Genomic DNA, 54,907 nt, shown 5'->3' with positions numbered 1-54,907 from the left:
TCCTGGGACGCTGCTGACGTCCTCCCTCCTCGACGCGCTGAAACGCTGGCAGCGCGACACCGGCCAGCCGCAGACCGGGACGCTGTCGGTGGGGCAGCTGGTCGTGCTGTCCGGCCCGGTCCGGGTGGGCGCGGTGAAGGCCCAGCTCGGTGACCCGGTGGCGGAGGACGTCCTGGCGGTGACCTCCCGGCGCAAGTCGGTGTCGGTGACGGTCGCCGCCGGTGACGCGGCCCGGGTCCACCGGGGCGACCGCGTCTCGATCACCCTTCCCGACGCCAGGGAGGTGCCCGGCGAGGTGGCGTCGGTCGGTACGGCCGTTCAGGGCGGTGCCGCCGACGAGTTGGACCCGTCCGGCGCCGGTACCCCACCGTCCTTGCAGGTCACCGTGGTGGCGACGGACAGTGCCTCGCTCGGCGGCCTGGACGCGGCATCCGTGCGGGTGACCTTCACGACGCGGACCCGCGAGAACGTGCTCGCCGTGCCGGTGGGTGCGCTGCTCGCTCTCCAGGAGGGCGGCTACGCGCTCCAGCGGCCCGACGGCCGGCTGCTCCCGGTGAAGACGGGGCTGTTCGCGAAGGGCCGGGTCGAGGTCTCGGGCGCGGGGGTCGAGGAGGGTCAGCGGGTGGTGACGGCATCGTGAGGGCCCGGCACCTGCGCCCGGACGGCGGCGGAGCCCGCACGACCGCGGGTGGGGGCGGGCGGACGGCCGTGTTGCGGCTCACCCGCGCGAGCAAGTCGTACCCCGGTGGTGTGACGGCGCTCGACGACGTCTCCCTGGCCGTCGAACAGGGCGAACTGCTCGCCGTCGTCGGCCCGTCCGGCTCCGGCAAGTCCACGCTGCTGAACATCATGGGGACGCTCGACCTGCCGACCCGCGGCACCGTGGAGATCGCCGGGCACGACGCCGCGTCCCTGAGCGACCGGCGGCTGTCCGCACTGCGCGGGCGCCGGCTCGGCTTCGTCTTCCAGCAGTTCCACCTGACGGAGGGGCTGAGCGCGGCCGAGAACGTCGCCACCGGCCTGCTGTACGCGGGGGTGCCGCGCAGGCGGCGTACTCCGCTGGCGCTCGGCGCGCTGGAACGGGTCGGGCTCGGTCACCGTGTCGGGCACCTGCCGCACGAGTTGTCCGGTGGTGAGCGCCAGCGCGTCGCGATCGCCCGCGCGCTGGTCAACGAACCGGCCCTGGTGCTCGCGGACGAGCCGACGGGCGCACTGGACTCCGCGGGCGGCCGGGCGGTTCTCGACCTGCTCGTCCGGCTGAACAGAGAGGGCACGACCATCGCCGTGATCACGCACGACGGGAACATCGCGGCGCGGCTGCCGCGCCGGGTGGAGATGCGCGACGGCCGGGTCGTCGGGGACACGGGTCCACGCCGGGTCCCGGCGCCGGACGGCACCGGTTCGGCCCCGGAGGAGACCCGGTGAGCGCCCCGCGCCGAAGGGGGCCGGTGGGCGTCGTCCCCGGACGGGAACCGGTGGGCGCCGCTCCCGGGAGGCTCGACCGGCCGGCCAGGCTGGCCCCGTCCGACGTACTGCGGCTCGGGCTGCTCGGCGTCCGCATCCGCAGGCTGCGCGCGGCTCTGTCCGCGCTGGGCATCTCGATCGGCATCGCGACCCTCGTCCTGGTGACGGGTATCCCCGCGTCCGGCCAGCAGGCGCTGAACGACGAGTTGTCGGCGCTCGGGACGAACCTGCTGCGCGGGGTGCCGCAGCCCGGTCAGGATCCTCCGGTGGTGCTGCCGGACGCGGCCGACCGGATGGCAGCCCGCATCGGGCCGGTCACGGCGTCCAGTCAGGTGGCCAACACCCACCAGCTGGTGCACCGTTCGGACCTGACCGATCCCCACGACGGGCTGGGGCTCACGGTCCTCGCCGCGGGCGACGGCCTGTTGCCGGTGGTGGGCGGCCGGGTGCGGGCGGGGAAGTTCCTGGACGCCTCGACCGACCGGCTGCCGACGGCGGTCCTCGGTCACGACGCGGCGTCCCGGCTGGGCGTGACCGGTCTGGCGCCGGGGCGGCAGGCACCGCAGATCATCGTGGGGACGCAGTGGTTCACGGTCGTCGGCATCCTCGATCCGCTGCCGCTCGCGCCGGACCTCGACCGCTCGGTGCTGGTCGGCTGGGAGGCGGCGAAGAGGAACCTCGCCTTCGACGGGCATCCCACCGTGGTGTACGTGAAGGCACGCGAGGACGCGATCGAGGCGGTCTCGTCCGTACTGACCGCCACCCTCAATCCGCAGCTGCCCGGGCTGGTGCAGGTCAGCCGGCCCTCGGACGCCCTGGCGGCGAAGCGGGCCACGGACTCCGCCTTCTCGTCCCTGTTCCTCGGGCTCGCCTCGGTGGCGCTGCTGGTGGGCGGGATCGGGGTGGCGAACACCATGTACATCTCGGTGCTGGAACGCCGCAGGGAGATCGGTCTGCGACGCGCGCTCGGCGCCAACCGGGGGCAGATCAGGGGGCAGTTCCTCACCGAGTCGGTGGTGCTCTCGCTGCTCGGCGGGGCCGCGGGGACGGTGATCGGCGTACTGGCCACCGCCGGTTACGCCCTCTACGAGGGCTGGCGGCCGGTCGTTCCGCTCACGGTGCTCGGGGCGGGGGTGGGCGGTGCGGTGGTCATCGGCGTGGTGGCGGGCGTGTACCCGTCCGTCCGGGCGGCGCGGCTCACCCCGACGGAGGCGCTAGCCTCGGCGTGACCGGCGTGACCGGCGGGTGCGGCGCGCCGGACGTGTCCACCGGGCGCGCCGCGTGCCGTCCCGCGCCGCGCGTCCGGCCCGGCCTGTGCGCGGTCGCTCAGCTCGGGCTCGGTACGCCGGCCCGGACCAGCCGCACATGTTCGTCGTACCGGCGGGCTCCCCTCAGCCGCCACAGCAGCCGGGCGGGGGCGGGCATCTCGCCGAGGAACCAGGCGCGTTCGCGCGGCGTGGCGTCCTCGAGGACCATGCCGGCCAGGGTCAGCTTGCCGGTCAGTGTCCTGGGGCCGTGCTTCATGGCGTGCTTCTGCGGCGCCAGCCATTCGGGCACGGTGAGATGGTCGTGAATGAGGGGAAGCACCTCTTCCTCCTCCAGGTCCAGATGCTCGGTCAGCGCCGGGCCCAGATCCCGCAGGGCGCCGGCGAGCAGGTCGCGTGCGGTGGCCCCCGCCTGCGCGGTCCATGCGGGCAACCGGGCCGCCACGGCGTCGACGGCGTCGCCGATCGCCTGGTGCTGCGTCTCCATGACGGCGATCAGGTCCTTCTTGAGCGGAACGCGTTGCACGAGGACCGGCCAGAGCAGTTCGTCCTCGGCCTCGTGGTGCTCGTGGAGCATGTCCAGGACCAGGGAGAGGTGTTCGCCCAGGAGACGGGCGCGGGCCGTGTCGCCGGCGCCCACGGCGGCGACGAGGTCGGGGAGTTGGGCGAACTCCCTCCTCATCACGCGGTGGATGACCTTCATCTGCTGGATCTCGGGCTTGTCGGCCGGGGCATCCGGATTAATCAACATACATTGATAGTACCTCCATTAATATCAATGTGAGCCTGCCACAATGACGGGATGACGAAGCGCACCTACAGTTCGAGAGTCCGGGCCGTCGCGGCAGGTCGGACACACACCGCCATCCTTCGGGCCGCGGAGGAACTGTTCGTCGAGCGGGGCTACACCAGGTCCACGGTCTCCGCCATCGCGGACCGGGCCGGGGTCGCCCTCAACACCGTGTACACGAGCGTGGGAGGCAAGCCGGCCCTGGTCGACGCGCTGGCCAGGGAGGGTACGGAGGACGAGGAGATCCAGACCGCGCTCGACGCGATGCTGGCCAGCGCGGACGGCCTGGAGGTGCTGCGCCTGACCGGCCGGAGCACCGGCGAGATCACCCGCCGCCACGCACGCGTCCTGAACTTCCTGCGCGACAACGCGACCGCCGACCCGGCGGTCGCCGCCGCGGCCGAGCACGCCGTCGAGCGCTACCGTGAGCGGCTGGCCCTCGTCGCCGATCATCTGGCGTCCCTGCCGGAGGTCCGCCTGGACGCGGTCCGTACCGGGCAGATCCTGTGGTTCTACTTCGGCCAGGACGCCTGGCGGACCGTACGCGGGTTCGGCTGGACCTGGGCGGAGGGCGCCGACTGGCTGGCCGCGCGGGCGGCCGACGCCCTGCTGCCTTCGCCCACGGGCCACGGCGGCTGACGACTGGCGGTCCGCACACGGGTGGGCGGACCGGCGACGGCTGTCCGACGTCGGTGCCGCCGGTGTGCGAGACACATTGCCGAGGGCGGCACACAGGTAGAGTCATACCTTGCCCGCCATTCACACATATGGGCGGCGGTCGAGCACTGGCGCCGGGGCCGGAGCCACGACAGCACGGGAAGAGACGGAAATGACCGAGGTCGCAGCAGGCGGCACACGAGGGGTCGCGGGCGTGGGACTGACCGCCCTGCTGGTCGCCGCCGCCCGGGCCGTCGAGACGGGCCGGCCCGACGCCCTGGCCCGGGACGAGTACGCCGCGCGCTTCGTCCGGGCGGTACCCGCCTGCGCCGGCTGGCCACTGCGCCCGCAGGAGGTGCCGGACGGCGACGCCGACCCGCTGTGGGGGCGGCTGGCCCGCTTCTTCGGCCTGCGTACCCGCGTCTTCGACGACTTCCTGCTGTACGCGGCCGGAACGGGGGTCACCCAGGTGGTGCTGCTCGGCGCCGGACTGGACACCCGCGCGCACCGGTTGCCGTGGCCGGACGGCTGCACGGTCTTCGAGGTGGACCGGCCGGAGGTGCTCGCGTTCAAACGGTCCGTGCTGGACGGCCTGGACGGCGTGCGCGGCCTTCGCGGCGTGGACGCCCCGGGCAGCCCGGGGGACGGGCCGCGGGCCGGACGCGTCGCGGTTCCCGCGGACCTCCGGGACGAGTGGACCGCGAGCCTCGTCGCGGCGGGCTTCGACCCGGAACGCCCGACGGTCTGGCTGGCCGAGGGGCTGGTGCCCTATCTGCCGCCGGCCGCGGAGGTGGACCTCGTCTCGGCCGTCCGTGCCCACAGCCCGCCGGGCAGCATGCTCGCCTACGAGATCAAGCAGGACGTGGACCCGGCCCGGCAACGGGACTTCCCCGTCTACGCCGCGGTGCGCGAAAGGCTCGGCATCGACCTGCTCGCGCTCTTCAGCCCCGAGCCCCGCCCCGACTCCCCGGGCGAGCTGACCGGCCGCGGATGGTCCACGGCCGTGCGCACCCCGTTCGACTTCACCCGGCGCCACGGGCGCGGCCCGCTTCCGGCGCCCGACGACGCGCTGGCGGCCAACCGCTGGATCTTCGCCGCCCTCGGCACCGAACTGCCCGGCGACCAGCGGATCTGCCCCGTGCCTGCCGGGCCGGTCAGCGGATCGGCGTGACACTCGCCCACCGGGACGGGTCCTCGGACGCGACGCGGTAGACGTTCCAGGCTCCGTCCTCGTCCCTCCCGTACCGGTACTCGTTCGCGGGGTAGTACGCCCGGTACGAGGCGAGCACCGCAGCGCACTGGGCGCGGCTCAGGAAGGGCCCCGCCACGTGCGCTCCTCCCCCGGAGCCCGTCGGTGACGGGATCGAGACGTCCGCGGGGGCTGCCGGGCCACGGGCCTGTGACGGGGCGAGGGCGGCGAGGAACCGCAGGGCGCGGGTGAACGGCATCGGACTCCCTTCCACGGGCACACCCGGGACGGGCCGGGCTCCCCGAGGGTCAGGTCCGGCGTCACCGGCGTGTGTGAGAAGCGTAGCTTATGTGTCTCACCTGGAGCAGACACATGCGTACTGATTGAATACATATCTCATACGTCCACCTTCCCTCCCGTCCACTTTGCGTCACCTCCTTGACCGGTGACGCAATGAGATGCATGCTGGTCCCACCGAGTTACACGGCGCAGTCCGCCATCGAGAGAGCGGAGCAGACATGCAGATCAAGGTCACCACGGAGAGCGCGGCGGCGGCCCGGCAGGCCCGTTTCGGAAAGCTGCCCGAGCGCGTCAGGTTCGAGGACATGGTCGAGGAGACGGCCGCGAGCCCGGACAGTGGACTCGACAATCGCTACGACCCCGCCGGGTCCTGGAAGTACTTCAACTGCCTGGCCCTCGACCTGGGCCTCTGAGAAGCCGCCGGCGCACCCCCCGATACGACGACGGCCCGGGCCGTCCGGCAGGGCACCAGTGGTACCATCGGTGCCATGTCGGAGACCAAGGCCATGAACCTGCGCTTCCCCGACCCCGAGCAGCGCGCGGCGATCGCGGCCGCCGCCAAGCACGAGGGGGTCAGCCTGCAGGAGTACATCCTCTCGGCCGCCTACGCCCGGGCGACGGCCGTCGAGCAGCGTTTCCTGGAACACTTCCGGGAGTCGATGGCGCACAGCGGCGCGGCCTTCGCGACCGGCCCCGGCGGTGTGGACCGCAGCGCCGAAGAGCGGGCCGCCGAGTCGCGGGCACGTCAGGAGCTGGAACTCCCCGGGCGGGGCCACGCCGCGTGAGCGACCCGCACCCCGTCCACCCCCTCGACGTCACCTTCCTGCTGCACGCGGCCGAACTGCTGGACGGCGACCCCCAGGTCGACGACTACGGCCCGCTGTACGCCGCCGCGGCACGGGTCAACGCCCGGGCGCTGGAACGTGACATCTACGGCTCGCTGCACCTCAAGGGCGCGGCCCTGTTGCAGACCCTGGTGCGGCTGCCGTGCCTCGAGCATTCCAACGAGGCCTTCGCCTGGCACTCCGCCGAGGCCTACCTCCTGCTCAACGACTGCCGGCTCGACTACCGGCCCGAAGCCGCCGTCGCCCTGGTGCGCGAGGCCGCGTCAGGGGCACTCGGCGTCGCCCGCATCGGCCGCAGGCTGCGCGAGTGGACGGTCGCCTGACCCGCGCCCGGTGGCGCCCGGTGGGCGGGACACCTGGCTGAGCCCTCCCCGCACACGTCCCGTCGCACCGGCCCGTGAACTTCCGCCGCGTCGGCCTCGTCGTCGTTGTGAGCAGGGTTCTTTCCTCCGTCGCACCACTCCGGCCGCGTCCTCGGGCGACCCGGAGTGGTGCGACGCGGAACGGGCCGACGACACTCGGCGGACTGGTGAGACGACGATGAGCGGGAAACTTGCGGGACGGACCGGCGGAGCCGGACTACGGGCCCAGGACGTGGTGAGGCTCGCGCTGCGGGAGGTGGCCGGCCCGGTCCTGGTACCCGGAACGGCGGAGTACGACGCCGAGTGCGCCACCCACAACCTGAACTGCGCCGTCACACCCGCCGTCGTGGTCGGTGCCACCAGCGAGGGCGACGTACGCGAAGCGGTCCGGTTCGCGGCCGCCCAGGGCATACCGGTCGCGGTGAAGTCCGCCGCGCATCAGATCGTCGGGGCGGCGGACGGCGCCGTGCTCATCACCACCCACCGGATGAAGCGCATGTCCGTCGACGTCGAGGCGCGCACCGTACGCGCCGAGGCCGGCTGCGGTGGAGTGAGGTGCTGCCCCGCACCGCGGAACTGGGCCTCGCCCCGATCGCGGGCTCCGCGCCCGAGGTCGTCGTGGTCGGCTACACCCTGGGCGGCGGACAGAGCCCCCTGCTCGGCCGGACCAAGGGCTACGCGGCCGACCACGTGCGCCGCCTGAACGTCGTGACGGCCGACGGGCGTCTGCGCACCGTCACCCCGGACGGCGAACCCGGCCTGTTCTGGGCCCTGCTCGGTGGCAAGGGCAACTTCGGCGTGGTGACCGAGATCGAGTTCGACGTGTTCCCGGTGACCCGCTTCCACGGCGGCGGCCTCCACTTTTCCGGCGAGCACCTGGCCGAGGTGCTGGAAGCCTGGCGGCTGTGGGCACCCACCCTCCCCGAGGAGGCGACCACGTCCCTGGGCGTCCAGCGGCTGCCCGACCTGCCGACGCTGCCCGGACCGCTGCGCGGCGCCTTCGTGGTCCACGTCCGGTTCGCCCACCTGGGCTCCGCCGACGAGGGCGAGCGGCTCCTGGCGCCCCTGCGCCGGGCCGCTCCGGCGCTGCTCGACACGGTCGGCGAGAAGCCCGTCACCGCCATCGGGGAGATCCACCTGGACCCGGTGGACCCGATGCCGTACTTCGACCGCAGCATGACCCTGCGGGAGTTCCCGCGGAAGGCGGCGGACACCCTGGTCGCGCTCACCGGCCCCGGGTCGGGCTGCCGGCTGGCGAACCTGGAGATCCGCGCCCTCGGCGGGGCCTTCGACCGGGAGCCGGAGGTCCCCAACGCGGTGTCCGTCAGGGGCATTCCGTTCGTCCTCTTCAGCTTCGCGGTGGGCGGCGGCGACCAGGCCGACGACCTGAGGGGCCAGTTGGCCGCGGTCATGGACGGCTTCGCGCCGTGGGCCGCGGACCGGAGCATGGTGAACTTCCTGTCGCCGGACGAGGCGAGGGACACTGAGGGCGTACGGGCGGCGTACGGGCCCGAACGGTATGCCCGGCTGGCCGAGGTCAAGCGGCACTGGGACCCGGCCAACCTGTTCCGCTTCAACCACAACATCCTGCCCGCCTGAGCGGGACGCCGGACTCCCCGGTCAGTGGTCCGCGTCCGCCGTGATCAGGCGGGCGAGTCGACCGGGGACGGAGTAGAACGGCGAGTGGCTGGTGGGCAGGGCGTACGTGCGCCCGGCGCGGGCCGCCATGACCTTCTGGAACGCCGGGTCGACCGCGCGGTCCTGCTCGCAGACGACGTAGCTGGAGGGCACGGTCTTCCAGGCGGCCTGCGTGAGGGGTTCGCTGAAGGACTTCACCGTCTGCAGGACCAGCCGGCCGGCGGCACGGCGGGCCACCTCGTCGGTGGCGTCCGCGTAGAGGTGGGTGCGCGGGTCCTCGTGGGCGGGCAGGGTGCCGGTGTCGCCCTCGGGGAGTCCCCCGCCGGCGATCGAGGCCAGCGAGTCCCCCACGTCGAGCTGGAAGGCCGCGAGGTAGATCAGCCGGGACACGTCGGCGCCGGCGGCGGCCTCGGTGACGGGCAGACCCGCGTAGGAGTGGGCGACGACGGTGACGGGGCCCCGGGTCCGCGTCAGCTCGTCCAGCCTGCGCCGGACCACGCGGGCGTCGTCGTACATGCCGGCCGTGCCGTGCGGGTCGGCCGTGGCGCTCGGCAGGTCCACCGTCTCCACCTGCCAGCCGCACGCGGTGAGTTCGGGAACGAGCAGTTCCCAGCACCAGGCGCCGTGCCAGGCACCGTGGACGAGCAGGACGACGGGCCTGGCGGGGGCGGGGGCGTGGGCGGGAGTGGTCATGTGTGTGCCTTCCGGGAAGAGAGCGGGGTGGGGGTGAGGGCGCGGTCCGGGTCGGTGGGCCCGGACGGCGGCCGCGGCGCGGGTCCGCAGCCGGTGGGCGGCCTCGGGGCCGAGAGGGTGACCGGCCACCCGGCCCTCCCCCCGCGCGCGCAACGGCCGGGGCCTCCTCGTTGTCCTCGAAGTAGCGGCCCGTCACCCCGGCGGGCAGCGGGGAGGCCGCCGGCAGGACCGAGGTCTGGGCTCCTTGCCGCGAGGTCGTGAAGTACGCGGGTGTGGTCACCCCGTGCTCGCCGTGCACCACGCCGAAGGAGCACAGGGTGTCGCGGCCGAGGTGGCGCTGGAGCGCGGTGAGGACGGTGCCGGGGGGCGAGCGCGTGGGCAGCCTCGAACGGGTCGTGGTGCAGGGGCTGTTGGGCTGCCTCACGGGCCGGCGCCTCGGGCCGGCGGCGAAGCGGCTCCGCCCGGGCGGCGACCCGGTCGCGGTCGTCGCCCGAGCGGTCGGGTACGGCTCCGAGAGAGCGCTCTGAGCACGGCCTTCAAACACGTCATGGGGTCTCTCCGCGAGACTGCCGCAAGGAGGGGCGCCGATGACGGCCGCGCCGGGCGTCAGGTGTCAGGTGTCAGGTGTCAGGTGTCAGGTGTCAGGTGTCAGGTGTAGCAGCCGTTGACGGTGGCGGCGAGGCCGTCCATGGCGTCCTTGATGTCGTTCGGGGCTGCCGTCGATCCGTTCTCGATGAAGGAGAAGACCCGCCACTCGCCCTCGTCGGTCCGGGTCAGGCCGCTCAGCGCGATGGCTCCGGTGAGGGTGCCGGTCTTCGCCCGGACCTTGCCGACGGCGCACTCGGAGTTCGGGTCGTCGAAGCGCCCCCACTCCGGGCCCAGGGTGGCACCGGCCTCGCCGGCGACGGGCAGGCCCTCCAGGATGGAGCCGAGGGTGTGCGTGTTGCGGTGCTCGGTGAGCAGTTCGAGGATCTGCGCGAGGGTCGCGGCCGGGATGCGGTCGGCGCGGGAGAGGCCGCTGCCGTCGTACATCTCGAAGTTCTCCAGGGACACGCCGTAGCGGTGGCTGAGCACGTGCCGGACGGCCTCGGTGCCGCCCTCGAAGGTGGCGGGCCGGCCCGACTCGACGGCGGTCATGCGCAGCAGGGTCTCGGCGATGTTGTTGTCGCTGGTCTTGAGCATCGTCTTGACGATCTCGCTCAGGGGCGCCGACCTGTGCCGGGCGACCGGCACGTCCCGGTGGTGCGCGGTGGCGCGGGTGACGTCGCCCTCGACGGCGACGCCGGCGTCGGCGAGCTGCTGGGCGAAGACCTTCCCGGCGTCGAGCGAGGTGTCCTCGACGCTGTGACCGTCCACCACCAGTGCGCGGACCGGGGCGACCTCGGTGGGGTAGTAGCCCTCGTTCCAGCCGTTGGCCAGGGACGGCGCGGCGAACAGGCTGTCGTCCACGGCGACCTTCACCGAGGTCAGGCCCGCCGCCTTGAGTCCGGCCACCGCGGTCTTCGTCAGCTCGGCGAGGTCGTCGCCGCTGAGGGTCCGGTCGCCGCCTCCGACGAGGGTCAGCGTGCCGTGGCCGTAGACGACCTTCGTGGTGAACCGGTGGTTCGGGCCCATCACCGTCAGGGCGGCGGTCGAGGTGGCGAGCTTGGCGTTGGACGCCGGCATCATCGCGGTGGTGGCGTTGTGGCCCCACAGCGCGGTGTCCGAGTCGGCGTCCAGGACGACGCCGCTGACGTCCGCTCCCAGGCGCTGGTCGAGGACGCGTGCGTCGAGGTTCCTGACGAGCTGCTCGTGGCCGGCGCCGACGCCCCTGTCCCGGGCCGCCGTGGCGTCCGTGGCCCCCGTGGTGTCCGGGACCGTCGTCGCGGTGTTCCGGTCGGCGGCGAACGCCGAAGTGCCGGCCAGCGCAGCCGAGGCCACGGGGACGGCCATCGCGAGCACTACGGCCCGTCGGACCGCCGAACCGGTCATTCTCACCTTCCGGTGGCGGTGATGGCCGCCCGGAGTGAAGGCGTTCATACGTGTCTGGCCTGACGTATCACTCATATGGAGAATCCAAGGCTCGGGTGCAGAGCTTTCCGCTCTGAAGGGGTGGCTCGGCGCGCACCCTACCACCGCACATGTGTGTGCTTCGGGACTCCACGGATGGCTCGTCCCCTCGCACCTGTCCCGGCCCGGGCCGGGACAGGTGCGAGGGGACGACGGCACAGAGAGACACCTCAGATGTACGAGCGCCCGGTGGGGCCGCTCAGCCGCGGAAGCTGAGCATGGGCCCGCGCGACTTCCAGGAGTGGAAGTTGCCCGCCGGTTCGGTGACCGAGGCGCCGGTGCAGTCCGCGTTCTTGTAGAAGGTGACGGGCCTGTCCGTCATGTTGATGTTGGCGAGAATTCCGAAGGGCGCCGTGACGCAGCCGCTGTCCACGCCCTCGTAGAGGGCCGCTCGGCCGGTGAACCACTCCGTCTCGAAGACGCACAGGTTGCCCGTGGTGGTGCATCCCGGGTCCCAGTCGTCCACGAGGACGGGGCCGGACGCCGCCGACGCCGTGGCGGGGGCCGCCCCCAGGAGCAGTGCGGCGGCGGTGGAGGCGACGGCGAGCGCGGCGCGCCGGGGTCCGGACCTGTGCATGGCTTCTCCTCTTGCCGATGGGACGAACACGTCGATCGGCGTCCCAGAGTGCAGGCACGGCACATAGTTGTCAATGTTTCAACTATATATGGCTGATTCTGGGTGGACACTATGGGAGCCTATGCACACCTTTGCCAACTCTTTGTGCGTAAACACCTACTTTAGTTTGCCCGCAACAACCAACATATCTATGGTTGCCTCAAGCAACAACTCAGGAGGTGTCCATGGCAGAGAGGGCGCACTACGAGGAGCTGGTCCGTCAGTTCAGTGCCTTCGGTGCCGTCAGGCGAGAGCTGGGCCGCATCCTGCCGCCCGACTGCCCCGGTGGCTCGGCCGCCGTACTGGCACTGATAGGCCGCCACGGCGACATACGTATGAGCAAGGTCGCGGAGCTGCTCGCCATCGACACGTCGGTGACCAGCCGGCACGTCACACACGCGGCCGACCGCGGCTGGATCGAGCGCATCCCCGACCCGGCGGACAAGCGCTCGCGCATCCTGCGTCTGACGCCCGAGGGCCGTGCCCGGCTCGACGATCTGTCGGAGCGGAGCACGCAACTGCTGGCCCACCGGCTGAGCGACTGGACCGACGACGACGTCGGCCATCTCACCCGGCTCATGGCCCGGCTCAGGGCCAGCTTCGACGACTGCCGCACCCCCCGCGGTCCGCTCGCCGCACCGCCGTCCGGGGACCGGCCCTCCGCCCGTACACCCGCGATCACCACGTGAAACGAAGGAAGCCCATGGCAACATCCGCACCGGACGGTGTACGGGCACGGGCCACGCACGGGGACGGCGCCCCGGACGGCGCCCCGATGACGCACCGGCAGATCATGGAGGCGCTCTCCGGGCTGCTGCTCGGTCTGTTCGCAGCCATCCTGTCCTCGACCGTCGTCACCAACGCCCTGCCCGAGATCATCAACGACCTCGGCGGCGGCCAGAGCGCCTACACCTGGGTCGTCACCTCCTCCCTGCTGGCCGTGACGGCGTCGACCCCCCTGTGGGGCAAGCTCGCGGACCTGTTCAGCAAGAAGGTCCTGGTCCAGATATCCCTGACCGTCTTCGTCATCGGCTCCGTCGTGGCCGGTCTGGCGCAGAACCCGGCGACGCTGATCGGCGCGCGGGTCATCCAGGGGCTGGGCGGCGGCGGCCTTTCGGCACTGTCCCAGATCATCCTGGCCGCGATGATCGCCCCGCGTGAGCGCGGCCGCTACTCCGGCTACCTGGGAGCGACCTTCGCCGTCGCCACCGTCGGCGGTCCGCTGCTCGGCGGCGTCATCACCGACACCAGTTGGCTCGGCTGGCGCTGGTGCCTCTACATCGGCGTGCCCTTCGCCGTCGTCGCGCTGGTCGTCCTCCAGAAGACGCTGAACCTGCCGGTACTCAGGCGCAAGGTCGAGGTCGACTGGGCCGGCGCCTTCTTCGTCACCGCCGCCGTCTGCCTGCTGCTCGTCTGGGTGACCTTCGCCGACGACAAGTACGCGTGGCTGTCCTGGCAGACGTACGCCCTGGTCGGTGCCTCCCTCGTGCTGACCCTGGTCTTCCTGTTCGTCGAGACCAGGGCCGCCGAGCCGATCATCCCGCTGCGGCTGTTCCGCAACCGCACCATCGCCCTGGCCTCGCTGGCCTCGCTGCTCGTCGGTATCGCGCTCTTCGCGGGCACGGTGTTCTTCAGCCAGTACTTCCAGCTCGCCCGCGGCGACTCGCCGACCAGGTCGGGCGTCATGACCATCCCGTTCATCGGTGGTCTGTTCGTCTCCTCCACGGTCTCCGGCATCATCATCACCAAGACCGGCAGGTGGAAGTCCTGGCTGCTGGCGGGAGGCTTGCTGCTGACCGCGGGGCTGGGACTGCTGGGCACCCTCCGGTACGACACTCCGTACTGGCACATCGGCATCTTCATGGTGCTGATGGGTCTCGGCGTCGGCATGACGTTGCAGAACCTGGTGCTGTGCACGCAGAACCAGGTGGAGCCGGGCGACCTGGGCGCGGCCTCCTCGGTGGTGACCTTCTTCCGGCGCCGAGGTTCCGCATCCGTGTTTTCCGGGTGCGTGCCGGGTGCGGTCGCGGCCGGTGCCGCACCGTCCCGCCGGTCGGAGAAACCGCCGGTCGCGAGGTCTTTCACCACGCATGGACAGGGTGACCGCACAGGTGGCCGAGTGGGCGATCGGCGAGGTCCGACAGGTCGTTGTATGTGTCACGTATCACCGGCTCCCGCAGACACCCGGGCTCCGGGCACCGGGTGCACATGCACGCCTTCACGACGCGCGGCCCCGGCCCCTCACCTCGTCGCGAACGACCGTTCACCCGAGCAAGCCGGCCGTTTCCGGAGTCCGCGCCGCACGCGCCTTGGGCTCACACGTGTACGCGGCTTTGGGTATAGGGTCCCCACCATCCCCGGGGGCGCTCTTCGATGCCCCCGCGTTTCGCGTGCCCGCAGCGACATCCGTGCACGGCGTCCTCGCAGATTCCCCAGTCCAGGAGCTGTTCGCCATGAGTGAGTTCCCCTCGCCGCCGCCCGTCCCCCAGGACCGTCAGTTCGTCCTCGGCCAGCATCTGCGGCTCTCCGTCCTCACCTCCGCGGAGGAGACCGACGGCCGTCACGACCTGTCGGACATCACGCTGCCCGGGGGCGCCGGGACGCCGCTGCACCTCCACACCGGCTACGAGGAGCGCATCTGGGTCGTTTCCGGGTCGCTCACGGTCTGGGCCGGTCCGGACACCTTCACGCTGCGGTCCGGCGACTTCTACGCGATCCCGATGAACACGCCCCACACCATCAAGGCCGGCCCGGACGGAGCGCGCTCGCTCAACATCACCTCCCCCGGCAAGTTCGCCGACCTGATCCGCCGCAGCGGCACCCCCGCTCACCTGGCCACGCCGGAGACCGAGTGGGACATGGGTCTGTTCCAGGCCATCACCGAGGAGCTGGGGGACGTCATCCTCGGCCCGCCCGGAGCCACCCCGGCGGACCTGGAGCGCGCCGGCGAGTGACCCGGCCGGGCGTGCGTCGCCGGGACGGGGGTTTCCCGGTCGGCGCCCGCCCCAGCGCCCCCGTGTGCCGCACGACGTGGGGGCGCACGCACCGAAAGGAACAGGAACGCCATGCCCAGGCAGTGCGCGACGACCTCGTCCACGTCGGGGACGAGGTGTACGCGGTCTCCGGCAGCAACACCAACTGGGTGATCGTCAAGGACGGCGCCAGCTGCACCCTGATCGACACCGGCTACCCCGGCGACCACGACGCCCTGCTCGCCTCGCTGGACGCCGTCGGGCTCGCCCCGGAGTCCGTGGCCGCGATCCTGGTCACCCACGCCCACAACGACCACATCGGCTCGGCCGAACGCCTGCGGGTCACGCACGGTACGCCGGTGCTCATGCACGAGGAGGAGGTAGCGCACGCACGCCGCGACTTCCTCGACCAGGTGTCCGTCGGGCAGGTTCTCGCCCGGGCATGGCGACCGGGTGTACTCCCCTGGGCCGTGCACGCCCTGCGCGCGGGCGGCACCAGGCCCGTCCCCGTTCACGGTCCGCGCCCCTTTCCCGCGCCGGGGGCGCTCGACCTGCCCGGCGCACCGGTGCCCGTGCACACGCCGGGTCACACCTGGAGGCACTGCGCGTACCACCTGCCGGGCAGCGGCATCCTGGTCGGCGGCGACGCCCTGGTCACGGGGCATCCCACCTCGCGTGTCACCGGTCCGCAGTTGCTGCCCGGCATGTTCCACACCGACCGCGCCTGTGCGCTCGACGCCCTGACCGTCGTCGAGGGCGTGGACGCGGACGTCCTCGTACCCGGTCACGGGCCGGTACACCGCGGGGCGGTGAAGGCGGCGGCCGCCGCGGCACGCGAGCGCGCCGTCCGGTAGGGTCCGCGCTCCCCCGGCCCTGCCGCGTCCGCGTGCGCCTGAATCCACATGTGACCCGTGAAAGGTGCGTGTGGGCGGTTCGGCGACACCGATTCCCGGGCATGTCCCCTAGGGAGGTCCGTTCGTGTGTACGAGTCGGTCGCGGGCCCCGGGCGGTCGGGCAGGGTGTTGCCTCCCATACGCACAGGTGTACCGACGATTCCGGCACGTAGACATGCGCGACCGGTCGTCTGCCGTCGTTCGCACGCGTCGGCACATCCGCTACGGCGTGGGTACCATGCGCAGCATCATCCAATACGAGGGAGTGAACGGTTGTGACCAGCCAATCAGCCGCCACGCTCCGGTCGCGGTACGTCGAACAGGCCGCGTCGGACCTGGAGGAAAACCGTCGTCTGCAACAGGAACTGGCCGAGAAGATCACGATGTTGAAGCAGGAGGAGGCCCTCCTGTCGGACATCATGAACCTCGCCGAGCGGTACGAAGGTTCCCTGGACCCGTCCCGTCTGCCCGAGCAGGCGCAGGGCGAGCCCGCGCTCACACAGACGGGGCGAGGTGCCGCGGGCACTTCCTCCTCCGGCAGGGCGGCGTCCCGGCGTTCCGCGCCGGCCAAGGAGGCACCGGGCAAGAGCGCCGGGAAGGGAGCCGCGAAGGGGAAGTCGCGGCAGCCTCTGCTCGGAGACCTGCTGATGGACCTGCTGCGGACCTACAACGAGCCCCGTCTCGCCAAGGAACTGCGCGACGAGCTGATGGAGAAGCACCCGAACCGGACGCCGACGCCACAGGTGGTGCGCAACACCCTTGAGTCCCTTGTCGCCAAGGGCCGGATCCGGCGCCACAAGCAGCAGCGGTCGGTGATGTACTCCCCCGTCGGCGACTCCGGGGGCGAGTCCGCCGGCGCGGGGGCCGACGAGAGCTGAGGTTTCACACCGTCCCCCGGTGCCACACACGGTCGTCACGACGCGGAAGAGCGGGGTTCGGCTTCTTTACCGGACGGTCCGGGAGAGAAGCCGACCGCGGTGTCTCTTCGACTCGGCCCGGACCGGACCGAAGAGACACGTGTGACATGACAACGCTGTCAAACATATCTTACTGCGAGGCCTACTCCGAGCCCCCTCCCCCGGCGATCCTGTGCACGAGGAGGGCCGCGTCCCGGGCACGTGACGTGGATCACGCGCCGGATTTCGAACTCTGGGCCCCCCTTCCCAACGTCGTCTCGGTGTCAGACAGACCCGCACAGATGGGGAGACCCCCATGGGCACCACGACACGTTTCACCGACGCGCCGCCGTCGAGCACCGGTCCCCTCCCCCAGGGCACACACTCCTTCGAAGTGGGGGGAATCCCCCAGCGCTACCACGTCCACGGCACCGGCCCGGTGTGCCTGGCGCACTCGGGAGGCCCCGGCATCTTCTGGGACTACCTCCGTATGCCCGCACTCGAACAACACCTGACCATGGTCTACGTCGAACCGATAGGCACCGGTGAGTCGGGCCGTCTCCCCTCGCATCCGCACGGCTACACACGAGAGCGGTACAGCCGTTTCCTGGAGCAGGTGATCAACCGGCTCGGCGTGCCCAAGGTACATCTGCTGGGGCATTCGCACGGCGCCTTCGTCGCGGCCCACCACGCGCTGAACCGCCCCGAACGGCTGGCCGGTGTCATCCTCTACGAGGGGGCGCCCGTCACCGGCGCGGAGCACGGCGCCGAGGCGGGGCGCAGGGTGGAGGAGTTCGCAGCACGGCATGCCGGTCGCCCCGGTCTGTCCGAGGTGCTCGCCGCGTTCGGCGCGATGTCCTCGATCTGCGACGACGAGTCGACCGTGGCGGTCGCCCGGGGCGTGCTGCCGTCGTACTTCGCCGACTACTGGGGCCAGGAGGAACGGCTGGGCCCGGTCCGGGACGCGATGCGGGCCACGTACATCTCGGGGCTGGACGAGCACCTCTCCCCCGACACCGTCGACGACCGGGCCGCGCTCGGGGAACTGGCCGTGCCGGCGCTGGTGGTCGTGGGCCGCCACGACGTGATCTGCGGTCCGCGCTGGGGCGAGGAGCTGCACCGGCTGATTCCCGGCTCGCGGCTTCTGGTACTGGAGAACAGCGGGCACCTGGGGCACATCGAAGAGCCCGAGACGTTCGCCGACGGGGTCCGCGACTTCGTCCGTGAGACCGTCGGGCGGCGGGCCGGGGCCGCCTGAGGCCGAGAGGGTCCGCTTCTCCCGGTGGGGTCAGGGCGCCGACGTGGCTATGGCGACCGAACCGCTCTGCGAACGTGGGGTCTTGGCCCCCGGCTTCCTGGGGGCGATGGTGCGCGGGTCGACCGCCTCGCCGGGAGCACCCTCGCGGTAGAGACCGTCGGGGAGGCTGTCCCGGTCGTGCGGCAGGAGGAAGAACACTCTGCGTTTGTAGAGGCCGCTGTCGGGGTCCGGGGAGGCGTCCTCGTCCAGCAGGGCGTACCCCACCATGCGGCCGTCCCGGGCATAGGGCGGCTTGGTGTTGCGCCGCTTGGTCTTGTCCAGCGCCTGTCGGACGTAGTCGAGACCCGAGGGGTTCTCCAGCCACACCACCTCTTTCTCGTGGATGAGGTCGCTCTCGGTCAACAGCGAGCTCATGGCTGCAGCCCCTCCTTCGTCGGCGTGCTCCCCGCACAGGGGGACGTGGCCGGGCATGTGTCCGTGTCGCTCCGGCTCGCCCACCGGCCAGTGGCGAGCCGCCCTGCGGGGGCCGCCGCGTGCGGGGCCCGGCAGCCATCGTAGAGCGCACGGCGACAGCGGTGTAGGGCGCGTGCCGCGGACGACCGATCCGCGCCGACTGTCATGAACACTCCAACAGGGCAATGCCGGGATAGTACTTCCGGCCGTTCGACTTGATCATGTCCGCCGGAGAGGCCACCCCCACCTCCTGGCGCACCCGGTTGGCGAACGCGCGCGGGGTCGCTGGCCGGATCCCCTCGCCCGCGTGGCACCAGGAGCTGTACTCCGTGTACAGCAGGCCCTGTTCCACCCGCAGGTCCCTCCCCGGGTCTCCGTCCCTGGTGCAGCATTCGGCCAGGAAGCGCCCGATGTGGTCCTCGGTGGTGGCGTAGGCGGTCGTGGCGATCCGGACCCGGTCGGGGCCCTCCAGCGGGTCCCTGGTGTCGAGGTAGCGCTGTGCTCCCTCGATGAGCCACTGCAGGATGCCCGGCCCCTCGTCGCGGACGAGTTCGAAGGCGAGGTTGTCGATCCGGCGCGCGGCCGGGACGGTCCGGGTGAAGGGCAGCAGACGGATGCGGCGCCAGAACGCGTAGCCGCCGGTGGACACTTCGGGCCGGTGATTGCCCAGCAGCCAGAGGTGGTGGGTGGGGGTGAACGAGAAGTAGTCCTGCCGCATGCGGCGGGCCTTGATCTTGTCGCCGCCGGTCAGGAGGCGGACACGGGCCTCGTCGAACTTGTCGTTCGGCTTCAGCTCACTGCACACCACCAGGCGGCGGCCGTGCAGTTCGGTCAGCTCCGTGGAGTGTTCGGAGAAGGCGCCGCGATCCATGAGGAAGCCCGGCGGGGCCGCGTCGGCGTAGTCGCCGAGGATCTGGATCATGACGTCGAGCAGGACGGACTTGCCGTTCTTGCCCTCGCCGTGGAGGAACGGCAGGACCTGGGCGCCGACGTCACCGGTGATGGAGTAGCCGAGCAGCAGGTGCAGGAAGTCGATCATCTCCCTGCCCTCCTCGTCGTCCCCGAAGGTGTCGGCGAGGAAGCGGTGCCAGCCGGGGGTCCCCATGGCCTGGGGCGCGACGCTGGTGGCCCGCGAGTGGAAGTCGCGGGTGGGCTCGGCCTTGCGCAGCTGCCCGTTGTGGAGGTCGACGATTCCCGCGGGGGTGCACAGTGCGTACGGGTCCCCGTCCAGCCGGTCCGGGTCCACGGAGAGGTCGGGCGAGGCCTTCGCCTGGGTGAGCAGGGCCTTCATGCCGGTGGTGGACAGGGTCCGCCGTTTGTGGTGCGCGATCTCGCGGTTGCTGAAGATCCCGCGCGGGTCGGTGTCGGCCATGTCCTCGGCCATCTCCCCCGCGGCCCACAGCGCGGCCTTCTCTCCCCCGGCCCGTTTCCAGCGGTGACCCTCCCACGCGAACCAGCCAAGGCCCTCCACATGCCGGAACTGGTCACGGTGGAGCTGCACGAACAGGCGGGCGTTCCCCCTGTCCGACAGGGACGGCGGCAGGAGGGTCCTGTCGTGGCCGCCGGGCCCGGACTCCGTACGAGACCCCTGGGAGACGGGCTGTGCGGCTGTCTGCGCGGGCAGCACGACCGGCGCGGACTGCTGCTGGTGCTCCGGCGGCTGGAAGGCGAGCATCTGTTGAGCGGCAGCCTGCGGGTCGAAACGCGGCGAGCCTTCGGCGCTGCTGCTCATGGACGTCCTTTGAGGTGGAGAGGGCGGGCAGACCCTACGGCAAGGGCGTCGTCGACGATCTTTTCATTCCGAGGCTGCTGCCAGGGCCGCGCGTAGCAGGCAACACGGACGAGTCGATCACGAATGGCGGCATGCTCGAGGTGCCCGGCTCCGACCAGTCCTCCGGCGGTGTACGCCGCTCGGTTGAGTTTCTCGGAGAAGCCGGTGCCCTCGGGGGCCATCGCGCATCCGGCGACCTCGGTGATGAGGGGGTCCAGTATCTGGTCGGCCCAGACCGGGGCCGGGCGGCCTGCCGGGGCGGGGCGGAGCCGGGGGCGCTGTGGTGGCGCCGGGGCGGGCGCCGGTGACTGGGGCCGGACGACATGACCAGTGCGGACGAGTTCGTCACGGAGCCAGTCGGGCAGGGCTGCCGGAGTCCTCGCCCGCCCCTCGGCCCGGTAGACACCCTGAGCGGTGCGGGTGCCGGGGGCCACGATGTAGCCCCCGTCGGCGCGTACGTCGACCTGCCAGGCGAGGGCGGTATTACGGCCTGAACCGGTGGAGCAGCGCAGGCGTGTGGACGGGTCGGGGTTCCGGTACCAGACGTGCAGACCGCCGGAAGGGGTGCGCACCCGGAGCGTCGTGTCGTCCCGCGACGGATCGGGCCGGCCCCGGTAGGCGGCGAGCAGCGCCAACGTGTCGAAGCCGGAGGCCAGTCCGTCCAGCGTCACCCGGTCCGGAATCGGAATCCCCGGCAGCAGACGTGACCTGTCTGCCAACGGCACGGGGTGGGCGTCCACGTCGATGACGACGAGGCCCGCCGGACCACAGGCGACACCTACTCCCCCGGAGGGCTGGTCGGTCCACCACCGGTCGACGAGGACGAGATTGGTGGTCGCCGAGTGGAAGCCGTGACAGGGCCGTCCTGCGGGCAGGCAGGGGCAGGAGGCCGGTTCGTGCCTGTGGGCGCGGCAGGACGGGCAGTTGCCCGCGGGCGTCTTGCGTCCCGGAGCGAGCGGGTGGACGGGCCATCCCTGTGCCGCACACCACCGCGCGACGGCATGCGGTGACGCCGACCCGACTCTGGCTGCACTGTCGCGGTTCTCACCTTCGCGCGGCACGGGGTTCGTCCTCGTCACGTCTGCTTGCTCGATCACTCCACCGGTCCCCGACGTGTGACAAACCATCCGTCAGGGACCGAAGGGACTCTAATGCGGAAGAGTGTAGGCCGCATGGTCCGGAAAACGGGCTCTCCGGCTCGCGTGCCGTTTCTATCAAGCGCTCTGGTCCCTTGGGCCCCTGACCCTCTTCTCGGCCCCTCACACCCTAGGGGCCCAAGGGACCGGCGAACACAATGTGTCTGGCATCGGGACCGGCGGGTCCGGGCAGGGGCTCCAGGGACCGGAACGGGCGAGGGACCAAAGCCCAGGGGCTGGAAGAGACTGGGACCCTGTTCAGTCCCTCTGCTGTTTTCGCAGGTCAGAGGGCATTCACTGGCCCAATCAGGGACTGTAGGGACTGAACGCGCCCATTATGAGCTGTACAGGAGATGTTGTTGTATGCGCACGCGCGTACGAATACATATCTCTTGTCTACGTCATAATTGCGCTTTTCAGTCCCTACAGTCCCTGTTTTGTCGGTCATAAGCCCGCTGACCTGCGAAAACAACAGGGACTGAGAGTCAGGGACCGAAAGGGTCCGAGACCCTTCAGTCCCCGTGCAGGGACCCTGGCCCCCGCCCGGGACAACAGGCCCCGACATCCCGTGAACCTTTCCGGTCCCTCTGCTCGTCATGGAGGTGTGGGACCGGCCCCGGCATGCAGCACGACCGCGTGTCGGCGCAGGCCTCCCCTATTACGGCGTAATAGGTCCCGGAGCCTCAGGACGCCGGTGGTACGGAGGTCCGGAGGTGGAGCGGTGGAGTGGTGGAGTACATGCCCGCCGATGAGAAGTTGTCCGGTGACCAGTGAGCACACCTGTGCCGGATCATCAGCAGAGCCCCCTCCCCGCCCGGTCGAGAGGCAGTCGAGCCGCTGGGCTATTACGCCGTAATAGCCCAGCCCGCCGCCCGCCCAACGAGGTGCTGTCGCGGTGTGCCCCCGGCGGAGCTATTACGCCGTAATAGGGGTAGCGGAAGCTGACGGTCCAACAACTCGCACAAACTAACGTGTCGGTGCGGCTGATGATCTAGCACGTTAGTAAGGTAGCGCCATGACTACGCCAGCTGCCTCGAGCGACCGGGTCAAGGTCGTCTCCAAGCTGCCGGGATGGCTCCGGCAGAACCTCAAGGTCAGAACAGCCCAACTCGGCATCGACATCCAGACCGCGGTGGAACAGGGCATCACGGCCTGGTGCGGGCTCGCTTCGGCGACCGCCTCGATCGACACGGCGGGAGCCGAGTCCTTCTCGACGTTCCTGCCTCCCGGACAGTGGGAGGTGTTCCGTGGCGTCACGGAGGACCGCCAGATCTCCCTCATCCAGGGACTCGCCCAGTCCGTCCAGCTCTGGCTCGACACCAATCCCGTGCCCGATGTGCAGCGCCCCGACATCACCCGTCGCGTCGTCGTCTGCAACCAGAAGGGCGGAGTGGGCAAGACCGCCATCACCGCCGGGGTGGGCGAAGCGCTGTCGGAGGACTCCAACACCCTGTATCCCGTACGGGTCGCCAAGGCTCTGGCGGCCGCACTCCGTGCCGGAGAGTCCACGGCCGACGGCCGTGAGACCAGCGCGGATCCGCTGGACGTCGAAAAGCTCCCCGGACTCGGACTCCGTGTCCTCCTGGTCGACTTCGACCCCCAGTCCCACCTCACCCATCAACTGGGGGCCTCGCCCCTGTCGATGAACGGCGACAGTCTCACCAACCACATGGCCGGGGATCCCAAGGGTGAGCTGAAGGATCTCATCGTCTCGATCGACGACGCGCACTTCGGAGGACGGCTTCACCTGCTGCCCTCGTGCCACGACGCGTTCCTCCTGGACGTCCGGCTGTCCGCCGTCCGTGCTCGGGAGGCCGCCCTGGAGCGGGCGTTGAAGCCGCTCGAGGCCTATTACGACGTAATTCTCGTCGACTGCCCGCCCAGCCTCGGCCTCAGCATGGACGCCGCCGCCTACTACGGGCGCCGCCGCGACGGCGAGCGGCCGGGCCAGTCCGGGGCGCTCATCGTCGTCCAGGCCGAGGACAGTTCGGCCGACGCCTACGACCTGCTGACGAACCAGATCGAGGACCTCCGCAACGACCTCGGGATCGACATCGACTACCTGGGCGTCGTGGTCAATCTCTACGACGGACGACGGGGATACATCGCCACCTCGTCGCTGCAGGGCTGGATCGACATAAAGGATCCTCGAGTCGTCGGTCTCATCAGTGACCTCAAGGAACAGAAGGAGGCTGTACGGATGAAGCAACCCCTGCTGAGCTACGCACCCGCCTCGCAGCAGTCCGTCGGCATGCGCGCGCTGGCCCGGGAGATCTCATGAGCAAGGCCGACCAGCTGGGTGCCGGGCGCTTCGGAGGGAGTGCCCGACCGGTCAGCGCCCGCCGTGCGGCGATCGGCGCCGCCACCGGCGTCCCGACCGAGGGTATGGCGCCGCCGACCCGACTGCCCGTCACCCGCATCAGTCCCAACCCCGACAACCCGCGCACCACGCTCGGTGATCTGACCGAACTCGCCGGCAGTCTCAAGGAGCACGGCCAGAAGCAGGCGATCACGGTCATGAACCGGGACACCTACATCAAGGCCAACCCGGAACGCGAGAAGGACCTGGACCCCGACGCGACGCATGTCGTGGTGGACGGCAGCAGCCGGCTGGCCGCGGCCCGCGAAGCCGGGCTCACCCATCTCAGCGTCATGGTCGACGACGAGCAGGGCGGGGACGGCGAGGCCATCCTCGAATCCGCGCTCGTGGCCAACATCCACCGCCAGGACCTCGATCCGCTGGACGAGGCCCGTGCCCTTCAGCGCTTGCTCGTCCTGCACGGTTCGCAGGTCAAGCTCGCCAAGCGGCTGCGGAAGTCGCAGGGTTGGGTGTCCCAGCGCCTGGCTCTGCTGAATCTGACCCCCGAACTTCAGGCCGTAGTGGGGGAGGAGCCCGTCGAGCTGCTGCGGGCGGTGGCCAAGGAGCCGCAGGAGAGGCAGGAATCGGCCCTGGCGGAGCTCAAGGCCGCCCGTGCGCGCAAGGAAGCGGAGCGTCGTGCGCCTGAAGGGGGCCACGCCCGGGTCGAGGAACCGGTGCCCGCCCCCGTCTCCCAGGCGGCCCCGTCGGAGCCGGAAGCCGTCGAGGCACCGCAGACCGCCGTCCCGGACCCGGGCCACTCCGAAGCCGTCCGACCGCGCGAAACGGCGGGCGCGGTGGTTGCTCCGCCGCCTCGGGTGGAGAGCGAGCCCCGCCCGCAGGTCCCGCAGGTTCCGCAGGTTCCGGAAGGCTCGGTTTCCGAGAAGTCCGCCGAGATGTCCGCCGAGCGGGGGGAAACGGTCCCGGAGCCTCGGTCGGACCGTGCGCCCGCCCCCGATCGCGAGCAGCCCGAGGCCGACGCGGCGCCGCCCAGGCGACTTCCCTATGACGACGGCCACTTCATCGCGATGCACCTCATCCGCAAGATGAGCGACACCGAGTTCGACAGGATGCTGGGACTCCTGAACAAGCATCAGAAGGAGCGCCAGGAGTCCCGGATCAGCTCTCGATGAGCGCCTCGGCACGTGGGGGAGTGGTAGGGATCATATCGCCCGAAACGGCTGAATACTCAGAAAGGGACCATTTATTCGAACAGTTCGATTCTTCGCTGAGAGCGATTTTCCCGGGAACCGGTTTTCGGGCTTCGAGTGTTCTTCCGTGGAAATCCGGTCCGGGGGAGGGGGTTCGTGAGGTCCCGTGCGCGGCGGGCGGGACCTCTACGCCGCGGTGGTGGAGCAGAGGTCGTCCCCGGCGCGGAACAGTCGCCGGTGCATTCTGCGCTCCTGCGGCGTGAACCCGCCCCAGATCCCGTGGGTGGCGAAGGTGGGATGGTCGAGCGCCCAGCTGCGGCAGGCCTGCAGGCTCGGGCAGGATGCGCAGAGCGCCTTGGCCTCGACCACGTCGGCCGCCTTCTGGTAGTCGTCGGGGAAGAAGACGTCCTGTCCTGTGCAGGGCTCGCTCCCCGTCATCCGGAAGAGAGAGGGGAAGTTCGTGTTCATGGCTGTTCCCTTTGTACCGGAGGAGGATCGCACACGTATCTTATGACGCCTTCTGTTGAGCGGTCATATGTATGAAACACATGTGTCAGGCGTTCCATTCGGGTGCGGACCCCTCGCCTGTGTTGTTGCTCACTGATCACGACGACCGTGAACTCCATTGGAACCAGGCTCGGTTGTGCAGGCACGGGGAGCTGCGCGCCGCATCCGAAAGGTCTGGTATGGAACACAACGAACTCGCCGACAAGGTGGCCCGCCTTCTCGACGCACCGGGGATCCTGGGCATCGTCAGTGCCGGAGACCCGGTACTGAGGCAGAGGACCGACCCCTATGAGGGACAGCTCGACGCCGACTTGCTGCACCGCCTTGTCGCCCGGATGCGCGAGACGATGGAGAAGACCGACTCGGCGGTCGGACTGGCGGCTCCCCAGGTCGGGATCCCGCTGCGTCTCGCGGTCATGGCGACTCCCGAGCAGCTCTCCGAACGGCTGACCAGGAGCGGGCAGCAACCCCTGCCCTTCACCGTGCTGATCAACCCCTCCTGCAAGGCCGTGGGGCGCCGGCGCGTGGCGGCCTACGAAGGGTGCCTGAGCGTGCCGCCCTGGCAGGCCGTGGTCGCCCGCGCCGACCGCGTCACCCTCACCCGCGAGGACGAGCACGGACGGCGGACCAAGGAGGAGCACGCCGGTTTCGCCGCCCGGATCGTGCAGCACGAGTCCGACCATCTGGACGGAACGCTCTACCTCGACCGCGCCGAACTGCGTTCGCTGTCCACACAGGAGCAGGTGGTGAAGCGGTGGGGTCCCGCCGGGGTGGCGGCTGCGGCCGAGGAGCTCGGCTTCGCCCTGCCGTAGCGCCGTATCGAGCGGGTCCCGTCTGCTCCGGGCACCCGGAGGCTCGGGTGGGCCTCCTGCGGCTCGGCCCGCGCCGGGCCGCGTCCGCCGCAGGAGGCCCCTGCGTCACGATCGGTCAGTGGTGCCGGACATGACGCGGGGAGAGGGCCCGCTGGACCGCCCCGGCCATGGCCCGCTCGCCCGCCGCGTTGGGGTGTACGGGGGCCGCCGGCGTCTGTGGGGCGAACGTCTCGATCCACCGCTCGGGGAGCGGCCGGCAGAGGTCGTGCCCGACGGTCGGGGAGTAGGTGTTCACATACTCGGCCCCACCGCGCCGTGCCTGCCCGGCCAGCATCGCGTTGAGTTCCTTCTCCTTGTCCCGGAGGTAGGAGAAGTCGTCCGCCGCCAGCGGTACCTCGGCACTCGTGCAGCCCACCCCGTCCTCCGGGAAGAGGTCGGGGTATCCGACCACCACGACGCGGGCGTGCGGTGAGCGGTGGTGGATACCACGGAGCACCTGCGCGATCTTCGGCGCGGTCCGGGTGATCGAGTCCGTGATCAGGTCCGCGCCCGCACCCGCGTAGTGGGCCTTGCAGGGCGCTCCCGCAGGTGCGGAGGGGGTGAGCTGCGCGCAGGTCCCCAGGACGGTCGAGAAGCCGATGTCGTTGCCGCCGATGGTGACGGTGACCAGGTCGGTGCCCCGGTCGAGGGCGTCGAACTGGGCGGGCACGGTGCCCTGGGCGGTGGTCATGTCCGCGGTGGTGGCTCCGGCACAGCTGACGTCCGTCAGCGCCGACCTCGTCCGCCTCGCGACCAGCGAGGCGTAGTTGTGGTCGGAACGCCGGCAGGTCGCGTCCACCTGGGTCGGCACCAGCGGGGCGGAGGCGTACGAGTCGCCGAGAGCGACGTAGTCGACCCGGTGCCTGGTCTCCGGGGCCGTACTCGCCGCCGCCGGACCGGCCGTCGCGAGGGCCGTGCCGGCACAGAGCAGGGCGGCCACCGCCGTGAGGACACGCCCCGTACGGGAGGTGGGAAGCAGTCTTCTCAAGTTCTGTCCTTTCGGAACTCCGTGGGGAGGGGCTTCCCCGGACCACGGTGAACTGCCGTGGACCGCCGTGCGGTTGAGGACGCCCACTAGTCACACGTATCCGAGCGGCCGAAGGTGCCGAAGGCACCGGTAACGAATTGGCACCTGTCGTCGGGGGCCCGGGAGTCGAATGGCTTAGGGCTACGGGCCCGGCCTGGTGCACGGACCGTCATGTGACGGATGTCGGGACACCTCGCCGCGCGAGAAGGTGGGCGGCACCGAGCCCGCCCGCGGGTGTGTCCTCCTGCGGGCACACCCCCGCGCGTCACCGTCTTGACAGGTGATGTTTCTCGTGACAGATTCATCACCAGTCAAGGCGGTGACGAGAGCGGGAGCCTCGGTTTCGCCTGGTTCTTGAGCGTGTGTGATGAAGGGAATGGTCATGGCCGGTTTCATGGGTGTGCGTCGGGGTCGTGTGATGGTGGGCGTGGTGTCGTCCGTGGCGGTCGCGGGCGCGGTGGGGGCGGTCGCGCTGGCCGGGCCGGCGAGTGCCCAGCAGGACGCGGGCGCGGGCGGCCAGGACCGCTGGGTCAAGCCGACGGTCGTGCTGGAGCACGGCGCGTTCGCGGACTCCTCGAGCTGGAACGGAGTGGTCAAGGAACTGCGGGCCGCAGGCTACCCGGTGGTGGCCGCGGCCAACCCGCTGCGCGGCCCGGCCTACGACGCCGCCGCCCTGCGCAGCGTCCTGGACCACGTCAAGGGCCCCAAGATCGTGGTCGGCCACTCCTACGGCGGCAACGTCATCAGCCAGGCCGCCACCGGCGACCGGGACGTCAAGGCCCTCGTCTACGTCGCCGCGTTCCTACCCGCCCCCGGCGAGAGCGCCCTGGAGCTGACCAACAAGTTCCCGGGCTCCACCCTCCCCGACGCCCTCGACCCCGCCCCCTACACCCTCCCCGACGGCACCACCGGAACCGACCTCTACATCCAGCAGGACAAGTTCCGCCACCAGTTCGCGGCCGACGTCCCCCGCAACGAAGCCGCCCTCGCCGCCGCGGGCCAGCGCCCCATCGCCCAGGCCGCGCTCGAGGAGAAGGCCACCACCGCCGCCTGGAAGACCATCCCCGCCTGGGACGTCATCACCACCCAGGACCTCAACATCCCTCCGGCCGTCCAGCGCTTCATGGCCCACCGCGCCCACGCCCACACCACCGAGGTCGCGGCCAGCCACTCCGTCGCCGTTTCCCACCCCCGCACCGTGGCCCACGTCATCGAGCAGGCCGCACGTGCCACCACCCACCGCTGACACACCCACACCCACACCGGCGAGCCCCGAGAAGTGAGAGACCCTGCCATGGACATGAAGCTTGAAGTCATCGTCGTACCCGTGTCCGACGTCGATCGTGCGAAGGCCTTCTACACGCAGACACTGGGCTTCCGGCTCGACGCCGATTTCCCGGTCCAGGAGGGCTACCGGGTCGTCCAGGTCACGCCGCCCGGCTCCGAGTGCTCGATCATCTTCGGTGATGGCCTCACCGACGCGCAGGCGGGCACACAGCAGGGCCTGCACCTGATCGTCACCGACATCGTGAAGGCCCAGGAGGAACTGACCGGCCGCGGCGTCGAGGTGTCAGGTCCGTTCCAGGACGTGACCGGCATCTTCCACCACGCGGGCGACTCCGACCGGGTCCCGGGGACCCACCCGGAGCGGGCGAGCTACGGCTCCTTCGCCTCGTTCTCGGACCCCGACGGCAACGGCTGGTTCCTCCAGGAAGTCTCCGAGCGCGCCCCCGGCCGCTGACCACCGCACTCCCGGGGGCGGCGGCACCGCGTCCCCGGGAGGTCTCTCGCTCCCACCGCCCCGCCGGGGCACATCCACCGGAGGATCCATGACGACCGAGAACATCCGCACCTACGACGTCGTGGTCATCGGCGCCGGCCCGGTCGGGGAGAACGTCGCCGACCGCACCACCGTCGCAGGTCTGAGTACCGTCGTCGTGGAGAGCGAACTCGTCGGCGGCGAGTGCTCGTACTGGGCCTGCGAGCCCAGCAAGGCGCTGCTGCGGCCCGCGCTGCTGCGCTCCGACGCCTCACACGTCCCGGGCCTCGACCCGGCCGTCGCCGGGCCGCTGGACCCCGCCGCCGTACTGGCGCACCGGGACCGCATGTCCGGCGACTGGAACGACGAGGGCCAGGTCGAATGGCTCGAGTCCGCCGGGGTCGCGCTGCTGCGCGGGCACGGGCGGCTGGCCGGGCCCCGCGAGGTGCTCGTGCACACGCCCGAGGGCGACACCGTGCGGCTGCGGGCCCGGCATGCCGTCGCCGTGTGCACCGGCAGCCGCGCGGCCCTCCCGGACCTGCCCCGGGTGGACGGCCTGCGGCCCTGGACCAGCCGGGAGGCGACCAGCGCCCAGGAGGTGCCGGGGCGGCTGATCGTCGTCGGTGCCGGGGTCGTGGGCACCGAGATGGCCACCGCCTGGCAGGCGCTGGGCAGCCGGGTGACGATGCTCGTGCGCGAGGAGGGCCTGCTGCCCCAGCTCGAGCCCTTCGCCGGAGAGCTGGTCGCCGAGCGCCTGCGGGAAGCCGGGGTCGACCTCAGGTTCGGCACGACGCTGTCCACCGCGAAGCGCCTGGGCGGCCAGGACGACGAACTCGTGGTCACCCTCTCCTCGGGGGAGGAGATCACCGCCGACGAGATCCTGTTCGCCACCGGCCGGGCGCCCCGCACCGAGGACATCAGCCTGGAGACGGTGGGCCTGACGCCGGGGGACTGGCTCGCCGTGGACGACACCCTGACCGTCACGGCCGTGCAGGGGGAGTGGCTGTACGCGGTCGGGGACGTCAACCGTCGTGCGCTCTTCACCCATCAGGGCAAGTACCAGGCCCGCATCGCCGGAGCGGTGATCGCAGCCAGGGCCGGGGGCTCGGCACCCGACACCGCTCCCTGGGGGCCGCACGCCGCCACGGCCGACGCCGGCGCCGTTCCCCTGGTCGTCGTCACCGACCCGGAGATCGCGGCGGTGGGCCTGACCACCCTGCAGGCCGAGCGCACCGGTCGCCGCGTCGACGTGGTCGACTACGAGATCGGCCACCTCGCGGGCGCCGTCCAGTACCGCCCGGACTACCGCGGCAGGGCCCGCATCCTGATCGACCCCGACCGCCGTACCGTCGTCGGAGCGACCTTCGTGGGGCCGGGCGTCGCCGAGCTCGTGCACTCGGCCACCGTCGCCGCGGAGATCCCCCTGGAACGGCTGTGGCACGTGGTACCGGCGTTCCCCACCCTCGGCGAGGTGTGGCTGCGCCTGCTGGAGACGTACCGCGACCGGCAGGCCCAGTAGCCGGCCGACGGGCCGACCGGGGGCCTACGGGGCTACGGCCTCCGGTCGCTTCAGTCGCTCGGGTCGCTTCGGTCGCTGCCCGTCCGTGGCACAGCGACTGAAGGATCAGCTACTCAAAGACTCTTCGGTCGCTCCAGTTCTGCCCAGAAAACCGCAGGTCAAGTCACATGTGTTGAGTCAACAGCGACTAAAGCGACTGAAGGTCCGGGTATATGAAGACATTCGTGTGTGCGTGTGTGCGTCATATATAGAGACCTTCAGTCGCTTCAGTCGCTGATCGGGGTGTCGAGTAGCTTCTGACCTGCGTATTTCTTCCACGCCTCCGGGCAGCGACCGAAGCGTTCAGTCGCTGGCCCTTTTCCTTCGGTCGCTGAGCGCCTCCCGCTGATCGCATCATCGACACGGGGGCACGGCCCTTTCGCATGTGCTCCACGACCTCACCGGCCACGTTCGCTAGTCTGTGTCCATCGTTGAGTCGCTTCGGTCGCTGGTAAGGGGTGTACATGCCTTCTGAGCTGCGCTTCTCCCGCAGCGACTCACGTCTGCCCGCCCCTCAGGCACCCGTTGCCGGACAGTCGCCGGACACCGCCCGCTGGTGCGCCCGCCGCGGCTGGCCCGTGCACCCCCTGGCCGTGCGGCGCAAGACACCGGTCGCGAACTGCGGCCACTGCCGCACCGACCGGCACGCCCCCGCCGCCTGCCCCTGCCTGGCGGACGGCGGCTGGTGCCACGGCTTCCACGCCGCCACGCTCGACCAGGAACGGATCCGGCAGTGGTGGGGGCGTCGTCCGGAACTGGGCGTCGGGGTCTCCTGCGGCCCGGCCGGCCTGGTCGTCGTCGACATCGACGCGCACCCCGCGCAGCCGCCCGCCAGGGACCGGATCCTGCCGGGCATCCCCATCTCCGACGACGTCGACCTCACCGGCCTCGCCAACGGCTTCCACACCATCGCCGTGCTTGCCGCCCTGCGCGGCCGGCAGAGCCCCGCCGAGGACGCGACCACACTGCGCGTGCGCACCCCCTCCGGCGGGCTCCACGTCTGGTACCGGGCCGCGGACCACCGCCGCTGGCAGTCCTCCGTCGGCACCGGCACCGGCCGCGCTCTGGCCTGGCAGGTCGACATCCGGGCCCACGGCAGTTACATCGTGGCGCCCGGCAACACCACCGACGCCGGCACGTACACCCCCGTCGGCGACACCCTCGAACCGGCCCCGCTGCCGGTCTGGCTCGCCCAGGAACTCGAACGCACCGGACACCTGCCCGCCACCGGCGTCCCCGCCCCCCGCCCGGTGCCGCCCCGCGCCCAGCAGGCCGTACTCGGAGCGGGCGGCGGCCGCAGCCGCGTACGCCGCGTCCTGGCCGCCGTACTGGCTCCCGTGGAGGCCTGCGGGCAGGTCCCGGAGGGCGCGGGCTTCTCCGACGCCCTCAACCGCGCCGCCTACACCCTCGGAGGACTCATCGCCGCCGGACGCCTGCCCCGGGAAGAGGCGGAGAGCGCCCTCCGGGACACCGCAGCAGCCGCCCGCCCCGGCCAGGAGCACCGCATCGGGCACATCATCGCCGCCGGCCTCGGCGCGGGCCTCGAACGGCCCCTGCACCCCACCGGGAGGCGCCCGTGACTTCGCCCGGCCGGGAGACCCTCTTCGAGTTCGACCCCGAAGCCGTCGCCGCGGAGATCCGCGCCCGGACGGCCGCCGTACCGGTGCCCGCCCAGGCCGAGCCGGAACGGACCCCGGCCGGTGACGTCACGGCGCACGGACTGCTGCCCGACACGCTCTCCGACCGCGGCAACGCCAAGCTCTTCGTCAAGCTGTACGCCGACGACTACCGCCATGTCCCCGGCATCGGCTGGTACCGCTGGGACACCACCCGCTGGCAGATCGACGAGGACGACACCGTCCTGTGGGCGGCGGGGGACCTGGCCGAGAACATCGCCACCCACGACCCCCGCGGCGCCTTCACCACCACCGCCCTCCAGCAGCACCGCCGTCGCGCCCTGTCCACCACCGGCATCAACGCGATGCTCACCCAGGCGAAATCCGCCCCCGGCATGGTCCTCAACGCCGCCCGCCTCGACGCCGACCCCTACGCCCTGTGCACCCCCGACGGCATCGTCGACCTGCGCACCGGTCTGATCAAGAACCCGGACCCGAACAAGGACTTCCACTCCCGTTCCACCACCCTGGGTCCCCAGCCCATGCCCACCCCGCGCTGGCAGCGCTTCCTGACCGACACCTTCGGTGACGACACCGAGGGCGTGGAGATGGTCGCCTACCTGCAACTGCTGCTGGGCTACTCCGTCACCGGCGACGTCGGCGGCCAGGTGCTGCCCTTCCTCTTCGGATCCGGCAAGAACGGCAAGTCCGTGCTCCTGGACGTGCTGATGAAGCTCCTCGGCGACTACGCCGACGCCGCCCCGCCCGGATTCCTCATGGCCCGGCCCTACGAGGGCCACCCGACCGACCTCGCCGAACTCCACGGCCGACGTGTCATCGTCTGCTCGGAGGTCAAGCCCGGCGACAAGTTCGACGAGGCCCGGGTCAAACTGCTGACCGGCGGCGACCGGATCAAGGCCCGCCGCATGCGCCAGGACTTCTTCAGCTTCGAACCCACCCACAAGCTCTGGCTGCTCGGCAACCACCGGCCCGAGGTCGGCACCGGCGGCTACGCCTTCTGGCGCCGCATGCGCCTGATCCCCTTCGAGCGCGTCGTCCCCGACCACCGGAAGATCGACAACCTGGCGGACATCCTCGTCACCGAGGAGGGCCCCGGCATCCTCGGCTGGCTCATCGACGGCGCGCGGCGCTACCTCGCGGGTGCCCGCGACCTCACCGGTCCCGAACGGGTGCGCATCGCCACCACCGCCTACGCCGAGACCGAGGACCACACCGGACGCTTCTACGACGAATGCTGCCGCCACGCCCCGGAGCTGCGGGTGGAACAGACGGCGCTCTACGCGGCGTACCGGACCTGGTGCCAGAATGAAGGGGCCCCGGCCATGTCGTCCCGAGCGTTCGCCGCCCGTACCCGCGAACTCGTGGGCCTGGCCTCGCCCAAGGAGATGATCCTGTCCAACCAGCGCAAGCACTATCCGGGCATCGGACTGCTCACCGACGAGGAGAGGGACGCCGGCTGATGAGCTCCCTGATCACCGAGGACGAGATCAGCCACGAGACCGAACTGGTGTGGCTGGAGGACATCGGGTCGCTGGACTACGTACGCCAGAGCCTGGACCGGCTGCCCACCCGCAAGGGCCGCCCCGCCTACCACCGCGACGGCCGCATGGTCGGCTACGCGCTGCTCGGCCCCACCGCCAAGGCCTCCCGCGCCTCCGGCACCTTCCGTCGCCGCGTCTTCTGGCTGCTGCCCCACGACCGCGACAGCCAGCCCGCGGGCCTGTACGCCAAGAGCGCCCCTGCCGAGGCCGTCGACCCGCGCACCCTGGAGCCGAGGGTCAAGGGCTACAAGACCGAACGCTCCGAAGGCGGTCCCCCCTCCAGCGCCATGCGGCAACTGGGGATAACGCTGCCGCTGTGACGCAGGCCGGAGCTTTTCCGCCACCGTCCCAGCATTCGTCGAAATCTGGACATCTTTTACCCACAGTGATTGCATGGCCCTACCGAGCCTCGTGTGGGCATGGCCGAGTCGGCGGACAAAGACCGGGCCGCTCTTGCATCGTGGCGTTGGAGGCAGCCCGATGAACGACCTTGACCCGAGAACCTTCCACGACTCGATGGAGTTGATCGGCCGGGACAGGGACCTGAAGTTCGTCCGGTCCTTCTTCAACGACTCCGCGGTCCAGGGAGGCGCCCTGCTGCTGTCGGGCGAGGCCGGAGTGGGCAAGTCCGTACTGCTGGACGCGGTGGCCGCGGCCGCGGCGAACGACGGGGTCAGGGTCCTGCGCGGACGGCGTGCAGTTCGAGGCGGACATCAGCTACGCCGGCCTGAATCAGCTGCTCGTGCCTCTGTTCGATTCCTTCGACGTGCTGGATCCGGTGCACCGGGACGCGCTGCAGGTGGCGGTGGGCATCGGCGGCGGCCCCTCGCCGGACCGTCTGCTGACGTCGACGGCGGTGCTGCTGCTGTTGCGCGAGACCGCCGCGCGGACACCGCTGCTGCTGATCGTCGACGACCTGCCGTGGCTGGACCGGGCGACGAACGCGGTACTCGGGTTCGTCGCCCGGCGGCTGGTCGGCAGCCGCATCGGCTTCCTGGCGGCCTCGCGGGAGGGGTCCGAGAGCTTCTTCGAGACCAGCGGCCTGACCGAGTACCGGGTGCAGCCGCTGGACGCCCGGGCGTCGGCCCAGCTGCTCGCCCACACCCATCCCGACGTCTCTCCCGCGGTACGGCGCCGGGTCGCGGCGGAGGCGCGCGGCAACCCCCTGGCGCTGGTCGAGCTGCCGGCCGCGCTGACCGGCGAGCAGCGGACGGCGCTGGCGGCGGTACCGGCCGTGCTGCCTCTGGGGGAGCGGCTGCAGGCGCTGTACGCCTCACGGGTGGCCGCGCTGCCCGAGCGGGTCCGCGAGCTGCTGCTGATCGCGGCGCTCGACGGAACCGGTGACCTCGCGGTGATCGGGGCGGCCGGAGGTGTCCGGGGGGTGGTGGACGAGCTGGGGCCCGCGGAACGCGAGCGGCTGGTGTCGATCTCGGGTCTGACCCGGCGGCTGAGCTTCCGGCACCCGCTGATCGGTTCGGCGGTGGTGGAGGAGGCGACCACCGCGGCCCGCAGGAGGGCGCACCAGGCGCTCGCCGATGTCCTCACCGACCAGCCGGAGCGCCGGGCCTGGCACCTGGGAGAGGCCGCTTCCGGTCCCGACGAGGAGGTGGCGGCCCTGCTGGAGCAGACCGCGCGGCACCGGATCCGGCGCGGGGACGCGCTGGGCGCGGTGGCGGCGCTGACCCGGGCGGCCGGGCTCAGCCCCGAGCCGGCCGACGAGAGCCGGCGCCTGGCGGAGGCGGCCTACATCGGTGCCGACGCCGGCGGCGAGCTGGAGGACGCCTCCCGGCTGCTCGCGGGGGCGCGGCTGGTGCATCCCACCGGCCAGGACTCGCTGCACGCGGCGGCGGCCTCCGCGTTCCTGCTGATCAACAGGGACGGCGACATCGACACCGCGCACCGGCTGCTGGTCGGCGCGATCGAGGCCGGGGACCACGGCTACGACGCCTCCGACAGCGCCCTCGGCGAGGCCCTGCACACCCTGGTCCTGCTCTGCTCGTACAGCGGCGACCCCAAGATGTGGGAGCCGCTGTTCCGGGCGGCGGACCGGCTCACCCCCGAAGTGCCCGACCTGCTGTGGGTGACCATCCGGACCTTCGCCGACCCCGCGCGCGCCGGGGCCGAGGCGCTGCCCCGGCTCGGTGCGCTCCTCGCCGGCATCGAGAGCAAGTCCGACCCCGCGCGGGTGATGCGCATCGGGACCGCCTCGCTCTACCCGGACCGGCTGGCGGACGTGCGGGACGCCTCGCGCCGCGTGGTCGAGCAGGGCCGGGCCGGCGCCGCCCCGGTGCGCCGGCACCTGGGCGCGCTGATGGACCTGTGCCTGGACTACTACCACTCGGGCCGGTGGGACACCGCGGTGGAGCTGGCCCAGGAGGGTCTCGTCCTGTGCGCGGAACACGACTACCGGTTCTTCACCTGGTACTTCCACTACGCGCAGGCCCTGCTGGCGGCCGCCCGGGGCGACGCGGAGACCAGCGCCGCGCTGACCGAGGAGATCGTCAGATGGTCGGCGCCGCATGGTGCGCAGGGCGCCGGATACTTCGCCTGCCACGCCCGGGCCCTGGCCGCCATCGGCAGCGGAGACTTCGAGGCCGCCTTCCGGCACGCCTCCACGCTGAGCCGGCCCGGGACCCTGGCGCCCTATGTGCCGCACGCGATGTGGGGTGCGATGGACCTGGTGGAGGCGGCCGTCAGGACCGGCCGGGACGCGGAGGCCGCCGCACACGTGGCGGCGATGCGCGAGTCCGCGATGGCCGAGCTGTCGCCCCGTCTGGAACTGCTCGTGCGGGGGAGCGAGGCACTGATCACGAACGGGGACGCCGCCCTCGCCGCGTTCGAGCGGGCGCTGTCCCTGCCGGGCCCCGAACGCTGGCCCTTCGACGTGGCGCGCGTGCGTCTCTTCCACGGGGAACGCCTCAGGCGCGAGCGGGCGACGACGGAGGCCCGTGAGCATCTGTCCCGGGCACGGGAGGCCTTCGAGCAACTGGGGGCGGCGCCCTGGGCGGCCCGCGCGGCGGCCGAGCTGCGGGCGAGCGGTCAGGCCGCCCCGGCCGCGGCGACGGCGGGCCCGGTGTCACTGACGGCCCAGGAACTGCAGATCGCGACCCTGGCGGCGACCGGACTGACCAACAAGCAGATCGCCGAGCGGATGTTCCTCTCCCACCGGACCGTGAGCACGCACCTGTACCAGATCTTCCCCAAGCTCGGCATCACCTCCCGGGCCGCCCTGCGCGACGCCCTCGCCGACCTCGACACCGACGGCGGCCACTGAGCGGCGTCCGAGCCGCCGTGCGGGGTGGCATCGGCCGGTACCGGGCTCAGGCGTCGGCCCGGTGCCGGGCCGCGGTCACGGCCGGTTGGTCGCCCGGTGCGCGGCCTGGAGAGCCGCGAGTTCGGCCAGGGTGCCTTCGCGCCTGGCCCTTCGCCAGCCCTGCTTGGCGAACATCCCGTTGAAGAACAGCTGGACGGGCTTGACCGGCGGCGCGGTGAAGCCGGAGGTGGTGTGGGGCGCGTACACGGCGGTGTCGCCGGAGACCTCCAGCCATCCGGTGCAGATCCGGTTGGCCAGTCCGACGGCCTGCGGCCCGAAGGAGTGGGCGGTGAGCCCGGCCCGGCGCCCGCCCTCGGGCAGCAGCCCGGCGGCGGCCTCCAGACGCAGCCCCCGGGCGTCGTGCCCGGCGACACGGACGGGTACGACGACGGGGTAGCCGTCCGCCCCGCGACAGGCCAGCAGTTGATGGGGCAGCTTGCCCATCTGCCCGTGCAGCCTGCGGGTGTCGACCCGCGGGCCGGTGCCCTTCGCCGGTGCCTCCTGAGGCCGCGGCGGCTGCTCGGGCCACGCGGCGCCGGAGACGGACCGCTCGCCGGCCGCGAGTGCGTCGGGCCAGGAGGCGACGCGCCGGACCGCTATGTCGACGACCACGCGGTTGTCGAGGTAGTCGCCGAGTGCCCAGTCCCAGAACCGCCCGGTGGGCATGGCGCCGAGGAAGCGTTCGATCCGGGGCTTGAGGGCGTCGAGAACCTCCGGTGAGGGCGTGAGGGGGACGGTGGCGAGGCCCTGCGCGAGGACGAAGCCGTCCGCGGTCGCGAAGCCGTGCTCACGTGTGTGGTACGCCATGGACACGTGCGGGTCGCGCAGGATGTGGCGCAGCTTGCCGTTGAAGGCCAGCGACGTGGTCACACCCACGGTGCCGGCGTCCCGGTCGACGAGTCCGGTCGGTGAGACCGGGATGGCCACGGCACCCCCGGCGGGCGTGCCGTAGGCGAGGGCGGTGACCAGGTCGCCCGCGATCACCTCCTGTGTCTCGTCGGACCAGGGCACCGCGACGGGCCGCTGCTGAGCGGGGATCGGTTCGACCATGGGCGGAACTATAGGGCTCGTGGACACATGTGCGCCCACCGGCTCCCGGGGCAGGGCGAGTCGGGACAGCTACTCGGCCTTGAGGGCCTGCTGGAAGGACTTGCGCAGCGAGGACGCGCCGATGAGCGGCAGCAGCCCGGCGAGGATCCTGCCCTTGAACGCGGTGGGCTCCCGGGTCAGTTCGACGTCGACACGTGTGCCCTCGCCCTCCGGGGTCGTCCGGAAGACCCAGCCGCCGCCGCCGAAGAGCTTGGAGTCCAGGGTGGTGACGGTGACCTTGCCGCTTGTGGCGTCCCACTGGTAGCGCGCCCGCTCCCATGCGGCGCCGGTGCCCTCGGTCACCTCGGCCCAGGTGTCGCCCATCTCGTGGACGACGAAGTGCTCGGCGTCGATCGACGGCCAGGCCTCGGCGCGCGCGGGGGTGAAGTCCGTCAGCACCGCCAGCACGTCCGCCTGGCTGAGGGAGGAATTGAGGTGGAAGCGAACGACGGCCATGGTGAGCTCCTCGGGAAAAGTAACCGGCTTGAACGGTGATGACTACGGTGACCTTGGCACGGGTCAAAGTAACCTGTCAAGCTGGTGACTCCACTGCGGGTGTCGACGCAACCCCCGGTCAGGGCCCCCTTCGCTCAGTACCAGTGATTGGCCTGCCAGAACGACCAGGCCGCGCAGGGGCTGCCGTAGCTGCCGTTCATGTAGGTGAGCCCCCACTTGATCTGGGTGGCCGGGTTGGTCTGCCAGTCCGCGCCGACCGAGGACATCTTGGAGCCGGGCAGGGCCTGGAAGAGGCCGTAGGCGCCGGAAGAGGCGTTGACCGCCCGGTAGTTCCAGCTGGACTCGTGGTCCACGATGTTGCTGAAGCACTGCCACTGGCCGCTCGGCACCATCTGGCGTGCCATCGCCCGGATCTGGCCGGTGCTGTAGGAACTCCGCGCGGCGAGGGTGGCGGTGTTCGCCGCGTTGTCGGCCGCGGCCGCCTCCTGCTCCTGCGCCCGTTTCCTGGCCTCGGCCGCCTTCCGGGCGCTCTCCTTCTTCGCCACCGCCTTCTCGGCGGCCGCCTTGCGGGCCGCGGTTTCGGCGTCCTTCAGTGCGCTCACGTCGGCGGCGACGGCCTGTACTTCGGCCTGCCGGGCCAGGGAAGCGGTCTGCGCCCGCGCCTGGTGGCCCACGGGGATGTCTTCCAGGAGCGTCGCGCCGGCTGCCGTCGGCGCGGTGTCCTTGTCCGGCATGCTGTCGGCGGAGGCGACACCCACGACGCTGCCCACCGCGGTGACCGCGGTGGCCGAGACCACCGCGAACTCGCGGACCGAGATCCTTGTCACACCTTTTCCTTCCGGTGACGCCGGCCGCGGCCGGCGGGCGACTCCTCATGCGGAGCGGACACATGGTGCCGGGGCAGCATACAGCGACAGGTGTTTGACCCTGTGTGTCCCAGTGTGACATGTTTCTGCATTCGGGAGCCCGGCGTGTCGGTTGCGTTTCGATGAAACATGGCTCAGCATCACCTGCTTGACCGGTGATGAATATGTGTGCATGCTGGTGTCACCCAGAACACGAAGCCACGCGGCCGAGCGGCCACGAAGTCAGGAGGAGTCATGGGGACGAAGGGTGAGGCCCGCAGGCGCTGGGGTCAGGACAGGGACGCCGAGGCGATGCAGGCTCTCCTGGACCGGGTCAACTGCAATGACCGGCGAGAGCACGACACGGAGGTCGAGGAAGCGACCCTGAAGGCGCGTCGGCTCGCGGCCGTCACCTATGTCAGCGTGTTCCTCTGACCGGCGCGTCCCCGTCGGCCGGCCCCCTCGTGCCGCTCCTCGTCCGGAGCGGCACTTCGTCGTTCCCGGCCGTCGCTCAGACGGTGATGGTCTTGTACTCGGTGTAGGTGCCGAGGCCGACCGCGCCGTACTCGCGCCCGATGCCGCTGGCCTTGAAGCCGCCGAACGGGCCGTCGAAGGCGACCGATGCGCCGTTGACCGTGACGGTGCCGGTGCGGATGCGGCGGGCGACGTCCACGGCGTGGGCCTCGTCGCAGGACCAGACACCGCCGGAGAGACCGTACTCGGAGTCGTTGGCGATGCGGACGGCGTCGTCCTCGTCCTCGTAGGCGATGACGACCAGGACCGGGCCGAAGATCTCCTCCTGGGCGATCCGCATGGAGTTGTCGACGTCGGCGAACAGGGTGGGCGTGACGTAGTTGCCCTTCTCCAGGCCCTCGGGGACCTCCGGGCCGCCGGTGACCAGGCGGGCGCCCTCCTCGATGCCGAGCCGGATGTAGTTGCGCACCCGCTCCTGCTGGTCGGGGCGGATCATCGGGCCGATGAAGGTGTCGGGGTCGTTGGGGTCGCCCACCTTCAGGGACTCCACCAGCTCCTTGAGCGCGGTCACGACCTCCTCGTACCGGCTGCGCGGGGCCAGGATCCTCGTCTGCGCGATGCACGCCTCGCCGTTGTTGAGCAGCGAGCCGAACTTCAGGCCCGCGACGGCCTTGTCGATGTCGGCGTCCGGCAGGATGACGGCGGCGGACTTGCCGCCCAGCTCCAGGCTGACCCGCTTGAGCCGCTCGCCCGCGATCGAGGCGATGCGCCGGCCGGCCCGCGTCGAACCGGTGAAGGCGATCTTGTCGACCTCGGGGTGGGACACCAGGTACTCACTGGTCTCCCGGTCCGCGGGCAGGACGCTGACGACGCCCTCGGGCAGACCGGACCGCTCCAGCAGTTCGGCCAGGAAGTTCAGGCTCAGCGAATTCTCCGGGGAGATCTTGAGGACCACGGAGTTGCCCGCGAGCAGGGCCGGGATGATCTTCGCGGTGGCCGCGGAGAACGGCGAGTTCCACGGGATGACCGCGGCCACGACGCCGATCGCCTCGCGGCGCACCACGCTGCGCGCCGGGGACGCCGGGTCGGTGGGGACCAGGGTCTCCTCCCAGGCGAACTCCTCGGCCGCCTTGAGGTAGGCGTTGGCCTGGCGGGTCAGGCCCGGCTGTCCGGCCCGGGTGAACCATCCGGCCGAACCGTTCTCCAGGGAGATCAGGTGGGCCGCCTTCTCCGCGTTCTCCTCGCGCAGGGCGTTGAACCGCCGCAGGACCGCGATCCGTTCCGCCGGAGGCGTCGTACGCCACACACCCGCCTCGAAGGAGGCGCGGGCCGCTGCGAGCGCGCGGTCGACGTCCGCCGGCTGCGCCTGCGCCGCGCGGCCGACCACCGACCGGTCGTGGGGCGAGGCGATGTCGAGCAGCTCCGGGTCGCTCGGCTCCACCCAGGAGCCACCGATGAAGAGCCGGTCGTAGGTGATCATGTGCGTTCCTCTTTCGTGTTCCTTCTGCGGCCTTCGACGGCTGCCTCATGGCCTGCTGAACTGTCACTTCAATGTAGCACTTAAATTAGCTACATACACACCAATGTGGTTGCACTGCTTTAATATTCCTCAGGGACGTTACTCTTAAGGCATGAGAGCTGACGCAGCACGCAATCTGGAAGCCGTTCTGACCACGGGTGCGCGGATGCTTGCCGGGGATCCGGGCGCGAGTATCGCGAGTATCGCGGCGCAGGCGGGTGTGGACCGGCGTACCGTCTACCGGCGTTTCGCCTCGCGCGAGGAGTTGCTCGCCGCCATCTACGAGGCTCGTCTGGCGGCGATCGAGGGGGCGGTGGAGGACGCGCGGCTGCGGGAGGCTCCGGTCGCGGTGGCTCTGCACCGGTACGTGGAGAACATCATCGGGGTGAACCGCACCTGGCCGGTCGATCTCGCGCGCATGCTCGCCGACGAGAGTGTCCGCGCCCGCCGTGACGCGGCCGCCCACGAGGTCGACCTCTTCCTCCGACGCGCCACCGACGAAGGCCTGCTGCGCCCCGGGCTTCCGCAGGGCTGGGCGAGCGTGCTGCTGCCCCAGCTCATGCACCTGGTGTCCCGGCAACTGCCCGATCTGAGCCCCGCACAGGCGGCGGACGTGGTCGTCGACACCCTGCTCCACGGTCTCGGAACGGGCTGACGCGACGTCAGCTCATCCGGCGGCTTCGGACACCGGCTCCGTGCCCGTGCCCGGGTGTGTGTCTGTGTATGTGTCCGTGCCCGGCAGCCCCTCGTCGTCGCCCGCGGACGGGTCGGGCGCCGGGGGCCGCGGCACGGTTCCGGGGAGGCGGACGCGGCGGAGCCGGGGCGGCTCCCTCCCGGAGTCGGGGTTCTTCACGGCCTCTCCCCACTGCGGGTGTAGCGCACCGGCAGGGACACCAGGCCGCGCATCATGCCGGAGGGGATCCACGCGAGGGAGTCCGGGGAGACGGCCAGTTCCAGTTCGGGCACGCGGGAGAGCAGGGCGCCCAGGGCGATGGTCGCCTCCAGGCGGGCCAGGGGAGCGCCGAGGCAGTAGTGGATGCCGTGGCCGAAGGCCAGGTGGCGGGCGTTGGGGCGGGTCACGTCGAGCGCCATGGGGTCCTCGCCCCGGGCCTCGGAGGCACCGTGGCCGGCGGAGCCGAGGGCGACGGTGACGACGCTGCCCCGCGGGATCGTCACGCCGCCCAGCTCGATGTCCTCGGCCGCGTAGCGGTTGGTGGAGCGCTCGACGGAGGTGTCGTGGCGCAGGAACTCCTCGACCGCGCCGGGCAGCAGCTCGGGCTGCTCGCGCAGCAGGCGGAGCTGGCCGGGGTGTTGCAGCAGGGCCAGGGTGGCGTTGCCCAGGAGGTTCACGGTGGTCTCGTGTCCGGCGACGACGAGCAGCATCGACATGCCGACCAGTTCGTCCTCGGAGAGCCGGCCGTCCTCCTGGTCGTGGGCCTGGACCAGCGCGGACAGCAGGTCGTCCTCGGGAGCGCGCCGTTTGGCCCGGACGAGGTCGCGCAGCAGCCCGCGCAGGCCGACCAGCGAGGAGCGGTGGTCGGGCGAGGCCACCTGCAGGGCGTGGGCGGACCAGGTGCGGAAGTCCTCGCGGTGTTCCTGCGGGATGCCCAGGAGCTCGGCGATGACCGTGACCGGCAGCGGGGCGTTGAACGCCTCCACGAGGTCCGTCTCACCGGTGGGCGGCAGGGCGTCGAGCAGGTCGTGGGCGATCCGCTCGATGCGCGGCGCCAGCTGTGCCGTGCGCCGGGGTGTGAAGGCGCCCGCCACCAGGCGGCGCAGCCGGGTGTGCCTCGGCGGATCGGTGTCGAGCATGTGGTCGACGAGGCCGACGCCGGGCTGGCTGAGGGTGTATCCGGCGGCGGTGAGCTGCTCGGCGGCGGGGGCGGTGTCCTTGAGCAGCGCCGGGTGGGTCAGGGCCTCGCGGGCCAGGTCGTGACCGACGACCACCCAGCCGGTCAGGCCCCCGTGGAATTCGGCCCGGTGAACGGGGCCGAGGGCCCGCAGCCGGGCGTACTGGGCCGGTGCGTTCGCCTTGAAGGCGCCGTTCAGGGCCACCTGGCCGTGCGCGATCGGGCACTGTTGCTGTCGCGGGCTCATGTCTGTCTCTCCGATCGGCGGTGCCGGCTGGTCCTCGAGTCGTGCGTGGTGTCGTGCCGCGGTGTGGTCGCGCCGCTGTCATCAGGACGTTCGTGGTCTCGGCGAAGGTTCACTGCCGCCGGGCCACGCGCGTCCCCCGTCAGTCGTCGCTGTTCAGGATGGACAGGACGCGCAGCGCCTCCAGGTAGATCCACACCAGCGTGAGGGTGAGGCCGAAGGCCGCCAGCCACGACTCCTCGCGCGGGGCACCGTAGGCGATCCCGTCCTCGATCTGCTTGAAGTCCAGGGCGAGGAAGCAGGCGCCGAGCAGGATGCCGGCGATCCCGAAGACGACGCCGAGGGCACCGCTGTCGAAGCCGAGGCCGTTGCCCGCCCCGAAGGCGGAGAAGAGCAGGTTGGCCACCATGAGGATCAGGAAGCCGGTCGCGGCGGCGAGCACGAACCCGTAGAACCTCCGGGTGACGCGGATCCAGCGCATCCGGTACGCGATCAGGACACCCGCGGAGACCGCGAAGGTGCCCAGCACCGCCTGCACGACCACACCCGGCGCGATGTAGGTCGACGTGGCGCTGGAGATGACGCCGAGGAAGACACCTTCCAGTGCCGCGTATCCGAGGATCAGCGCGGGGGAGGGCCGCCGCTTGAAGGTCTGGACGAGCGAGAGGACGAAGGCGGCCAGGGCGGCTCCGACGGCGATGCCGTACGACCGGCCGATGTTCGCCTCGTCCACCGGAAGCAGCACCCAGGACAGGACGGCCGCCACCGCCACGGTGCCCAGCGTGGTCGCGGTGCGGACGACGACGTCGTCGATCGTCATCACGCCGTCGGCGGTGCCGGTCCCGTCCTTGACGGGGCTCTGATTGCCGTCCGTGGCAAAGGGGTTGACCGACAGGTCTGTCCGCTGGGCGCCGGTGGCGACGGCCTCCCGTTCGGTGACGTCCGCCCGGCCGTCGTGGCGCTCGAAGCCCTGCCGGGAGAAGATCGGGTTGCTGATCTTCACGTTGTTCCTCCTTTTTGTCCGCCGCGTGGGGCGGCACAGGTGTCGGTGGCGTGGCCGACTCCGACCCGTTGGGAGGGGGAAACCCCCTTCGCGTCACCACTCTGACAGGTGACGCGAAGAAAGGCAAGGGAAATCACCACTTGAAGCAGTGACGGAAAGGTTGGTGTCCCGGCCGGAGGAGGCGGACACGTGTCTCCGGTCCGGGTGTCGGGCGTCAGGAGAGCGCGGCGGCCTCCAGGACCGCGGAGACGAACGCGTCCGGGCGTTCCTGGGGGAGGTTGTGTCCCGCGCCGGGGACCACGTGGTGCACGCGGGTGCCCGGGAAGTGGACGGCCGAGGAGGATCCGTCGGTCCACGGGGTGACCCCGTCGGCCTGGCCGTCGAGGGTCACGGTCGGCACGGTGATTGGCGGCTGCTCGGCGAGCCGCGCCTCGATGCCGTCGTACCGGGGGTCGCCGGGCGCGGCGCCGAGCCGGTGGCGGTAGCTGTGGATCACGACGTCCACGTAGTCGGGGTTCGTCCACAGGGTGGCCGCCCGGTCGAGTTCGGCCTCGGTGAACTGCCACTCGGGCGAGTTGCGGTGCCAGACGACCCGGGCCAGTTCCTTCCGGTTCTGGTCGAGGCCCGCACGCCCGCGCTCGGTCAGGAAGTAGAAGAAGTACCAGTAGCCGTTCTCCAGGGACGGTGCCAGGGGCTGCTGGGCGGTGGCGATGTTCTGGACGAGGTAGTTGTTCACCGAGACCAGGGCGAGGCAGCGTTCGGGCCACAGGGCCGCGACGACGTTGGCGGCGCGCCCGCCCCAGTCGTAGCCGGCGAACAGGGCCCGGCGGATCCCGAGCGCGTCCAGGAACGCGACGTGGTCGGCGCCGAGTGCGCCCTGCTGGCCGGAGCGGAACGTGTCCCCGCGCCGGAACCGGGTCCCACCGTGGCCCCGCAGGTAGGGGACGAGGCAGCGGTAGCCCTGCCGGGCCAGGACGGGGGCCACTTCTCCGTAGGACCCGACGGGGTCGAACGGCCAGCCGTGACTGAGGACGACGGGTGTGCCGTCGGCGGGGCCGACCTCGTGATAGGCGATGTCCAGCAGATGCGTCCGCACGTGCCGTACCGGACCCAGTGCCCGGGCCCGCCCGCCGGTCTCGCCCCGCCCTCCCTCGCCCGTCGCACCGGTGGCGGCGGCCGGGGCGCCGCCCGTGAGGATGCCGCCGAATCCGGCGGCCGCCGCCGTGGTCATCGCCTGGGTGAGTGTTCGCCTGCTGATCATGTGAGCCGTCTCGCTCTCGTCACGGGGATCTGCGGGTGTGTGTCGGCGTGCAGAAGCGGTCGCCCGCACATCGGGGGAAGTGTGTGAGGACGACCGCTCCCTCTCCGTGGCCGGGGCCCAGCCAATCAACGCCCCGACGACAGGAGTCTCCACTGGGTCAACGGGCCGGGACCCGGGCAGGGTTCACGGCCCTGTGCCAGGGATCGCCGAGGACGATGTCGGCCAGCGCCCGCGCGCAGCCCGCCAGGAGCCGTTCGCCCTTCTCCGCGCTCGCCGCACGGGCGTCGCCCGCCACGCCGGACTCGGTGATCCGGTCGAAGGGCACGGCCAGGTACACCGGGGCGGTCGACTCCGCGGGCAGGGTGATCTCCGGCCCCCGGGCGGAGCCGAGGTTCTCGGTGCGCACCAACTCGGGGAAGGCGGCCATCATCAGCGAGGTCTCGCCCTCGCAGGCGTGCATCAGACCGGGCTGGGTCTCCAGGGTGCGCCGCACCGCCTCCCGGCCGGCGGTGAAGTAGCTCGTGCAGGCGAGGGGGACGGACAGCTCCGCCGTCAGTTCGGTCGTCAGGGCGTTGAGGGCGGTCATGTTCCCGCCGTGACCGTTGACGATCAGGATGCGGGAGAAACCCGCCCGCACGATGGACCGGCAGATGTCGCGCAGCAGGGCGTGCAGCGTGGACAGCGACACCGTGAAGGTGCCCCCGAAGGCGATGTGGTGCTCCGACAGTCCCGCCCAGACGGACGGCGTCACCACCACCCCGGTGTGCTCGGCGGCGACGAGGGCGGCCCGGCGGGAGACCTCCGCGGCGAGGAGGTCGTCCACACCGGTGGGCAGGTGCGGCCCGTGCTGTTCGGTGGCCCCCACGGGCAGCAGCACGACCGCGTCGCGCGCCGCCAGCTCGCGCAGCTGTGCCGCGGTCAGACGGTTCCACAGGACTTCGTTCATCAGCGGGGCGGTGCCTTCCGTGAGCGGCCCGCGGGCCGGGGCCGGCCCGGACGGCGGGCGGTCGGGGTCAGAGGTGGTCGGCGTCGACGACGGCCTGGGCGAAGGCGGTGGGGGCCTCCTGGGGGAGGTTGTGGCCGATGCCCTTGAGGGTGCGGTGGTCGTAGGGTCCGGTGAAGTGGTCGCGGTAGGAGGAGCCGTCGCCGGGGGGCGGGGTGAAGGGGTCGAGTTCGGCGTCGAGGGTGACGGTGGGGGTGTGGATGGGGGGACCCGTGAAGAGGCGCTTCTCGTAGCGGTCGTAGCGGTGTTCGCCGTCGGCCAGGCCCAGGCGCCAGCGGTAGTTGTGGATGACGATGTCGGGGTAGTCCGGGTTCTCGAAGGCCTTGGCGGTGCGCGCGAAGGTGGCGTCGTCGAAGTTCCAGGTGGGGGAGACGAGATCCCAGACCACGCGGCACAGTTCGGGGCGGTACCTGTCGTCCTCCATGGCGGCGCGGCCGCGTTCGGTGGCGAAGTAGTACTGGTACCACCAGGTGTGTTCCGCCTGCGGGGCGATGGGTGCCTTCTGGGCGTCGACGTCGGTGATGATGTAGCCGCTCACCGAGACTAGGGCCTTGACGCGGCCGGGCCACAGGGCGGCGATGATGTCGGCGGTGCGCGAGCCCCAGTCGAAGCCGGCGAGCACGGCCTTCTCGATCTTGAGGGCGTCCATCAGGGCGACGATGTCGAGGGCGATGGCGGACTGCTGGGCGTTGCGGAAGGTGCGTGCGGACAGGAAGCGGGTGGGGCCGTGCCCGCGGAGGTAGGGGACGATGACGCGGTAGCCCTGGTCGGCGAGGAGGGGAGCGACGTCGACGAAGCTGTGGATGTCGTACGGCCAGCCGTGCAGGCAGATGACGACGGGGCCGTGGGCGGGTCCCGCCTCGGCGTAGCCCACGTCGAGGACACCGGCGCGGACGTGCTTGATCCGCCCGAAGGAGGTGTGGGTGCCCGGGGCGAGAGCGGGCACGGTCGGAACCGGACGCCCGCCACCCGGCCCGGACGCCGGGGCCGCTGACGCCGACGACGCCGGCAGACCGGCCAGCGAGACCGCCGCCGCGCCGGTGCCCAGACCGACGGCCTTGCTGAACGTACGCCTGTTGATCATGTGAAACCCTTCGTCGTACAGGTGAACTGCCGTTGTGCGTCGGTGGGGCGGCGCCCCCGTACCGCTCTTGCTCAGCCGGACGGGGTCCCGGGGGCCCGGAGCAGGCCCGCGATGACGTCGTCCCAGTCCAGCCCGTCCATCTCCGCCCCGGCGGGGACCAGTTCGTAGGAGCGCTCCAGCCACTCGGCCAGCGGGGGAACGGGCACCTCGAACAGTGCCGTCAGGTCGTAGGACTCCAGCCGCAGCCACGCCGTGGCCCGCTCGTCCAGATGGGCGGGCCACACCTGGACGTCGCCGAGGCCGCTCAGCCAGAACAGCCCCTGGTAGAGCAGGTCGCGGCCGATGCGCCAGGTGATGCAGGGAGTGCCTTCGACGAGGAACGTCACGGACACCACCAGGGGAGCCCCGGTGTCGAACCGGAACTCGGCCTGCACGGTGTGCCGGGCGAAGGCGTCCAGCATCCGGTGGATGTCCAACGACAGCGGGGGAAGCTCCCGGGGCGCCGTTCGACGGGCCCGTACACCGGGTCGGTCACCGCTCATGACGGGATGTCCTTCCGTGTGGCGGGGGGCTGGCGTCACACACTCTCGTTCGGCGGGTGCCGGGGGCGCATCAGTCAGTTGACGGTGAGAAGCGGCCCCGTCATCGCCGAGCGGTGGGCAACGGGCCGCCGGGGGCGGCCCGGGAGGGGGAAGCGGGCCGCCCGGAACATTGAGTCATTCGACTGTTTCGGGCGGGCCGGGCCTGGACGACCCTGGAGTGGTCGCCCGCCTGTCGGTGCCGGGTGCTCACCCACGCTCGGAGGGCTCAGCCGTGAACCGTACTCCCGTCGTCTTCATCCATGGCGCGTGGCTGCACGCGCTGTCGTGGGAGTCGTGGGCCGAGCGGTTCACCAGCCGGGGCTTCACCCCGTACGCCCCCGGGTGGCCCGGCGAACCGGAGACGGTGGCGGAGACGCGGGAGCGGCCCGATGCGCTCGGGGAGGTCGGGCTGGACGCCCTCACCCACCACTACGGGCGGATCGTGCGGTCGTTCGACCACTCGCCGGTGCTCGTCGGGCACGCGGTCGGCGGTCTCGTCGCGCAGCATCTCATCGGCGCGAATCTGGGCAGGGCGGCGGTGGCGATCGCGCCGGCCCCGATCAACGACGTTCCCTTAACGCCTGCGCCCGCCCGCCTGTGGACCCCGGGTTCCGGGGACCCGGCGAGCGGGTACGGGCGGCTGGTGTCCCTGCCGCGCGAGGAGTTCCGGCACGTCTTCGCCAACGCGGTCGGACCGGAGGAGTCCGACAGGCTCTTCGAGCGCTGCGCGGTGCCCGCGCCGCGCCGGCTGTTCACCGACCTCGGCCACGGCGGCCCGGCCCGCCACCCCAGGGCCTTCGCGGACACCGGCAACGCGGCGCGCGGGCCGCTGCTGCTGGTGTCCGGACAGGAGGACCGGATGGTGCCCGACTCCGTGACCCGCGCGGTGTACAAGCTGTACGGCGACTCCCGGGCCACGTCCGACCTCAAGCAGTTCCCGGACCGCGGCCACTCCATGGTCGTCGACAGCGGCTGGCGCGTGGTCGCCGACCACGTTCTGGGCTGGCTGGACGCCCACGGCGTCCGTGCCCGGAGCCCTTGGTGAGGGACCGGAGGGACTCGTCGCTCAGGCCTCTTCGTCGACCCAGCTCATGAGCTTGCGCAGCTCCTTGCCGGTGGTCTCCAGGAGGTGCTCGGAGTCCTGCTTCTTGTACTCGTTGTACTTCTTCAGACCGCCGTGGTACTCGTCCATCCAGTTCTTGGCGAAGGTGCCGTCCTGGATCTCGGCGAGGACCTTCCTCATCTCGGCCTTGGTGGCGTCGGTGACGATGCGCGGGCCGGTGACGTAGTCGCCCCACTCGGCGGTCTCGGAGATCGACCAGCGCATCTTCTCCAGGCCGCCCTCGTACATGAGGTCCACGATCAGCTTCAGCTCGTGCAGGCACTCGAAGTAGGCGATCTCCGGCTGGTAACCGGCCTCGGTCAGCGTCTCGAAGCCCGCCTTCACCAGCGCCGTGGTGCCACCGGCCAGGACGGCCTGCTCGCCGAAGAGGTCGGTCTCGGTCTCCTCGGTGAACGTGGTCGTGATGACGCCGGCACGGGTCCCGCCGATGCCCTTCGCGTACGACAGGGCCAGCGCGAGGCCGTTGCCCGAGGGGTCCTGCTCGACGGCGACCAGACACGGCACACCGCGGCCCTCCTCGTACTGACGGCGCACCAGGTGGCCCGGACCCTTGGGGGCGACCATGCAGACGTCCACACCGGCCGGGGGCTTGACGAAGCCGTAGCGGATGTTCAGGCCGTGGCCGAAGAACAGCGCGTCGCCGTCCTGGAGATGGGGCGCGACGTCCTTCTCGTAGACCTCGCCCTGGATGGGGTCCGGGACCAGGATCATGATGACGTCGGCCTCGGCGGCGGCCTCGGACGGGCTCACCACGCGCAGGCCCTGCTCCTCGGCCTTGGCCTTGGACCTGGAGCCCTCGTGCAGACCGACGCGCACGTCGACACCGGAGTCGCGCAGCGACAGGGCGTGGGCGTGGCCCTGGCTGCCGTACCCGATGACCGCGACCTTGCGGCCCTGGATGACGGACAGGTCGGCGTCGGCGTCGTAGAACAGCTCAGCCATGGTGTTTCTCCTCCTGGGATGCCACCGGACATATGTGCGCGACCGGTGGTCGGAACATGTGAGTCCGCGGTGTCGAACGTTGCCATGTGTGAAGCGGTGAAGGGAGGCCGTCTCAGCGTGTGGGACGGAGGTCTCACCCCTCTTTTCCTCTCGCCCCTCTCACTCTCCCCGCTTTTCTCGCCCCTTCTCACCCGGCAAGGGGCGAGGGGACGGCGAGGGCGCGATAGCGGCCCCGGTGGAAGATCAGCGGGTCGCGGGACGGTTCCGCCCGCAGGGCGGTGACCCGGCCGACGGCGATGGTGTGGTCGCCGCCGTCGTACTCGTGGACCAGGGCACAGGAGATCCAGGCGCAGGCGCCCTCCAGCAGGGGCGCGCCGTCGGGGCCGGGGGACCACGCCACGCCCCGGAACTTGTCGCCGCCCCACCGGGCGAAGGCGTCGGCGAGGGACTGCTGCTCCTCGGCCAGCACGTTGACGCAGAAGACACCCGAGGCCCGTACGAGCGGCCAGGTGCGGGAGGTGCGGGCGGGCGCGAAGGAGATCAGGGGCGGTTCGAGCGACAGGGACACGAAGGACTGGCAGGTGAGGCCGACGGGGCCGTCGGGCCCGTCCGCCGTCACCACGGCGACGCCGGACGCGAAGTGCCCGAGCACGGCGCGGTGGGCGGCCTCGCGCACGGGGCCGGGAACGGGAGGATCGGTCATGGTGGTGCGCCTCGGTCTGGTCGTTTCGGGGTGGGGAGGGGCCGGCGCGGTCGGCGGCCGGGACCGGTGTCAGACCATGGGGCTGACGGGCCGTTCGTCGCCCACGAGGGCACGGCCGTACATCTCCCGGGCGAGGCCGGGGTTGAGTGCGGGGTGCCGGGCCGCCGTCTCCAGGTCGCGCCAGTAGCGCTGGACGGCCGCGGTCCGGGAGAAGCCGCTCGCTCCGCCCACCGTGAGCAGCAGTTGCACCGCCTGGCGCAGACAGGTGGAGGCGTGGCCCACGTCCATGCGCACCCGGGCCCGGTCCAGGAGGGTGGGAGCGTTCGGTGAGGCCGCCGCCGCGTCGACGGCCTCGGCGGAGCGCGTGAGGTGCAGGGAGGCGGAGTCGATCAGGGTGGCCGCGTCGGCGAGGGCGGCCTGGACACTGGGGGAGTCGGCCAGGCGGCGATGCAGGGACATCGCCATCGGCTTGCCGCCCTCGACGCTCTCCAGCGTCATGCGCAGGACGGCGCGGGCGGCACCGAGCAGCGGCGCCGGCAGCGTCGGCGTCATGGACCCCGGAGGGACCCGGTACAGCGCCTCGTCGCCCCGCTCGTCGCGTGCCACCACGTCGGAGAAGCTGCGGACGCGGTGGTACGGGACGAAGACACCGTCGGCGACGAGGGTGTCGCTGCCCGTGCCGCGCATCCCGGCCATGTCCCAGGTCCGCTCGATCGTCAAGGGGCCCGTCCGCACGAGCACGATCCCCGGATCGGCCCCGCTGCCGTCGGCGCGGGCCAACGGCACGCCCAGCACACCCCATTCGGCCTGGTGGCAGCCCGAGGCCCACGGCCACCGGCCCGAGACCAGCAGCCCGCCCCCGACCGGCTCCGCGGTGGCCCCCGCGCCGCTGAACACCCCGCACACGGGCACGTCGGGACCCTCCCCCCAGAGGTCGCAGCGGGCCTGGTCCCCGAAGGACGCCGCGATCTGCTGGGCGCCGTAGGAGAGCGTGACGACCCAGGCGCTGGACGGGCAGGCGAGGCCCAGCTCGGCCAGGACGTCCAGGCAGGCGGTGACGGGGAGTTCGAGTCCGCCCTGGCGCCTGGGCGTGCCGAGCCGGAACATGCCGGCGGCGAGCAGCGACCGTGCGGTCTCGGGGGTGAGCCGGCTGTCCCGTTCGGCGGCGTCGGCCTCGCGGCGCAGGAGGGGGGCGAGGGCCCGGGCGGCCTCGACGAGCGGGCGGGCGGGGCCGGCGGCGGGCGGGGTGTTCTTCAGAGGATCCAACCGATTCATCATTGCTCCAGCAGACCTATGCGGACCCTTGAGTCCACTTATCGTCTCACGGTATACGGATGTGCGAGTGCGGAAGGTTCACGGGCGCCGGTGCGGGACCCGGCCGGCCTCCGGAGACCGCGTGCGCGCACCGGGGGGCGGCCCGGAGGGCTCCGGCGGGCACAATGGGCGGGTGAATTGTGTGGAGACGAGTCCGAGCCCCGCCGAGTCCGGCGCACCCCAGCGACGGGCCGACGCCCGCCGCAACCACGAGCGGGTCTTCGCCGCGGCGCTGGACGTCTTCCAGGAGGCGGGCCTCCAGGCCACCGTGCCGCAGATCGCCGAGCGGGCCGGGGTGGGCAAGGCCACCGTCTACCGCAGCTACCCCACCAAGGAAGACCTCGTGGCGGCGGCCGTGGACCACCGGCTGGCCGGTCTGCGGCACCTCACCGCTCCCGCGCTCGCCCAGGAAGACCCGGGCCGGGTCTTCGGCGACTACGTCCTCAGCCTCTTCGAGGGCCTCGCCGGTGACCGGCTGCTCTCCGAGGTGCTCGCGGACGCGGGGTTCAGAAGCGTCTCCGGGCTGCTGGACCAGTTGTCCGACCTGATGGAGGCGGCCAAGTCCGCCGGAGCCGTCCGCGCCGACGCCACGACCCTCGACCTGCGGGTGGTGCTCTGCGGCATGGCGGTCCAGCTGATCAGGATCGCGGAGCGGGACCCCGCGCTGTGGCGCCGGTACGGCGAGCTGACGCTCCAGGCGCTGCGTCCCTGAACCGGCGGCCGGCGGCCGGGCGGGGGCGGGACCGGTCCGCCTCATGGCCGGCGGCCCGCGTGCCCGGGAACGCGGATGGCCAGGTCGACCGTGCCGGACACCGCCCGCGGCAGGACGGCGCCGAACCGGCGGGCGATGGCGAGCATGGGCGCGTTGCCCACGTCGGTCAGCACCGTGATCGTGCGACCGCCGTGCCGTGCCGCGTGGTTGACGGCGCAGTGGGTGAGCAGGGTGCCGATCCCGCGGTACTGCCACTCGTCCTCGACCAGCAGACCCAGCTCGGACACGCCCTCCTTGCCGGTGTGCATCAGGTGGGAGACGGCGACAGCGCGGTCAGGGGCGTCGTGCGGGCCCATGATCCAGGTCGTCCCCAGCGCGGGATCCGTCAGCTTCCCCCACTCCGCCTCCCCGAGCCGCTGCCGGGGCGCCTGGTAGCGGTGGTACCGGGACATCGCGGTGCACCGCGCATGCATGGCGTTCACCCGGCCGAGGTCCTCGGCGCGGGCGGGGCGGACGCGAACCGTCTCACCGGTCGCGATGACGTGGACGGTGCCCTCGTCGAGGGCGGGGGCGATGCGACGGCCCTGACACATGGTGTCACCTGTCGGTCGGGGGAGAGCGGGCGCGGACGGGCCCGGGGAGCCCGCCGCTCGGACGGGCACCCCCTTCGGTATGTGTCCAACGCTTCCGACGGGCGCATGTGTTCCCCGTGGCGAAGTGTGCGCGCATCACACATGTGCGGCCGGAGGCCTGGGCAGGAGGGCCGTGGTCAGAGCACGGCCGTCGGGACCTGCTCCTCATCCCCGGCGACCCGGACCAGGTGCACCGCCGACGAGGGCGTCCCCGGCAACAAGGTGCTCGCCGACGGCGCCGGGCAGAGCGCCCTGGCCCGGCTCGACCGGGACGTCCTGTCCCAGCGGGGCCTGCGGACCGTGTTCCTCTTCGAGGGCGTCAACGACTTCAAGGCCCACACCGGCGTCACCGCCTCCGGCCTGATCGCCGGATACCGCGACGGGTGGCCGCCCACCGTGCTTGTCCTTGCGGGCCGCGGTGTCGAGTCCCTCCAGTGTCGACTCACGGATGTTCTCCCGCTCCGTCTCCGCCATCGCCGCGAAGAACGCGAACAGCAACTTCCCCGGCCCGGTGGGGTCGTAGATGCCCGGCAGGGGTCCGGAGAGCATCTCCAGGACCAGACCGTGGGCAGTGAGGTGGTCGGCGAGCGCGGTGAGTTCGGCGGCGTCGCGGCCGAGGCGCTTCATCTCGTACACGGTGAAGATGACCCGGCAGTGTGGGGCGTGCGCCTTGACCTCCCGCGTCGTCCGCAGCGCCTCCTCGAACCAGGGGCGGACCCGTACGCGGGTGCTGATCTTTTCGCTGAAGATCTTGTCTCTCGGAATGCCGTGCTTGCTGAGCGCGTCGAGTTGGGAGTCGAGTTCCTGGCCGAGGGTCGAGCAGCGGGCGTGGGACTGTAAATCGTTCGGTGTAACTCCCGATCATGGAGGATGCATCGATGACCAATGAGAACGTGGCTGAACCCGAGGCCGTTGAGCCCGCGAAAGCTGTGCCGGCGAAGGCGGTTGACGACCAGTTGATCGATGAACTGGTCGGCCGGGCCCAGGCCGAGGGCCTGCAGCTGACCGGCGAGGGCGGGCTGCTGCAGCAGCTGACGAAGCGGCTGTTGGAGTCCGCCCTGGAGGGCGAGATCACCGATCATCTCGGCTATGACAAGCACGATCCGGCGGGCAAGGACGGTGGCA

The 54,907-nt window shown here is 71.4% G+C and carries 54 protein-coding genes and 5 pseudogenes (1 of these 59 cut by a window edge); 34 read left to right on the top strand and 25 right to left on the bottom strand.

Annotation, left to right across the window (positions count from 1 at the left end):
* The 3 genes from ACIQFU_RS24740 to ACIQFU_RS24730 form a co-directional block, all read left to right on the top strand.
* On the top strand, positions 1-640 hold the 3' portion of the coding sequence (locus ACIQFU_RS24740; protein WP_402554346.1) for a hypothetical protein. The gene continues 533 nt to the left of window position 1, outside the view; only the last 640 of its 1,173 coding nucleotides appear in the window; the start codon falls outside the window, past its left edge; its stop codon occupies positions 638-640.
* A 68-nt stretch (positions 641-708) separates the two neighbouring features.
* Complete coding sequence (locus ACIQFU_RS24735) at positions 709-1,425, top strand: ABC transporter ATP-binding protein (RefSeq protein ID WP_402554440.1); 717 nt, start codon at positions 709-711, stop codon at positions 1,423-1,425.
* Positions 1,426-1,475: 50 nt separating this feature from the next.
* Entirely contained in the window at positions 1,476-2,693 is a 1,218-nt protein-coding gene (locus tag ACIQFU_RS24730) for an ABC transporter permease (RefSeq protein WP_402554439.1), read from the top strand.
* A 97-nt stretch (positions 2,694-2,790) separates the two neighbouring features.
* Here ACIQFU_RS24730 and ACIQFU_RS24725 read toward each other — a convergent pair whose 3' ends face one another.
* Positions 2,791-3,480 carry a hemerythrin domain-containing protein gene (locus ACIQFU_RS24725; protein WP_402554345.1) on the bottom strand — a complete coding sequence of 230 codons (690 nt, stop codon included), beginning with the start codon at positions 3,478-3,480 and terminating at the stop codon, positions 2,791-2,793.
* Between the two features lie 51 nt (positions 3,481-3,531).
* Here ACIQFU_RS24725 and ACIQFU_RS24720 point away from each other — a divergent pair, with 51 nt between their 5' ends.
* Both ACIQFU_RS24720 and ACIQFU_RS24715 read left to right on the top strand, forming a co-directional pair.
* Positions 3,532-4,158, top strand: coding sequence for a TetR/AcrR family transcriptional regulator (locus ACIQFU_RS24720; RefSeq protein WP_402554344.1), 627 nt, complete (start codon positions 3,532-3,534; stop codon positions 4,156-4,158).
* A gap of 190 nt (positions 4,159-4,348) precedes the next feature.
* Positions 4,349-5,347, top strand: a complete 999-nt coding sequence (locus ACIQFU_RS24715) for an SAM-dependent methyltransferase (protein WP_402554343.1) — start codon at positions 4,349-4,351, stop codon at positions 5,345-5,347.
* Here the strand turns inward: ACIQFU_RS24715 and ACIQFU_RS24710 are convergent.
* Positions 5,331-5,624 carry a hypothetical protein gene (locus ACIQFU_RS24710; protein WP_402554342.1) on the bottom strand — a complete coding sequence of 98 codons (294 nt, stop codon included), beginning with the start codon at positions 5,622-5,624 and terminating at the stop codon, positions 5,331-5,333. The two genes, ACIQFU_RS24715 and ACIQFU_RS24710, sit on opposite strands and share 17 nt — an antisense overlap.
* Before the next feature lie 259 nt (positions 5,625-5,883).
* On the opposite strand from ACIQFU_RS24710, the gene ACIQFU_RS24705 reads away from it, so the two are divergent.
* The 5 genes and pseudogenes from ACIQFU_RS24705 (at position 5,884) to ACIQFU_RS24685 (ending at position 8,471) form a co-directional block, all read left to right on the top strand.
* Entirely contained in the window at positions 5,884-6,078 is a 195-nt protein-coding gene (locus ACIQFU_RS24705) for a hypothetical protein (protein WP_189750420.1), read from the top strand.
* Positions 6,079-6,153: 75 nt separating this feature from the next.
* Positions 6,154-6,450, top strand: a complete 297-nt coding sequence (locus ACIQFU_RS24700) for a DUF1778 domain-containing protein (protein WP_402554341.1) — start codon at positions 6,154-6,156, stop codon at positions 6,448-6,450.
* Positions 6,447-6,833 carry a fic family toxin-antitoxin system, toxin component gene (locus ACIQFU_RS24695; protein WP_402554340.1) on the top strand — a complete coding sequence of 129 codons (387 nt, stop codon included), beginning with the start codon at positions 6,447-6,449 and terminating at the stop codon, positions 6,831-6,833. Before ACIQFU_RS24700 ends, ACIQFU_RS24695 begins: the two co-directional genes overlap by 4 nt.
* A gap of 217 nt (positions 6,834-7,050) precedes the next feature.
* Positions 7,051-7,356: pseudogene (locus tag ACIQFU_RS24690) on the top strand (FAD-binding protein); the annotation flags it as partial.
* Between the two features lie 71 nt (positions 7,357-7,427).
* Entirely contained in the window at positions 7,428-8,471 is a 1,044-nt protein-coding gene (locus tag ACIQFU_RS24685; RefSeq protein ID WP_402554339.1) for an FAD-binding oxidoreductase, read from the top strand.
* Between the two features lie 21 nt (positions 8,472-8,492).
* On the opposite strand, the gene ACIQFU_RS24680 is transcribed toward ACIQFU_RS24685, so the two are convergent.
* Positions 8,493-9,203 (bottom strand): alpha/beta fold hydrolase, encoded by a 711-nt coding sequence (locus ACIQFU_RS24680; RefSeq protein WP_402554338.1) that lies wholly within the window; start codon positions 9,201-9,203, stop codon positions 8,493-8,495.
* 317 nt (positions 9,204-9,520) lie between these two features.
* Between ACIQFU_RS24680 and ACIQFU_RS24675 the strand changes: the two genes are divergently transcribed.
* Positions 9,521-9,730 (top strand): hypothetical protein, encoded by a 210-nt coding sequence (locus ACIQFU_RS24675; RefSeq protein ID WP_402554337.1) that lies wholly within the window; start codon positions 9,521-9,523, stop codon positions 9,728-9,730.
* 121 nt (positions 9,731-9,851) lie between these two features.
* Here the strand turns inward: ACIQFU_RS24675 and dacB are convergent, their stop codons facing one another.
* Positions 9,852-11,249: a D-alanyl-D-alanine carboxypeptidase/D-alanyl-D-alanine-endopeptidase gene (dacB, locus tag ACIQFU_RS24670; protein WP_402554336.1), complete on the bottom strand. Its 1,398-nt coding sequence runs from the start codon at positions 11,247-11,249 to the stop codon at positions 9,852-9,854.
* A gap of 202 nt (positions 11,250-11,451) precedes the next feature.
* Positions 11,452-11,829 (bottom strand): hypothetical protein, encoded by a 378-nt coding sequence (locus tag ACIQFU_RS24665; RefSeq protein WP_402554335.1) that lies wholly within the window; start codon positions 11,827-11,829, stop codon positions 11,452-11,454.
* A gap of 224 nt (positions 11,830-12,053) precedes the next feature.
* On the opposite strand from ACIQFU_RS24665, the gene ACIQFU_RS24660 reads away from it, so the two are divergent.
* The 6 genes from ACIQFU_RS24660 to ACIQFU_RS24635 all read left to right on the top strand — a co-directional run bounded on the left by ACIQFU_RS24660 (position 12,054) and on the right by ACIQFU_RS24635 (position 17,887).
* The gene (locus ACIQFU_RS24660) at positions 12,054-12,557 is read left to right on the top strand and encodes a MarR family winged helix-turn-helix transcriptional regulator (protein ID WP_402554334.1); all 504 of its coding nucleotides are present in this window, start codon (positions 12,054-12,056) and stop codon (positions 12,555-12,557) included.
* 14 nt (positions 12,558-12,571) lie between these two features.
* Entirely contained in the window at positions 12,572-14,329 is a 1,758-nt protein-coding gene (locus ACIQFU_RS24655; RefSeq protein WP_402554333.1) for an MFS transporter, read from the top strand.
* On the top strand, positions 14,322-14,822 hold the full coding sequence (locus tag ACIQFU_RS24650) for a cupin domain-containing protein (RefSeq protein ID WP_402554332.1): 501 nt from the start codon (positions 14,322-14,324) through the stop codon (positions 14,820-14,822). Before ACIQFU_RS24655 ends, ACIQFU_RS24650 begins: the two co-directional genes overlap by 8 nt.
* 122 nt (positions 14,823-14,944) lie before the next feature.
* Positions 14,945-15,694 carry an MBL fold metallo-hydrolase gene (locus ACIQFU_RS24645; protein WP_402554331.1) on the top strand — a complete coding sequence of 250 codons (750 nt, stop codon included), beginning with the start codon at positions 14,945-14,947 and terminating at the stop codon, positions 15,692-15,694.
* A 314-nt stretch (positions 15,695-16,008) separates the two neighbouring features.
* Positions 16,009-16,611, top strand: coding sequence for a hypothetical protein (locus ACIQFU_RS24640; protein ID WP_402554330.1), 603 nt, complete (start codon positions 16,009-16,011; stop codon positions 16,609-16,611).
* Between the two features lie 334 nt (positions 16,612-16,945).
* Complete coding sequence (locus ACIQFU_RS24635) at positions 16,946-17,887, top strand: alpha/beta fold hydrolase (RefSeq protein WP_402554329.1); 942 nt, start codon at positions 16,946-16,948, stop codon at positions 17,885-17,887.
* Between the two features lie 30 nt (positions 17,888-17,917).
* Here the strand turns inward: ACIQFU_RS24635 and ACIQFU_RS24630 are convergent, their stop codons facing one another.
* The 3 genes from ACIQFU_RS24630 to ACIQFU_RS24620 form a co-directional block, all read right to left on the bottom strand.
* Positions 17,918-18,301: a DUF6009 family protein gene (locus tag ACIQFU_RS24630; protein WP_402554328.1), complete on the bottom strand. Its 384-nt coding sequence runs from the start codon at positions 18,299-18,301 to the stop codon at positions 17,918-17,920.
* A 202-nt stretch (positions 18,302-18,503) separates the two neighbouring features.
* Entirely contained in the window at positions 18,504-20,072 is a 1,569-nt protein-coding gene (locus tag ACIQFU_RS24625; protein WP_402554327.1) for a phage/plasmid primase, P4 family, read from the bottom strand.
* Positions 20,069-21,238, bottom strand: a complete 1,170-nt coding sequence (locus tag ACIQFU_RS24620; protein ID WP_402554326.1) for a bifunctional DNA primase/polymerase — start codon at positions 21,236-21,238, stop codon at positions 20,069-20,071. The genes ACIQFU_RS24625 and ACIQFU_RS24620 overlap by 4 nt, the downstream gene beginning before the upstream one ends.
* Before the next feature lie 1,024 nt (positions 21,239-22,262).
* Here ACIQFU_RS24620 and ACIQFU_RS24615 point away from each other — a divergent pair.
* Positions 22,263-23,528 carry a ParA family protein gene (locus tag ACIQFU_RS24615; protein WP_402554325.1) on the top strand — a complete coding sequence of 422 codons (1,266 nt, stop codon included), beginning with the start codon at positions 22,263-22,265 and terminating at the stop codon, positions 23,526-23,528.
* Complete coding sequence (locus ACIQFU_RS24610; RefSeq protein WP_402554324.1) at positions 23,525-24,736, top strand: ParB/RepB/Spo0J family partition protein; 1,212 nt, start codon at positions 23,525-23,527, stop codon at positions 24,734-24,736. Before ACIQFU_RS24615 ends, ACIQFU_RS24610 begins: the two co-directional genes overlap by 4 nt.
* Before the next feature lie 204 nt (positions 24,737-24,940).
* Here the strand turns inward: ACIQFU_RS24610 and ACIQFU_RS24605 are convergent, their stop codons facing one another.
* Positions 24,941-25,222, bottom strand: coding sequence for a WhiB family transcriptional regulator (locus tag ACIQFU_RS24605; RefSeq protein WP_402554323.1), 282 nt, complete (start codon positions 25,220-25,222; stop codon positions 24,941-24,943).
* Between the two features lie 218 nt (positions 25,223-25,440).
* Here ACIQFU_RS24605 and ACIQFU_RS24600 point away from each other — a divergent pair, with 218 nt between their 5' ends.
* Entirely contained in the window at positions 25,441-26,073 is a 633-nt protein-coding gene (locus ACIQFU_RS24600) for a peptide deformylase (RefSeq protein ID WP_402554322.1), read from the top strand.
* A 115-nt stretch (positions 26,074-26,188) separates the two neighbouring features.
* Here ACIQFU_RS24600 and ACIQFU_RS24595 read toward each other — a convergent pair whose 3' ends face one another.
* Complete coding sequence (locus ACIQFU_RS24595) at positions 26,189-27,100, bottom strand: SGNH/GDSL hydrolase family protein (RefSeq protein WP_402554321.1); 912 nt, start codon at positions 27,098-27,100, stop codon at positions 26,189-26,191.
* A 421-nt stretch (positions 27,101-27,521) separates the two neighbouring features.
* On the opposite strand from ACIQFU_RS24595, the gene ACIQFU_RS24590 reads away from it, so the two are divergent.
* The 8 genes and pseudogenes from ACIQFU_RS24590 to ACIQFU_RS24555 all read left to right on the top strand — a co-directional run bounded on the left by ACIQFU_RS24590 (position 27,522) and on the right by ACIQFU_RS24555 (position 36,908).
* On the top strand, positions 27,522-28,385 hold the full coding sequence (locus ACIQFU_RS24590) for an alpha/beta fold hydrolase (RefSeq protein ID WP_402554320.1): 864 nt from the start codon (positions 27,522-27,524) through the stop codon (positions 28,383-28,385).
* A 48-nt stretch (positions 28,386-28,433) separates the two neighbouring features.
* Positions 28,434-28,880 carry a VOC family protein gene (locus ACIQFU_RS24585; protein WP_402554319.1) on the top strand — a complete coding sequence of 149 codons (447 nt, stop codon included), beginning with the start codon at positions 28,434-28,436 and terminating at the stop codon, positions 28,878-28,880.
* 88 nt (positions 28,881-28,968) lie between these two features.
* Positions 28,969-30,417, top strand: coding sequence for a dihydrolipoyl dehydrogenase family protein (locus ACIQFU_RS24580; protein ID WP_402554318.1), 1,449 nt, complete (start codon positions 28,969-28,971; stop codon positions 30,415-30,417).
* Positions 30,418-30,920: 503 nt separating this feature from the next.
* A complete protein-coding gene (locus tag ACIQFU_RS24575) occupies positions 30,921-32,036 on the top strand; it encodes a bifunctional DNA primase/polymerase (protein WP_402554317.1) in 1,116 nt (371 codons plus the stop codon).
* The gene (locus ACIQFU_RS24570; RefSeq protein ID WP_402554316.1) at positions 32,033-33,553 is read left to right on the top strand and encodes a phage/plasmid primase, P4 family; all 1,521 of its coding nucleotides are present in this window, start codon (positions 32,033-32,035) and stop codon (positions 33,551-33,553) included. Before ACIQFU_RS24575 ends, ACIQFU_RS24570 begins: the two co-directional genes overlap by 4 nt.
* Positions 33,553-33,954 carry a DUF6009 family protein gene (locus ACIQFU_RS24565; RefSeq protein WP_402554315.1) on the top strand — a complete coding sequence of 134 codons (402 nt, stop codon included), beginning with the start codon at positions 33,553-33,555 and terminating at the stop codon, positions 33,952-33,954. The genes ACIQFU_RS24570 and ACIQFU_RS24565 overlap by 1 nt, the downstream gene beginning before the upstream one ends.
* Positions 33,955-34,027: 73 nt before the next feature.
* A pseudogene (locus tag ACIQFU_RS24560) lies at positions 34,028-34,291 on the top strand (ATP-binding protein); the annotation flags it as partial.
* A gap of 37 nt (positions 34,292-34,328) precedes the next feature.
* On the top strand, positions 34,329-36,908 hold the full coding sequence (locus tag ACIQFU_RS24555; protein ID WP_402554314.1) for a LuxR C-terminal-related transcriptional regulator: 2,580 nt from the start codon (positions 34,329-34,331) through the stop codon (positions 36,906-36,908).
* A gap of 75 nt (positions 36,909-36,983) precedes the next feature.
* Here ACIQFU_RS24555 and ACIQFU_RS24550 read toward each other — a convergent pair whose 3' ends face one another.
* From ACIQFU_RS24550 to ACIQFU_RS24540, 3 genes are all read right to left on the bottom strand, one after another.
* A complete protein-coding gene (locus ACIQFU_RS24550; protein ID WP_402554313.1) occupies positions 36,984-37,997 on the bottom strand; it encodes a hypothetical protein in 1,014 nt (337 codons plus the stop codon).
* A 69-nt stretch (positions 37,998-38,066) separates the two neighbouring features.
* On the bottom strand, positions 38,067-38,492 hold the full coding sequence (locus ACIQFU_RS24545) for a hypothetical protein (RefSeq protein WP_402554312.1): 426 nt from the start codon (positions 38,490-38,492) through the stop codon (positions 38,067-38,069).
* Between the two features lie 134 nt (positions 38,493-38,626).
* Positions 38,627-39,319, bottom strand: a complete 693-nt coding sequence (locus ACIQFU_RS24540; RefSeq protein ID WP_402554311.1) for a transglycosylase SLT domain-containing protein — start codon at positions 39,317-39,319, stop codon at positions 38,627-38,629.
* Between the two features lie 273 nt (positions 39,320-39,592).
* On the opposite strand from ACIQFU_RS24540, the gene ACIQFU_RS24535 reads away from it, so the two are divergent.
* Positions 39,593-39,772: a hypothetical protein gene (locus tag ACIQFU_RS24535; RefSeq protein ID WP_402554310.1), complete on the top strand. Its 180-nt coding sequence runs from the start codon at positions 39,593-39,595 to the stop codon at positions 39,770-39,772.
* A gap of 76 nt (positions 39,773-39,848) precedes the next feature.
* On the opposite strand, the gene ACIQFU_RS24530 is transcribed toward ACIQFU_RS24535, so the two are convergent.
* A complete protein-coding gene (locus ACIQFU_RS24530; protein ID WP_402554309.1) occupies positions 39,849-41,291 on the bottom strand; it encodes an aldehyde dehydrogenase in 1,443 nt (480 codons plus the stop codon).
* Between the two features lie 205 nt (positions 41,292-41,496).
* Between ACIQFU_RS24530 and ACIQFU_RS24525 the strand changes: the two genes are divergently transcribed.
* Positions 41,497-41,985, top strand: a complete 489-nt coding sequence (locus tag ACIQFU_RS24525) for a TetR/AcrR family transcriptional regulator (RefSeq protein ID WP_402554438.1) — start codon at positions 41,497-41,499, stop codon at positions 41,983-41,985.
* A gap of 194 nt (positions 41,986-42,179) precedes the next feature.
* On the opposite strand, the gene ACIQFU_RS24520 is transcribed toward ACIQFU_RS24525, so the two are convergent.
* From ACIQFU_RS24520 to ACIQFU_RS24495, 6 genes are all read right to left on the bottom strand, one after another.
* A complete protein-coding gene (locus ACIQFU_RS24520; RefSeq protein WP_402554308.1) occupies positions 42,180-43,427 on the bottom strand; it encodes a cytochrome P450 in 1,248 nt (415 codons plus the stop codon).
* Between the two features lie 139 nt (positions 43,428-43,566).
* Complete coding sequence (locus ACIQFU_RS24515; protein WP_402554307.1) at positions 43,567-44,427, bottom strand: Bax inhibitor-1/YccA family protein; 861 nt, start codon at positions 44,425-44,427, stop codon at positions 43,567-43,569.
* A gap of 214 nt (positions 44,428-44,641) precedes the next feature.
* Positions 44,642-45,688 carry an alpha/beta fold hydrolase gene (locus ACIQFU_RS24510; protein WP_402554306.1) on the bottom strand — a complete coding sequence of 349 codons (1,047 nt, stop codon included), beginning with the start codon at positions 45,686-45,688 and terminating at the stop codon, positions 44,642-44,644.
* 157 nt (positions 45,689-45,845) lie between these two features.
* A complete protein-coding gene (locus tag ACIQFU_RS24505) occupies positions 45,846-46,634 on the bottom strand; it encodes a creatininase family protein (protein WP_402554305.1) in 789 nt (262 codons plus the stop codon).
* A 67-nt stretch (positions 46,635-46,701) separates the two neighbouring features.
* Positions 46,702-47,775, bottom strand: a complete 1,074-nt coding sequence (locus ACIQFU_RS24500; protein WP_402554304.1) for an alpha/beta fold hydrolase — start codon at positions 47,773-47,775, stop codon at positions 46,702-46,704.
* 71 nt (positions 47,776-47,846) lie between these two features.
* Entirely contained in the window at positions 47,847-48,317 is a 471-nt protein-coding gene (locus ACIQFU_RS24495) for an SsgA family sporulation/cell division regulator (RefSeq protein ID WP_402554303.1), read from the bottom strand.
* 271 nt (positions 48,318-48,588) lie between these two features.
* On the opposite strand from ACIQFU_RS24495, the gene ACIQFU_RS24490 reads away from it, so the two are divergent.
* Entirely contained in the window at positions 48,589-49,401 is an 813-nt protein-coding gene (locus ACIQFU_RS24490; RefSeq protein ID WP_402554302.1) for an alpha/beta hydrolase, read from the top strand.
* A gap of 21 nt (positions 49,402-49,422) precedes the next feature.
* On the opposite strand, the gene ilvC is transcribed toward ACIQFU_RS24490, so the two are convergent.
* The 3 genes from ilvC to ACIQFU_RS24475 form a co-directional block, all read right to left on the bottom strand.
* Positions 49,423-50,421, bottom strand: coding sequence for a ketol-acid reductoisomerase (gene ilvC / locus ACIQFU_RS24485; RefSeq protein ID WP_402554301.1), 999 nt, complete (start codon positions 50,419-50,421; stop codon positions 49,423-49,425).
* 187 nt (positions 50,422-50,608) lie between these two features.
* Positions 50,609-51,124, bottom strand: a complete 516-nt coding sequence (locus ACIQFU_RS24480) for a flavin reductase family protein (RefSeq protein WP_402554300.1) — start codon at positions 51,122-51,124, stop codon at positions 50,609-50,611.
* Positions 51,125-51,193: 69 nt separating this feature from the next.
* The gene (locus tag ACIQFU_RS24475; protein ID WP_402554299.1) at positions 51,194-52,390 is read right to left on the bottom strand and encodes an acyl-CoA dehydrogenase family protein; all 1,197 of its coding nucleotides are present in this window, start codon (positions 52,388-52,390) and stop codon (positions 51,194-51,196) included.
* 190 nt (positions 52,391-52,580) lie between these two features.
* On the opposite strand from ACIQFU_RS24475, the gene ACIQFU_RS24470 reads away from it, so the two are divergent.
* On the top strand, positions 52,581-53,150 hold the full coding sequence (locus ACIQFU_RS24470; RefSeq protein ID WP_402554298.1) for a TetR/AcrR family transcriptional regulator: 570 nt from the start codon (positions 52,581-52,583) through the stop codon (positions 53,148-53,150).
* A 41-nt stretch (positions 53,151-53,191) separates the two neighbouring features.
* Here ACIQFU_RS24470 and ACIQFU_RS24465 read toward each other — a convergent pair whose 3' ends face one another.
* Positions 53,192-53,743, bottom strand: a complete 552-nt coding sequence (locus tag ACIQFU_RS24465; RefSeq protein ID WP_402554297.1) for a GNAT family N-acetyltransferase — start codon at positions 53,741-53,743, stop codon at positions 53,192-53,194.
* 234 nt (positions 53,744-53,977) lie between these two features.
* On the opposite strand from ACIQFU_RS24465, the pseudogene ACIQFU_RS24460 reads away from it, so the two are divergent.
* Positions 53,978-54,163, top strand: a pseudogene (locus ACIQFU_RS24460) (SGNH/GDSL hydrolase family protein); the annotation flags it as partial.
* 30 nt (positions 54,164-54,193) lie between these two features.
* On the opposite strand, the pseudogene ACIQFU_RS24455 reads toward ACIQFU_RS24460, so the two are convergent.
* Positions 54,194-54,598, bottom strand: a pseudogene (locus ACIQFU_RS24455) (recombinase family protein); the annotation flags it as partial.
* 62 nt (positions 54,599-54,660) lie between these two features.
* Here ACIQFU_RS24455 and ACIQFU_RS24450 point away from each other — a divergent pair.
* Positions 54,661-54,907, top strand: a pseudogene (locus ACIQFU_RS24450) (IS256 family transposase); the annotation flags it as partial.

The organism is Streptomyces sp. NPDC093065 (genome assembly GCF_044754585.1).
Taxonomy (GTDB): Bacteria; Actinomycetota; Actinomycetes; order Streptomycetales; family Streptomycetaceae; genus Streptomyces.
The sequence above is the reverse complement of the archived record's forward strand: the minus strand, read 5'-3'. Positions and strand labels throughout refer to the sequence as shown.

Bases quoted from the DNA above. Each gene is read 5' to 3' on its own strand.
- ACIQFU_RS24635 (WP_402554329.1), top strand. From the start codon at position 16,946: ATGGGCACCACGACACGTTTCACCGACGCGCCGCCGTCGAGCACCGGT.
- ACIQFU_RS24495 (WP_402554303.1), bottom strand. From the start codon at position 48,317: ATGAGCGGTGACCGACCCGGTGTACGGGCCCGTCGAACGGCGCCCCGG.
- ACIQFU_RS24465 (WP_402554297.1), bottom strand. From the start codon at position 53,743: ATGTGTCAGGGCCGTCGCATCGCCCCCGCCCTCGACGAGGGCACCGTC.
- ACIQFU_RS24525 (WP_402554438.1), top strand. From the start codon at position 41,497: ATGCTTGCCGGGGATCCGGGCGCGAGTATCGCGAGTATCGCGGCGCAG.
- ACIQFU_RS24680 (WP_402554338.1), bottom strand. From the start codon at position 9,203: ATGACCACTCCCGCCCACGCCCCCGCCCCCGCCAGGCCCGTCGTCCTG.
- ACIQFU_RS24575 (WP_402554317.1), top strand. From the start codon at position 30,921: ATGCCTTCTGAGCTGCGCTTCTCCCGCAGCGACTCACGTCTGCCCGCC.
- ACIQFU_RS24550 (WP_402554313.1), bottom strand. From the start codon at position 37,997: ATGGTCGAACCGATCCCCGCTCAGCAGCGGCCCGTCGCGGTGCCCTGG.
- ACIQFU_RS24565 (WP_402554315.1), top strand. From the start codon at position 33,553: ATGAGCTCCCTGATCACCGAGGACGAGATCAGCCACGAGACCGAACTG.
- ACIQFU_RS24520 (WP_402554308.1), bottom strand. From the start codon at position 43,427: ATGAGCCCGCGACAGCAACAGTGCCCGATCGCGCACGGCCAGGTGGCC.
- ACIQFU_RS24605 (WP_402554323.1), bottom strand. From the start codon at position 25,222: ATGAACACGAACTTCCCCTCTCTCTTCCGGATGACGGGGAGCGAGCCC.
- ilvC (WP_402554301.1), bottom strand. From the start codon at position 50,421: ATGGCTGAGCTGTTCTACGACGCCGACGCCGACCTGTCCGTCATCCAG.
- ACIQFU_RS24545 (WP_402554312.1), bottom strand. From the start codon at position 38,492: ATGGCCGTCGTTCGCTTCCACCTCAATTCCTCCCTCAGCCAGGCGGAC.
- ACIQFU_RS24580 (WP_402554318.1), top strand. From the start codon at position 28,969: ATGACGACCGAGAACATCCGCACCTACGACGTCGTGGTCATCGGCGCC.
- ACIQFU_RS24650 (WP_402554332.1), top strand. From the start codon at position 14,322: ATGAGTGAGTTCCCCTCGCCGCCGCCCGTCCCCCAGGACCGTCAGTTC.
- ACIQFU_RS24610 (WP_402554324.1), top strand. From the start codon at position 23,525: ATGAGCAAGGCCGACCAGCTGGGTGCCGGGCGCTTCGGAGGGAGTGCC.
- ACIQFU_RS24620 (WP_402554326.1), bottom strand. From the start codon at position 21,238: ATGGTTTGTCACACGTCGGGGACCGGTGGAGTGATCGAGCAAGCAGAC.
- ACIQFU_RS24600 (WP_402554322.1), top strand. From the start codon at position 25,441: ATGGAACACAACGAACTCGCCGACAAGGTGGCCCGCCTTCTCGACGCA.
- ACIQFU_RS24535 (WP_402554310.1), top strand. From the start codon at position 39,593: ATGGGGACGAAGGGTGAGGCCCGCAGGCGCTGGGGTCAGGACAGGGAC.
- ACIQFU_RS24505 (WP_402554305.1), bottom strand. From the start codon at position 46,634: ATGAACGAAGTCCTGTGGAACCGTCTGACCGCGGCACAGCTGCGCGAG.
- ACIQFU_RS24725 (WP_402554345.1), bottom strand. From the start codon at position 3,480: ATGTTGATTAATCCGGATGCCCCGGCCGACAAGCCCGAGATCCAGCAG.
- ACIQFU_RS24720 (WP_402554344.1), top strand. From the start codon at position 3,532: ATGACGAAGCGCACCTACAGTTCGAGAGTCCGGGCCGTCGCGGCAGGT.
- ACIQFU_RS24500 (WP_402554304.1), bottom strand. From the start codon at position 47,775: ATGATCAACAGGCGTACGTTCAGCAAGGCCGTCGGTCTGGGCACCGGC.
- ACIQFU_RS24630 (WP_402554328.1), bottom strand. From the start codon at position 18,301: ATGAGCTCGCTGTTGACCGAGAGCGACCTCATCCACGAGAAAGAGGTG.
- ACIQFU_RS24665 (WP_402554335.1), bottom strand. From the start codon at position 11,829: ATGCACAGGTCCGGACCCCGGCGCGCCGCGCTCGCCGTCGCCTCCACC.
- ACIQFU_RS24715 (WP_402554343.1), top strand. From the start codon at position 4,349: ATGACCGAGGTCGCAGCAGGCGGCACACGAGGGGTCGCGGGCGTGGGA.
- ACIQFU_RS24530 (WP_402554309.1), bottom strand. From the start codon at position 41,291: ATGATCACCTACGACCGGCTCTTCATCGGTGGCTCCTGGGTGGAGCCG.
- ACIQFU_RS24625 (WP_402554327.1), bottom strand. From the start codon at position 20,072: ATGAGCAGCAGCGCCGAAGGCTCGCCGCGTTTCGACCCGCAGGCTGCC.
- ACIQFU_RS24480 (WP_402554300.1), bottom strand. From the start codon at position 51,124: ATGACCGATCCTCCCGTTCCCGGCCCCGTGCGCGAGGCCGCCCACCGC.
- ACIQFU_RS24710 (WP_402554342.1), bottom strand. From the start codon at position 5,624: ATGCCGTTCACCCGCGCCCTGCGGTTCCTCGCCGCCCTCGCCCCGTCA.
- ACIQFU_RS24615 (WP_402554325.1), top strand. From the start codon at position 22,263: ATGACTACGCCAGCTGCCTCGAGCGACCGGGTCAAGGTCGTCTCCAAG.
- ACIQFU_RS24705 (WP_189750420.1), top strand. From the start codon at position 5,884: ATGCAGATCAAGGTCACCACGGAGAGCGCGGCGGCGGCCCGGCAGGCC.
- ACIQFU_RS24510 (WP_402554306.1), bottom strand. From the start codon at position 45,688: ATGATCAGCAGGCGAACACTCACCCAGGCGATGACCACGGCGGCGGCC.
- ACIQFU_RS24655 (WP_402554333.1), top strand. From the start codon at position 12,572: ATGGCAACATCCGCACCGGACGGTGTACGGGCACGGGCCACGCACGGG.
- ACIQFU_RS24585 (WP_402554319.1), top strand. From the start codon at position 28,434: ATGGACATGAAGCTTGAAGTCATCGTCGTACCCGTGTCCGACGTCGAT.
- ACIQFU_RS24590 (WP_402554320.1), top strand. From the start codon at position 27,522: ATGGCCGGTTTCATGGGTGTGCGTCGGGGTCGTGTGATGGTGGGCGTG.
- ACIQFU_RS24700 (WP_402554341.1), top strand. From the start codon at position 6,154: ATGTCGGAGACCAAGGCCATGAACCTGCGCTTCCCCGACCCCGAGCAG.
- ACIQFU_RS24660 (WP_402554334.1), top strand. From the start codon at position 12,054: ATGGCAGAGAGGGCGCACTACGAGGAGCTGGTCCGTCAGTTCAGTGCC.
- dacB (WP_402554336.1), bottom strand. From the start codon at position 11,249: ATGAGTGATACGTCAGGCCAGACACGTATGAACGCCTTCACTCCGGGC.